The organism is Nocardioides sambongensis (assembly GCF_006494815.1).
Classification (GTDB): domain Bacteria; phylum Actinomycetota; class Actinomycetes; order Propionibacteriales; family Nocardioidaceae; genus Nocardioides; species Nocardioides sambongensis.
In genome coordinates this window covers 2,793,449-2,849,485 of record NZ_CP041091.1, presented here as the reverse complement: position 1 = coordinate 2,849,485, position 56,037 = coordinate 2,793,449, and the positions used below count along the sequence as shown (strand labels likewise).

Sequence of the window (56,037 nt, the reverse complement as noted above, 5' to 3'; positions counted from 1 at the left end):
GAACAGCTCCACCAGCGGCGGGCCGGGGAACACGTCGAGCTGGCCGGTGGCGATGAAGATGCCGAAGGCGAACAGCAGGGCGTCGCCCGGCAGGAACGGGAAGAAGAGGCCGCACTCGACGAAGAGGATCAGCAGGCTGATCCAGATGAACTCGGTGCCGAAGCGCTCCAGCAGCCACTCCGGATCCACCCAGTCGATGCCCATGAACCAGGCGACCCCGGGGATCTGGACGGTCGTCAACCATGACACCAGGACCAGCGGGGCGTGCACGGCACCACCGTACCGGGCCCCTCCGACGCCGCCATCGGGAACTACCCTGAGATCCGTGAGCGACCGGGCGGCGGAGATCGGGGACGGACCGACCGGCCAGGACGAGGAGCGGCGTTCGCCGTACGACCCGATGCCGCACGGGCCCGCCGAGGTCGGAGTGGGGCCGTGGCTCGGCGTGTGGCCCACCGGGCCGGGCAGTGAGGTGTACGACCCTGCGCTGCTGGCCGACGGCGACCGCCGCAATGTCGTCGACCGCTACCGGTACTGGTCGATGGAGGCGATCATCGCCGACCTCGACACCCGCCGTCACGGGTTCCACGTGGCGATCGAGAACTGGCAGCACGACTTCAACATCGGCACCATCGTCCGCTCGGCCAACGCGTTCCTGGCCGCGGAGGTGCACATCGTGGGCAACCGTCGCTGGAACCGGCGCGGGGCGATGGTCACCGACCGCTATCAGCACGTGCGGCACCATCCGGACGTCGACGCGCTGGCCGCCCACCTCGCCGAGCACCCCGACGGCGCGGTGCCGCTGCTGGGGATCGACAACCTGCCCGGCTCGGACCACCTGGAGACCATGCGCCTGCCGCGTCGGGTCTGCTTCCTCTTCGGCCAGGAGGGCCCCGGGCTCTCCGACGCGGCGCGGGCGCGCTGCGACGGCACCTTCTCGATCGCCCAGTTCGGCTCGACGCGCTCCATCAACGCCTCCGCGGCCGCGGCGATCGCGATGCACTCGTGGGTGGTGCAGCACGCCGACCTGAGCAGCGAGGAGGCCTGGCGCGGATGAGCGGGCACGGGCGCGGCTGGGGGAGGACCCTGGCCGCGGAGCTGCGACACGTCGGTCCGCCGCCGGTCACCGTGTGGGGTGCGGTCCGTGCGGGCGTGACGCTGCTGATCGCGCTGACCACGCTGTGGTCGGTCGATGCCCTCGACCTGGGGGCGGCGGCCACGTTCGGCTCGTTCGCCGGGATCTACGGCGGGGCGGCGCCGTACCGGCGGCGGTGGCGGCTGCAGGTGGCCACCGGAGGACTGCTGCTCGCGGCGGTGACCACGAGCACGCTGATCGCGACCGGAGAGGACCGGGCCTGGTGGGCGGTGGTGGCCGGGGCCGCGTGGGCTGCGGTCGGCGCGGCCGCCTCGGACCGCTTCGCCTGGCGCCCGCCCGGCCCCCTCTTCCTGGTCTTCGCCGCGACCACCTGCGCGTCGGTGCCGGTGACCGCCGACCGGGTGCTGTCCGCGATCGCGGTCTGCGCCGCGACCGCCGCCTTCGCGGTCGGGCTCGCCGTCCTCGAGGTCGCGGTCGAGGTACGACGCGGGGCCGACGTCCCCGTGGCCGCACCGCCGATGCCGTCGGCCGATCACCGGCGCCTCCAGGTCGTCCGGTGCGCCGTGGCGGTCGCCCTCGCCGGGGCGCTGATGACGGCGACCGGCTGGGCCCACCCGTACTGGGCGATGGTGGCCGCGGTCGCCCCGCTCACCGCGTTCACCCTGCGTCAGCAGGTGGCCCGCGGCGTGCACCGGGTGCTCGGCACGCTGGCGGGGGTCCTCCTGGCCGGCCTGCTGCTGCTCCTCCCGCTGCCCCCGCTGGGGGTGATCGTGGTGGTGGCGGTGCTGCAGGCCCTGACCGAGCTGGTGGTGACCCGAAACTACGGCCTCGCACTGGTGCTGATCACCCCGTTGGCGCTGCTCGTCACCCACCTGGCCCACCCCGAGCCGCTCGCCGAGCTGCTGGGTTCCCGGCTGGTGGAGACGGTGGCGGGTGCGGCCGTCGGGTTGAGCATCGCCGTGCTGACGCGGGTCCGGCCGGCCGCGGTCAGTCCCGCGGACCGGCCCGCCTGAGGCCGCGCGCAGCCGGGCGTCCTCCCGGAGTCTGTGAAACTGTGGGTCGCAGCAGAGGTCCGTGGCGTCGATGCGGTCGCATCGAGCTGCTTCCAGGGAGTGTGTGACCGGTGGATACTCAATCGTCTGACCGTGAGCGTCTCGACGAGGCGATGGACGGCCTCGGTCGGGTCTACCTGGCGATCGTGGGCCCGTATGCGTCCACCTACGTCGTGCTGAGCCTGGTGCTGACCCGATCGTTGAACACGGGCCACGGGCTGTCCTTCGCCGTTTTCGCGGCCCTCGTCGCGATCACCATGACCGTCGACTGGCGTACCCAGTGGCGCCCCAGCGCATCGGCTCGCAGGCGGCTGGGCGTCGCCTCTGCCGTGCTCGGTGGCGTGGTGGCGCTCGTGGTGGCCCAGCTCACCCGGTAGCGGGCGATCGCGACCTGATCCGGGATCGACACCAGTGTCGGTCCGCCCGTCAGCGCGGCGCTGATGGACCTACCGTCCATCCCAGGGCCGACAACGACAGCGGGCGGTGCCGATCGGAGATCCGGCACCACCCGCAGGGTCGATGGGGGAGGTTCAGGGGGAAGCGGTCACTTCCAGACAGCGGTCTTGGCGCCGAGCACCGGCTTCTTGCCCGGCTTGACGACATAGCTGACGCCGACGGCACCCTTCTTCGACGTGCAGACCTTGTAGGCCCGGCCGACGACCTTGCCGCCGCCGACCCCGGGGACCGAGACGGTCTGCTTGCCGGCGGTGCCGAAGATCTTGTGCACCTTGGCGATCGGCATGCCCTTCTTGACCTTCTTGTACTCGGCCTTGGTCACGCAGCCCTTGGCGGCCCGGTCGGCCCCCCGGTCGGCGGCGTCGGCACCGGGAGCGGCGACGGCGAGGAAGGCGGTGCTGGTCAGGGCGGTGGTCAGGACGGTGGCAGCGATGCGGCGGGTGAACATGGACGCGCAACTACCCCACCCGGAGAGCGTGCCAAACCATCGGCGTCCGATGTGTGTCAGGTCACATCGGGGCCGCGTGCCTCGAGGTCAGCCCGCGGCGGACACCTTCGGCGGCGACCTGCAGCGCGCTGACCAGCCCGGTCCGTCCACGGAGCGAGGCGACGACCACCCCGAGCGCGGCCACCACTTCCTCGCCGCGTCGCACCGGGACGGCGATCGAGCAGGCGCCGAGGGTCATCTCCTCCGCGGTGGTGGCGTAGCCGTCGCGGCGCACGCGGGCGAGCTGCTGCTCCAGCACCGCCGCCGAGGTGATCGTGTACGGCGTCTGCCGGGCCAGGCCGCGCAGCACCCGGTCCCGCACGTCGGCAGGCGCGTGGGCGAGCAGCACCTTGCCCACGCCGGTGGAGTGCAGCGGCAGCCGGGCGCCGACCCGGCTGACCACCGGCACCGAGGCGACGCCGGAGAGCCGGTCCAGGTAGAGCACCTGGTCGCCGTCGCGCTCGGCGAGGTGCACGGTGGCGCGGGTGGTGGCCTGGAGGTCCTGCAGGAACGGGGCGGCGGCCTCGCGCAGGCCGGTCTGTACCGGAGCGAGGAGGCCGAGGTCCCACATCCGGCGGCCGACGACGTAGCGGCCGTCGGCCCCTCGCTCCAGGGCGCCCTCGGCGACCAGGACCCGGACGATCCGCAGGGCGGTGGGCGGGGTCAGCCCGCTGCGGTCGGCGATGTCGGTCAGGCGCAGCCGGCGGTGGTCCCGGTCGAAGGCGGCGAGGACGTCGAGCGTCCGCGTCACCAGGGACGCACCGGGAGCCGACTGTCCAGCCACGACGCGGATTGTATGTCACTCAGTGACATGGATGCCTCGACGGCGTGAGCCCCGTCTCCCTACCGTCACGCCCATGAGCACCCCCGCCTCCACCACCCGGACCCGCGTCGCCATCGTCGGCGGTGGCCCCGCCGGGCTGATGCTGTCCCACCTGCTGCACGTCGCCGGGATCGACTCGGTCGTGGTGGACCACCGGACCGTCGAGACCATCGCGACCACCCACCGCGCCGGCATCCTCGAGCAGGACAGCGTCCGCCTGCTGACCGACACCGGCGTCGACGGAAGGGTGCTGACCGAGGGTGACCGTCACGGCGGCATCTACCTGCGCTTCGACGGCGCCAGCCACCACATCGACTTCGAGCGGCTGACCGGTGCGTCGGTGTGGCTCTATCCGCAGACCGAGGTCTTCGTCGACCTGCACCGGGCCCGGGTGCGCGACGGCGGCGACGTCCGCTTCGGGGTCAGCGACGTGGCGGTCCGCGACGTCGACACCGCCCCGCTGGTCCACTACCTCGACGCCGAGGGACGCCGCCACGAGATCACCGCGGAGATCGTGGTCGGCGCGGACGGGTCGCGCAGCATCTGCCGCGACCTGGTCTGGCAGGAGGGCGCCGGCCCCGGCCGGGGGCGGTTCGGCCGCGACTACCCCTTCGCCTGGTTCGGCATCCTCTGCGAGGCGCCGAAGAGCGCGCCCGAGCTGATCTATGCCCGCTCCGATCACGGATTCGCGCTGATCAGCCAGCGCACCGAGGACGTGCAGCGGATGTACTTCCAGTGCGACCCCGGCGAGGACCCGCAGGCCTGGTCCGACGAGCGGATCTGGGACGAGCTGCAGCGGCGGCTCGCCGGAACCGACGGCTTCGAGCTGCGCACCGGTCCGGTGATCGAGCGCACGGTGCTCCCGTTCCGCAGCTTCGTGCAGACCCCGCTGCGCCGCGGGCGGTTGCTGCTCGCCGGAGATGCCGGCCACACGGTGCCGCCGACCGGCGCCAAGGGGCTCAACCTGGCGCTGGCCGACGTACGGGTGCTGGCGGAGGTGCTCGAGCTCGCGTTGCTCAAGGGCGAGGAGGACGCGCTCGCGGGCTACACCGAGCGGGCCCTGGGCCGGGTCTGGAAGGCCCAGCACTTCTCCTACTGGATGACGACGATGCTGCACCGCTCCGCGGAGAGCAGCGACTTCGACGAGCAGCGTCAGCTCGGCGAGCTGGCGACGCTGGTCTCCTCCGAGGCCGGGTCCACCTACCTCGCCGAGGGCTACACCGGCTGGCCGTCCTGACCCGGCTGTCCGGGCTGCGCGGGCAGCCGCGCCAGTGACCGGGTGACCCCCTGGGCGGCGACCTGCAGGGCGGCGACCAGCCGGCCGCGGTCGTTGCGCAGGGAGGCGACCACGATGCCGAGCGCAGCCACCACGGCGCCGCGCTGCTCCACCGGCACCGCGACCGAGCACGCGCCCAGACTCATCTCCTCGGCGGTCGTCGCCCACCCGTCCCGCAGCACCCGCGACAGCTGGCGGCGCAACGTCCCCGGCTGGGTGATCGTGTACGGCGTCGCCGCCGTCAGGTGGGCCAGCACCTCCGCCTGCACCTCCGCCGGCGCGTGGGCCAGCAGCACCTTCCCGACGCCGGTGGTGTGCAGCGGGAGCCTCGACCCGATCGTGCTGACGATGGGCACCGAGGCGCTGCCGCGGAGGCGGTCGACGTAGAGCACCTCGGTGCCGTCGCGCACGGCGAGGTGGACGGTCGCCCGGGTGGCGCCGAACAGGTCGTGCAGGTACGGCGACGCCGCCTCCCGCAACCCGGTCTGCACCGGGGCCAGCAGGCCGATGTCCCACAGCCGCCGCCCGACCACGTAGTCGCCGGCCGGCGTCCGGACCAGCGCCCCGAACGTGACGAGCTCGGCGACCAGACGGTGCGCGGTGGGCAGCGGAAGGTCGGCGCGCACGGCGAGCTCGGTCAGGCCGAGCCGCCGATGGCCCTCGTCGAAGGCGGCCAGGAGCGACAGCGCCCGCGAGGTGACGCTGCTCCCCTGGGAGCTGCTGTTGCCGGCCACGCTCCCAGTGTGCCGGGATCGCCGCGGTGGTTCCACTGGCCGGAAGCCGACCCCGGGGGTGGGCCGGGCTCGTCGGACCGACGGGACGGGCGTGCCCGACTCACTCCTCGGCAGGCCGGTCGGGCACGGTGGCCAGCGCCGCGACTGCGAGCAGCGCGGCGATCGCGAAGGCGTAGAAGCCCCACGGGTAGGCGATCCCGGCGGTGACCAGGGCGCCACCCAGGGACGGGCCGACGATGGCGCCGACCCGGCCCACGCCGGCGGACATGCCCAGGGCGGTGCCCCGCATGCGAGCCGGGTAGAGCTTGGAGACGAAGGCGTAGACGAGCACCTGCGCGCTGAACACGAAGATGCCGGTCAGCAGCACCGCCAGGTAGACCAGGGCCCGGCTCTCCATCTTGATCGAGAGGAGTGCGAGGAAGACCGCGGCGAGTGCGAACCAGGTCAGCACGGTGACCTTGTTGCCGCGCGCGTCCGAGATGGACCCGGCGACCAGCAGTCCGATCACCGCGCCGAGGTTGAGCACCAGCAGCAGGGAGGTGCCGGCGGAGATCGAGTAGCCGGCCTCGCCCATGATCTTCGGCAGCCAGGTGTTGAGCCCGTAGACCAGCAGCAGGCCCATGAACGAGGCGACCCACAGGCCGATGCTGATCCGCAGGTAGCGGCCGCGGACCACGTCGGAGGGTCGGGCACGGTGCGCCTGCTCCTGCGTCGTACCGCTGCGGGCGGCGAGGTAGGTCGTCGACTCGGGCAGGCGCGCCATCATCAGCGGTACGACGGCGAGGCCGGCCAGTCCGCCGATCACGAACATCGCCTCCCAGCCCCAGGCGTCGATCACCCAGAGGGCGAGCAGGGCGGTGAGCACGGCGCCGACGTGGTAGCCGGTCATCATCCGGGTGGTCGCGGCACCGGCGCGCTCGGTCGGCGCGTGCTCGCTGATGTAGGCCAGCGCGGTGGGCAGGCACGCACCGAGGCCGAGCCCGGCGAGGAAGCGCAGGGTGGTGAACTGGGTGACGTTCTCCGCGAGCGGGATGGCGAGGGTGAGCACGGAGAAGACCGCGACGCTGATGATCAGGCTCCGCCGCCGGCCGAACCGGTCGGTCAGCGGCCCGATGGTGACCGCGCCGAGTCCCACGCCGACCAGGCCGAGCGTGGAGGCGGTGGTCAGCGAGGCGTCGGTGAACCCGAGGTCGCCGCTCTCGGAGAGCACCGGGATGACGGCGCCGAGCACCACCAGGTCGAACCCGTCGAGGGCGACTGCCATCCAGCAGAGGGCGACCGGCCAGGAGAGCCCGCCTCCCTTGCCGGCGCGGGCCGGGGTCGGCGCGGTTGTCGAGTGCGACACGTGTTTTCTCCTCTCGTCACCGCCCGAGCGGTTCCGGGCACGGCGGTGTGCATCCTCAACGTGGCCTGTGGAACGTGGCGTGTGCCACGAAGGACTTCCGCTGGGTGAAAGTCACTCCTCGTCGCGCGGGAGGCCGACCGGCAGAGTGCGGTTCGTGGAAGAGACCGTGGCACCGCAACCGGACCCCGACCGGCACCCCGTCACCGGGCTGGAGACCCAGGCCGTGATCGATGCCGAGATCACTCGGATCGCGCACGACTACGAGCAGTCCGGCGGTTCGGAGACCCAGCCGCGGCTGGACTACCCGCCGTACCGCTCGAGCCTGTTGCGCCACCCGACCAAGGACCTGCAGCACGCGGACCCCGAAGGCATCGAGCTGTGGGCCCCCTGCTTCGGCGAGCGCGACATCGACCCGCTGGAGGCGGACCTCACCATCCAGCGCGACGGCGAGCCGATCGGCGAGCGGATGGTCGTGGCCGGCCGCGTGCTCGACGGCGACGGCCGTCCCGTACGACGCCAGCTGGTCGAGATCTGGCAGGCCAACGCCGGGGGGCGCTACGTGCACAAGCGCGACCAGCACCCGGCTCCGCTGGACCCGAACTTCACCGGCGTCGGTCGTTGCCTGACCGACGACGAGGGCAACTACCGCTTCACCACGATCAAGCCGGGTCCCTACCCGTGGCGCAACCACCACAACGCCTGGCGTCCGGCGCACATCCACTTCTCCCTGTTCGGCACCGAGTTCACCCAGCGCCTGGTGACCCAGATGTACTTCCCCGGCGACCCGCTCTTCGCGCTCGACCCGATCTACCAGACCATCGTCGACCCGTCGGCCCGCGCGCGGCTGCTGGCGACCTACGACCACGACCTGACCCAGCACGAGTGGGCCACCGGCTATCGCTGGGACATCGTGCTGACCGGCAGCCACCGCACCCCGCTGGAGAGCGACGTCGAGGAGGGCCTGTGAGCACCCCGATCCCCACCCCCGGACAGACGGTCGGACCGTTCTTCCACTACGCGCTGCCCTACCCCGGGGACCGGGACCTGGTGGCGCCCGGCACGCCCGGGGCGATCCTGCTGTACGGCGTGGTGCGGGACGGCGCCGGCAACGGCGTGCCCGACGCGATGATCGAGATCTGGCAGGCGGACCCGTCCGGCCGGGTGCCGCGGGCCACCGGGTCGCTGCGTCGCGACGGCTTCGCCTTCACCGGGTTCGGCCGGTCCAGCACGGACCGCACCGGCCGCTACACCTTCACCACGCAGCGGCCGGGTGCGGTCGGTGGCGCACTGCCGTTCTTCGCCGTGACCGTCTTCGCCCGCGGCCTGCCCAACCGGCTGTTCACCCGCGCCTACCTCCCGCTCGCGGACGACGCCACCCCCGATGCGCTGCTCGCCGCCGCCGGTGACCGCTCCGAGGTGCTGCTCGCCCGGGAGGACCCGGAGATCCCCGGCGCGCTGCGCTTCGACATCACGTTGCAGGGCGAGGGGGAGTCGATCTTCCTCGCCTTTCCGGGACACTCGGGGGCGTGACCTCGTTGTGGTGGCCCGGTGACCACCGGGCCGGTGACCTGCTCTCCGACCGAGCCCTGCTGCACGCGATGGCGGCCGCGGAGGCCGCGTGGAGCGCTGCGCTGGCCGATGCCGGCATCGCGCCGGCGGAGGCCGCCGTGGAGACCTCGGTCGCGATCGGCCTCGCGGACCGGCTCGACATCGACGCCCTCGCCCGGGACGCCGAGTCGGGCGGCAACCCGGTGATCGGACTGGTCGCCGCGCTGCGCCGCGAGCTGCCGGAGCCGGCCGGCTCCTGGCTGCACCGCGGCCTCACCAGCCAGGACGTCTTCGACACCGCGGCGCAGCTCTGCCTGCGGGACGCGGTCGCTGCGGTCCGCGCCGACCTCACGGTCCAGGTGGAGCGCCTGACCGCCCTCGCCGAGGAGCACCGGCACACCCCGTCGCTCGCCCGGACCCTCACCCAGCCCGCGATGCCGACCACGTTCGGGCTGAAGGCCGCCGACTGGCTCGCAGGCCTGCTCGACGCCGGTGCGCGGGTCACCGAGCTGGACTTCCCGGTCCAGCTCGGCGGAGCCGCGGGCACGCTGGCGGCGCTGGTCGAGCTCGCCGGCCCCGACCGGGCCGGCCTCGACCGGGCGCGCATGGCCCGCGCGAGCTGGTCGCGGCTGCTGGGTCTGGCCGCATCCGGGCCGTGGCACACCCGCCGGGGACCGGTCACCCGCAGCGGCGACGCCCTGGTCGGCCTCGCCGGCGCCTGGGGCCGCATCGCCAACGACGTCCTCGTCCTCGGACGCCCGGAGATCGGCGAGCTCGCCGACGGGTCGGCCGGCGGCTCGTCCACCATGCCGCACAAGGCGAACCCGACGCTGGCCGTGCTGGTGCGTCGTCACGCCCTGGCCGCCCCCGGTCACGGCGCCACGCTGCACGCGGCGGCGGCCGCGCAGGTCGACGAACGTGCCGACGGCGGCTGGCACGCGGAGTGGTCGGCGCTGTCGACGCTGGGCCGGCACAGCGTCGTCGCCGCCGGCCAGGCCACCGACCTGTTGGCCGGGCTGCGGGTGCACACGGACCGGATGGCCGCCGCCCTGGACGCCTACGGCGAGGCCCTGCTGTCCGAGCAGCGCACCATGGCCGGGCTCGCCGGACGACCGGCGGCCCCCGGCTACCGCGGACTGACCGACGACCTCATCGACGAGACCCTGAGCCGCGCCCGGACGTGGCTCGCCCAGGAGGAGCACCCGTGACCATCACCACCGTCCACCTCGGCGGCGAGCCGGGCAAGCCGCTGCTCGTGCTCGGCCCTTCGCTGGGCACCTCGGTCGCCACCCTCTGGGGCCAGGTCGCCGCCCGGCTCGACGGCGACTTCCACCTGGTCGGCTGGGACCTGCCCGGCCACGGGTACAACCGGTCGCCTGTCGCCGGGGCCACCACGGTCGCCGAGATCGCCGCCGACCTGCTCGCCGCGCTCGACCGGCTCGACGGCGACGGGTCGGGGGAGCCGCCGCGGTTCCACTACGCCGGCGACTCGGTGGGAGGTGCGGTCGGGCTCCAGCTCCTGCTCGACGCGCCGGACCGGGTCCGCACGGCCACCCTGTGCTGCTCGGCCGCCCACTTCGGCGGGCCCGAGGCGTGGCAGGAGCGGATCGCCACGGTCACCGCGTCGGGCACCCCGGCCCTGATCTCCTCCTCCGCCGAGCGCTGGTTCGCCCCCGGGTTCCTGGACCGGCAGCCGGACGTCGGCTCGGCCCTGCTGCACGGCCTGGCCGACGCCGACGACGCCGGCTACGCCGCGGTCTGCGGCGCGATCGGCGGGTTCGACGTCCGGGAGCGGCTCGGCGAGATCGGCACGCCGGTGCTCACCATCGCCGGTGCCGTCGACCAGGCCACGCCGCCGGACCGGCTCGCCCTGGTCGCCGAGCGGGTACGACGCGGGCGCGCCGTGGTGCTGGAGGACGTGGCCCACCTCGCCCCGGCCGAGGCCCCCGTCGAAGTCGCCCGGCTGCTCCGCGAGCACGCCCTCAGCGCCGACCCCGCCGCCGACCCCGCCGTCGGTCCCGCCGCCCCGGTCGACCGGGGCGCGGCGACGGTCTCCGAGGTGCGCGAGGCCGGGATGGCGGTGCGCCGCGAGGTCCTCGGTGACGCCCACGTCGACCGGGCGACCGCCGCCGCGACGCCGCTGACCGAGGAGTTCCAGCGGTTCATCACCGAGTACGCGTGGGGCGGTGTGTGGACCCGGCCGGGCCTGGACCGACGCTCCCGGTCGATGATCACCCTCACCGCGCTGATCGCCCTCGGCCACCACGAGGAGCTGGCGATGCACCTGCGCGCGGCCCGCCGCAACGGGCTGAGCACCGACGAGATCAAGGAGGTGCTGCTGCAGTCGGCGATCTACTGCGGCGTGCCCGCGGCCAACACCGCCTTCCGGATCGCCCAGCAGGTGCTGTCCGAGACCACCGACTGACCCGCCGAGAGGTCACCCACCACTCGCCGAGAGGTCGGGGAGTGGACCCCGAGAGGTCGGTCGCCACTCGCCGAGAGGTCAGGAAGACGGCCTCGAGAGGTCAGGGGGCGAGATCGGTCGGCGCCCCCTTGAGCTCGATGCTGATCTGGTCGGCGTCGACGACCCGGAGCGCGCGGGTCAGGCTCTCGGGGTCGAACAGGCCGTCGTCGCGGGCGTCGAGGAGGGTGTCGCGCTGGGCCCGGAGCATCGCCAGGGTCAGCGCCATCGACGGGTCCGGTCCGCTCCACCCGGTCCGTACCTCCTCGCCGGTCGCCCGCAGCAGGGTCAGCAGGCGGCCGCGTTCCTCGACGGCCTGGACCTCGGCATCCGCCTCGGCCCGGACGTCGCTGCCGATCCACCGCAGCACCGGGGCCAGGGTGCCGCCCTGCACCAACAGCGATCCGGCCGCGGTCAGGAACGCGATCAGCACCAGCAGCGCCCGCGCCGGGGTGTCCTCGGGGAGGGTCTGCGCCGCGGCGACGGTCACCGCCCCCGCATCCCGGCCCAGACCAGGATGGTCCCTTCCCGCCAGCGCAGCGGCGAGGCCAGCAGGTAGTCGATGTCGGCGAGCCCGCGGCGGACCCGGGTGGCGAACCGCTCGCGATGCTCGGGCGAGGAGACGCGGCCGGCCGCCCGCGGATCGCTGAACAGCGGCTCGTCCTGCTCGAGGCGCTCCCGCATCACGTCGAGACGCGGCTTGAGCGCCATCTGCCGGCGGGCCCGCCGGTGCAGCCCGACCAGCAGCAGGGCGACGTACGCCGCCCGCACCAGCAGGGTGAGCGCCAGGGCGCCGGCGGCGACCGCGAACGCGGTGTCCAGCCCCTGGCCGGTCTCGCGGACCTCCTCGATGATGCCGAACAGCTCCAGCCCCATCAGCAGGAAGACCCCGCCCTCCAGCACCAGCTCGACGGTGCGCCAGCTCTGGGCGTCGGAGAGCCGGTGCTGGGGCGGCAGCAGTCGGGGAGCCCGGTGGCCGGTGACCAACCCGGCCACCACCGCGGCGACCAGGCCGGAGGCGCCGAGCAGCTCGGCCGGGATGGAGGCCAGGAACGGGACCGTGAACGAGAGCACGGTGTTGACCGTCGCGTCGGGCACCCGCGACCGCACCCGCAGGTTGAGCACGCCGACCGCGATGCCGATCACGACGGCGACGACGACCGCGAACACGAAGTCGCCGATCACCCCGAGCGCCGAGACCGACACCGATGCACCGGCCACCGCGCTGCGCAGCAGCACCAGCGCGGTGGCGTCGTTGAGCAGGCTCTCGCCCTCCAGTACGGCGACGACCCGCGGCGAGGCGCCCAGACGCTTGATGATCGAGGTGGCGACCGCGTCGGTCGGGCTGACCACCGCGCCGAGCGCGATGCCCCACCACAGGTCGAGCCCCGGGACCACCCAGGAGAAGAAGAGCCCGAGCACCACCGAGCTGAGCACCACCAGCACCACCGACAGGCCGCCGATCGACCGGAGCTCGCGCCGGAAGCTCATCGCGGGCATCGAGACGGAGGCGGAGTAGAGCAGCGGCGGGAGGACCCCCGCGATGATCCACTCCGGGTCGACCTCGATCGGCGGCACCGCCGGCACGAAGCTGACCGCGATGCCCAGAGCGACCAGGAGCAGCGGCGCGGCGATCCGGACGCGCGGAGCGAGGGCGGCGGTGGCGGCGATCACCAGCAGGCTGGCGACCGCGACGATCAGGACCTCCATCCGCACAGCCTCCCGCACCGGGCGCCGGGACCCGGCGAGGCGCGGTCCGGGTCCTCACCCGCCCGACGCCCGGCTCACTCCCGGTCGGCCGTGGCCAGCAACGTCCGCAGCCGCTCCATCGCCCGCGACGAGTGGCTCTTCACCGTCCCCTCGGAGATGCCCAGCTCGGCCGAGGTCTCCGCGACACTGAGGTCCAGCCAGTGCCGCAGCACCACGACCTTGCGCTGCATCTGCGGCAGCTCCTGGAGCGCGTCGATCAGCGCCGAGCGCTCGGCGTGGTCCGGACCGGTCGTGCTCGTCTCCTCGCGCCGGTCCGACGCGACCGCGTCCAGCACGGCCGCCTCCCGCCGCCAGGGGCGGCGGCGCTCGTCCAGGTTGGTGCGCACGATGATCTGCCGCACGTAGGCGTCGGGGTGCGAGGCGCGCTGGACCTTCGGCCAGGCGAGGTACACCTTGGTCAGCGCGGTCTGCAGCACGTCCTCCGCGGTGTGCCAGTCGCCGCAGATGGCATAGGCGATCCGCCGCAGGTGTGCCTGGCGGGAGGTGACGAACTCGACGTACGCCGCATCCCGCTCCGCGCGCCGGGCGCTCACAGCATCCCCTCCCCGGAGTCGGTTCCGGCCCGGAGGTGCTCGGTCAGCGCCGCCCAGGTGGGCGCGGGCAGCGTCGCGGCGTCGACCGGGATCACCTGCATCGAGGGTCCGGTGCCGCGGACCACGGCGAACCAGATCTCGCCGTCGCGCTCCACCTTCGCGTAGCGGTCTCCCTGCTGGGTGTAGCCGGGGATCGGGTCGGCGTCGCGCACCGCCAGCAGTCGCACACCGTCGACGGCGACCAGGTCGCCCCGGGCGTCCTCGGTCACCAGCGGATGACCGGCGTCGTCGGAACGGCCCTCCCCGCCGCCGGAACCGCCCTCCCCGCCGACGGATTCCGGGGCGGTCAGCGCGACCATCGATGTCAACCAGTCGTCGAACTCGGCGAACGCCTTGCCCGGCCCGTCGGCCGACGCCGAGGCCTGCAGCCCTCCGCCCGGGGCGCGCAGCAGGTCCACCAGCATCCAGCGGGTCCGTTCCCCGTCGGAGAGGACCAGCCCGACCGACCGTTCGGGAGCACCCACCCCGAGCGGGTTGGGGACCCGGCGCAGCACCGTCCAGCCGTCCTTGACCACGACCCCGCCGTCCGCGTCGAAGGCCGCGGGGAACCGGTGGGAGACCAGACGCTGCGGGTCCTGCGCCCTGCGCGCCGGATCGCCGGGTGAGGCGTCCGTGGTCGCCTCGGCGCTCGGGTTCGTCGCAGCCGGGACCCGGTCGACGGCCTCGCGGCCGGGACCGGCGGCGCCGGTGGCCCAGGTCACCGCGACGAGGGCCGCGGTCGCCGTACCGGCGGCCAGGCAGGTGGCGACGCGTCGACGGCGCAGCGCACGGCGCCCGTGCGCGAGGTGGTCGGTGGCGGGGATCAGCGGCGGCTCGGCGCCGAAGCCGTCCTCGAGGGCCTCGCGCAACGCACGGTCGGTGCTCATGATGGGTAGACGCGCGGCGGGCCCGGTCCGGTTGCCAACCCGGTGGCTGCGATCGCGCCGGTGCCACCTCGGGGACATGCCCTAGGGTCGGAGCCGACCCAGGTCCCGTGCCGCAGGAGACACACCCATGCCGATCGCCACCCCTGAGAAGTACGCCGAGATGCTCGACACGGCGAAGAACAACGCGTTCGCCTACCCTGCCATCAACGTCTCGTCCTCACAGACGCTGAACGCCGCGCTCAAGGGCTTCGCCGACGCGGGCTCCGACGGGATCATCCAGATCTCCACCGGCGGCGCCGAGTATCTGTCGGGCCCCTCGGTCAAGGACATGGTCTCCGGCTCCGTCGCGTTCGCCGCGTTCGCGGCCGAGGTGGCGAAGAGCTATCCGGTGAACATCGCGCTGCACACCGACCACTGTCCCCAGGACAAGCTGGACGGCTTCGTCCGCCCGTTGCTGGCGATCTCCGCGGAGCGGGTCGCCCGCGGCGAGGCCCCGCTCTTCCAGTCGCACATGTGGGACGGCTCCGCGGTGCCGCTGGAGGAGAACCTGTCCATCGCCGCCGAGCTGCTCGAGAAGTGCATCGAGGCCAGGATCATCCTGGAGATCGAGGTCGGTGTGGTCGGCGGCGAGGAGGACGGCGTCGAGAACGAGATCAACGAGAAGCTCTACTCCACGCCCGAGGACGCGATCGCCACGGCGAAGGCACTCGGTCACGGCGACCGCGGCTACTACATGACCGCGCTGACCTTCGGCAACGTGCACGGCGTCTACAAGCCGGGCAACGTCAAGCTGCGCCCCGAGGTGCTCAAGTCCGCCCAGGAGGCGGTCACCGCCGAGTTCGGCCTCGAGGAGGGCGCCAAGCCGTTCCACCTGGTCTTCCACGGCGGCTCCGGGTCGTCGGCCGAGGAGATCGCCGCCGCGGTCGACTACGGCGTGGTCAAGATGAACGTCGACACCGACACCCAGTACGCGTTCACCCGCCCGGCCGCCGCGCACATGTTCAGCAACTACGACGGCGTGCTCAAGGTCGACGGCGAGGTGGGCAACAAGAAGGCCTACGACCCCCGCGCCTGGGGCAAGGCCGCCGAGGCGGGGATGGCTGCGCGGGTCGTCGAGGCCTGCCAGCACCTGCGCTCGGCCGGCACCACGATCGGGTGAGCACCGGCCCCACCACCCCCGCCGCGCCGGTCGCCTGGCCCGACGGCCTGCCGACCGCGGCGGAGATCGACGCGGCCGCCGCGACGCTCGCCGGCGTGATCGATCCGACCCCGCTGCAGCCGGCGCCGCGGCTCTCCGCGCTGACCGGCTGCGACGTGTGGCTCAAGCGGGAGGACCTCACCCCGGTGCGCTCCTACAAGGCCCGCGGCGCCTACAACGTCGTGGCCGGGCTGAGCGACGAGGCCAAGGCGGCCGGGGTCACCTGCGCCTCCGCGGGCAACCATGCCCAGGGAGTGGCCTTCGCGTGCGCGCGGGCAGGGGTGCGGGCGACGATCTTCCTGCCCCGCACCACACCCCGGCAGAAGCGCGACCGGGTGGCCGCGCTCGGCGGCTCGTACGTCGATGTGGTGATCGCCGGGGACACCTACGACGACTCCGCGGTCGCCGCCGCCGAGTACGCCGAGGCGTCCGGGGCGACCGTGCTGCCCGCCTTCGACCATCCCGGGGTGATCGCCGGGCAGGGCACGGTGATGGCCGAGATCCTCGCCCAGCTCCGTGAGGCCGGCCGTCGGCTGGACCACGTCGTCGTGCCGGTCGGCGGCGCCGGGCTGCTCGCGGGGGCGATGACCTACCTCGCGGCGCACGCGCCGGAGGTGGTGGTGCACGCCGCCGAGCCGGCCGGAGCCGCCTCGCTGGCGGCCGCGCTGGAGGCCGGCGCCCCGGTCGCCCTGACCACGGTCGACCAGTTCGTCGACGGCGCCGCCGTGCGGCGGGTCGGCGACCTGACCTTCGCCGTGGTGCGGGCGGCCGCCGACCGCCGGCCGCGCTCCCACGCGGTGCTGCTCCCGGTCTCGGTGCCGGAGGGTGAGATCTGCGTCGAGATGCTCGACCTCTACCAGACCGACGGGATCATCGCCGAGCCCGCCGGCGCGCTGGCCTCCGCGGCGCTGCGGATCAGCGGCCATTCACCGACCGGCGACCCGGCCGACCACCTGATCGGCGCCGGACGGACCGTGGTCTGCGTGGTCTCGGGCGGCAACAACGACGTCTCCCGCTATGCCGACATCGTGGAGCGAGCGCTGGTGCACGAGGGGCTCAAGCACTACTTCCTGGTCGAGTTCCCCCAGGAGCCCGGCGCCCTGCGACGCTTCCTCGACGACGTGCTCGGTCCCGACGACGACATCACGCTCTTCGAGTACACCAAGCGCAACAACCGCGAGACCGGCCCGGCCCTGGTGGGCATCGAGATGGCGCACCGCGACGACCTGGACGGCCTGGTCGCCCGGATGGAGGCCTCCCGGCTGCGGGTGCAGCGGGTCGACCCCGGCAGCCCGCTCTTCGGCTTCGTCAGCTGACGCCGGTCGCGGCGGCGCCGGCCGGGTCGGGAGTCGCCGCGGCGCGATACCCCGCGTGCCGGGGAGCCTCGTAGAAGAGCACCGCGACGAGGCCCACGGCGTACATCGCCAGCGGCAGGTACATCGCCTGCTGCATCGACTCGGCGAAGGGTGCCTGGAGGAAGGAGGGCAGCTGGGTCGCGCCACCCTCCGGCGACCCGCCGCCGGCCAGGCCGTGGGCGGAGAGCCGGGCGTCCATCAACACGGCGATGGCGGCCGCGCCGAGCACCGAGCCGACCTGCCGGGTCGCGTTGTAGACGCCGGCGCCGGCGCCGGCCAGCCGCAGCGGCAGGTTGCGGTTGGCGGTCGCCGCGGTGGGCGCCCAGATGCAGGCGTTGCCGATACCGATGATCGCCATCGGGACGGCCACCTCCCACACCGCCGTGTCGGCGTCGATGCGCCAGGTCAGCAGCGCGAAGCCGATCAGGCTGACCGCGAAGCCGAAGCCGGTCACCACGCGGGGGTGCACCTGGTCGGTGAGGTCGCCGACGGGCTTGGCGAGCAGGATGGACATGGCTGCCATCGGCAGCATCAGCAGCGCGGACTCGGTGGGGGAGTAGCCGTGCACGGCCTGGGCCCACAGCATCAGCGGGAAGCCCATCGAGGCCCCGATCGAGCCCATGCAGGTGATCGCCACGTTGGACACCGAGAAGTTGCGGTCCTTGAACAGGCCCAGCGGCACCAGCGGCTCCGGCGCCCGCCGCTGCCAACCGACGAAGGCCCCATCAGCACCACGCCGCCGAGGATCATCGCGATGATCCACCCGGCCCAGTCCTGCTGGTCGCCCTCCTGGATGCCGAAGCACAGCAGGAACATCGCGCTGCCCGAGAGCGCCACCCCGATCCAGTCGAACCGGTGCGCGTGGGTCGGCAGCGAGGGCACCAGGCGCCAGGCGGCGGCCAGCGCGATCAGACCGACCGGCACGTTGACGAAGAAGATCCACTCCCAGCCCAGGCCGTCGGTGAGGACGCCGCCCAGGATCGGGCCGACCACCATCGCCGCGCCTGCGGTCGCGCCCCACACGGCCATCGCCTTGCCCCGCTCGGCAGCGGGGAAGATCCGGGTGATGATCGCCATCGTCTGCGGCGTCATCATCGAGGCGCCGAAGCCCTGGACCACCCGGGCCAGGATCAGCGCGCCGATCGTGGTGGTCAGGCCGCACCACAGCGAGGCGAGCGTGAAGACGACCAGCCCGGCCAGGTAGAGCCGCTTGGAGCCGTAGCGGTCGCCCAGGCGACCCATGATCAGCACCGGCACCGCGTAGGCCAGCATGTAGGCGCTGGTCACCCAGACCACCTCGTTCACCGAGGCGTCGAGCTCCTCGATGATCGTCGGCGTCGCCACCGTGACGATGGTCAGGTCCACCAGGATCATGAAGAAGCCGATGACCAGCGCCCACAGGGCGGGCCACGGGTTGGCGGGGGTGTCGGCGGCGGGGGCGGGCGCCGCGGCGGAGGGATTCTGGGTCACGTGGAGCACTCAACACCCGACCATGGACAATCCATTCCATGACCAACCCACCGATCGGATCCGACCTGATGGCGGGCCCCCCGCCGACCCTGCTCCCCGCCGATCCCGCCGCGGAGGCGCTGGCCTCCGGGGAGGCGGCCGTGGACGTCGTACGACGTATGCCGGCGTCGCCGCTGGCCTGGGCCACGCTGGCCGACGAGGCCTCCGGTGAGGGCGCCGACCCGGTGACCGTCTACGCCTACGCGCGGGTCGGCTACCACCGCTCGCTGGACCTGCTGCGCCGCAACGGGTGGAAGGGCCACGGCCCGGTGCCGTGGGACCACGAGCCCAACCGCGGGTTCCTGCGCTGCCTGGCGCTGCTGGTCACCGCCGCCGGTGCGATCGGCGAGGAGGACGAGCGGGAGCGCTGCGCGGCGTTCCTGCGCGACTCCAGCCCCGCCGCGTACGACGCCCTGCTGGGCTGACCCTGAGCGAGCAGCCGGCCGGGGCGGCCCGCCGTCCGCCGCGGTCGCTGTGGATCGTCGCGGGGGCCGTCTACGCCGCCACCGCGCTGGTGCTGTGGTGGGTCGGGGCCGCGTCGCCGGTCCTCTTCGCCGCCCTGCTGGCCGGCGGGGTGCTGGCGTGGCGGGCTCCGACCCCGCTCGCGCTGCCGGAGCCGGCGCGGGTCGGCGGGCTCTGCCTGGTCGGTGTCGCGGCCGGGTCCAGCCTCGACGAGGACGTGCTGGACACCGTCCTCGGCGACCCGGTGCTGGTGCTCGGCTGCGTCCTGGCCACGCTGGCGGTCTCGCTGCTGGTCGGTCAGGTGCTGCGCCTGGACCGCGACGTGGACGGTGCCACCGCGGCCTTCGCCTCGGTCGCCGGCGGCGCCTCGGGGGTGGCGCTGACCGCCCGCGAGTTCGGGGCGGACGAGGCCACGGTGATGGCGGTGCAGTATCTGCGGGTCGTGGTGGTGCTGGTCAGCGTCCCGCTGGTGGCGCCGCTGCTCGGCGACGCCGGTGGGGCCGTGCTCCCCGACGAGGCGCCGACGGACCTGGTCTCCCAGCACCTGTTCACCGGCTGCGCGGTGCTCGGCGGCCTGCTGCTGGCGCGGCTGATCCGCTTCCCGGCGGCCCCGATCCTGTGGTCGCTGGTGGTCGCCAGCGCGCTGGAGCTCTCGGGTTGGTTCGCCGACGCGCGGGTGCCGGGATGGGTGGTCGCCGTCGGCTTCACCGTGGTCGGTGCGAACGTGGGCCTGAGCTTCACTCCCGATCGGCTGCGGCGGCTGTCCCGGCTGCTGCCGCTGGCACTGGTGCAGGTGGCACTGACAGTGCTGGCCTGCGGTGCGATTGGCCTGGTGTTCGCGGACGCGCTGGGCATCCCCGGATCGACGGCTACCTCGCCACCACGCCCGGCGGGCTGCCCGCGGTGGTCGCCGTCGCGGTCGACTCCGGCGAGCAGATCGGGCTGATCCTCACCCTGCAGTTCGTCCGGGTCTTCCTGGCGATCGCGCTCACCCCGCTGATCGGCCTCCTGGTCCGCCGCCGCCCGGGTTGAATCGGGCCTCCGGCCCCGTCGAGTCGGCCTTTCGGGCCCGTCGAGTCGGCCTTTCGGGCTCGTCAGCGAGCGATCAGGCCGGGACGGTCAGCAGCGTCCGCACCCGCTCCGCCCCCAGCGCCGCGAACAGCGTGGGCAGCCGCGGACCGCGCTCGGCGGCGACCAACAGCTGGTAGAGCAGCCGGAAGAAGGTCTTCTGGTCCGCCTTCACCTCGTCGGTGGGCGCGTCGTCGAGGCTCAGCCCGCGGGCCAGCTTCGGCACGCCGTAGATCAGCGCGGTGAGCTCGTCGCCGGCCTGGACCGTGTCGAACGAGTCGGGCAACCGGTCCACCAGGATCTGCAGCCACCGTGACTCGTCGTCGGAGAGTGCGCCGAGGCGCTCGGCGTCCGGGGACTCGCGGACGGTGGTGCGGTCCTCGGGGTCGACGTACGACGTCATCCAGGTGGCCGCCTTGGAGAGCCGCGGCTCCAGGTCGTCCACCGAGTCGTGCGCATGGCCGACGTTGCCGACGGTGCTCGAGATCAGGTCCAGCGACCCGGCGGTGACGTCGGCGACCGAGGAGAGCAGCCGGAACGGCACGACCACCTTCGGGGTCGCCAGCCGCCCCGCGGAGCCGGTGGCCGACGCCCGCTCCCAGGCCAGCACGGCGGCGTCCCGCTTCTCCGGGATCGCGGCCTTCTTGGTGAGCGCGTCCCACTCGTCGTAGAGGCGCAGGACCTCCTGCCCGAAGTCGACGTTGAACGCCTGCTTCGGCTGACGTCGCACATAGAGCCACCGCAGGATCGGCGCCTCCAGGATGCGCAGCGCCTCGGCCGCGGTGGGCACCCCGCCCTTGGACGAGGACATCTTCGGCATCCCGGCGACACCCACGAACGAGTAGCCCACGAACGACGGGGCGCTGCCGCCGAAGACCGGGCCGACCAGGTCCTTGCCGACCGTGTACGACGACCCCGGGCTGGCGTGGTCGACCCCGCCCGGCTCGAAGTGGACCCCTCGAAGGTCCAGCGCATCGGCCAGTCGACCTTCCACACCAGCTTGCCCTCGTCCTGGGTGGCCAGGTTGGTGACGAAGGAGCCGCCGCAGACGTCGCAGGTGTAGCCGAGGTCGGTGGTCTCGTCGTCGTAGGAGGTCAGGGTGACCGTGTCCCGGCCGCAGCCGCGGCAGTAGGGCTTGAACGGGAACCGGGCCAGGTCCTCGCTGGCGCCGTGCCCGGTGTCGTCGTCCTCGGCGGTGGACTCGCCCTCGCCCTCGACGGCCGCCGGCTTCTTGGTGCGGTAGCGGGCGAGCACCTTCTCGATCTCGCCGCGCCGCCGGACCGCGGTGAGCACCTGCTCCCGGTAGGTGCCGGCGGTGTACATGGTGGTCTGGTCGACCTCGACCATCTCGCAGCCCATCGCGGCCAGCGCGGAGCGCAGCGGTGCCTTGTAGCGCTCGGCCCAGTTGGCGAACTCGCCGGTCGGGTCGGGCACGGCGGTCAGCGGCCGTCCGATGTGGTCGTTCCACGACGGGTCGACGCCGGCCGGCACCTTGCGGAACCGGTCGTAGTCGTCCCAGCTGTGCAGGTGGCGCACGTCGATGCCGCGGCGGCGGATCTCCTCGGCGACGAAGTGGACGGTGAGGAACTCGCGCAGGTTGCCCAGGTGGATCGGGCCCGACGGGCTGATCCCGGACGCGCAGGTGACCAGGTCCGGCAGCGTGCCGCCGTTGACGGTCTCGGCGTGCCGCAGCGCCAGGTCGGCGGTCCGGGTCACCCAGTCGCTGGGGTCTTGGTCTCGTGCTCCGCGTGCCACGTCGGCCAAGCCTAGTGCCCGCGACGGGGCGTGCCGATTCCGCTCAGCCCGGATCAGTCCGCCAGGTCCAGTCGCTGGGCCGCCGGGCCGACCAGGCCGGCGTTGGGCCCGGCGGGGCTGGCGCCTCCCGCGCCGCCGGTGCCGGCCCGCAGGTCGCCCTCCTCGAGCGCGACGGTGGCACTCCAGGTGACCAGCGCGATGCTCGGTCCGCCGTTCCCGCCACCGCCGGCGCCGCCGCCACCGCCGGCGCCACCCACGCCCCCGTTGCCACCGCGACCCACCTCGTTGGTGCAGGCACCGCCGCCCTGGCCACCGGAGCCACCGGTGCCGCCGACCCCGCCCTGGCCCCCGGCGCCGCCCTGGCCACCGGTGCCGGCGGTCACGGTCACGTCGCGGAGGGTGATCGTGGCGTCCCACGCCAGCACGCCGATCGACCCCCCGCCGGCCCGGCCGCCGGTGCCACCGGCTCCGCCCTGGCCGCCCGCGCCGCCGCCACCCCCGCCGTTGCCGGTGCCGTTGAGGAAGGGGCCGCTCTGGCCTCCTCCTCCTCCGCCGCCGCCTCCACCGCTACCCGGCGCACCCCGCTCGCCCGAGGCGGGGGCCGCCGGCGCCCAGCCGTCGCTGGTGAAGGCGCCCGCGGACCGCGGCCCCGGGGTGCCGGAGCTGCCGGCCTGTCCCGGCGACCCGTTGGCGCCGGCCTGGCCGGTGGTCCCGTTGGCGCCGCCGCCTCCGCCCGCGCCGCCGTTCCCTGCTCCGGTGGACCCGGGCCGGCCGGCCGCCGCCCCGACGCCGCCGTTGCCGCCGCGGCCGCCGGCGGCCGTGGCGCCGGCCGGACTGGTGCCGCCGAGTCCGCCGAACGCGTTGATGCTGCCGTCGCACGATCCGGGACCGCCCGGGCTGCCGAGCGATCCCGGCTGCCCGGCGCTCCCGGTGGCACCGGCGGGCCCCGCCGCGCCTGCGCCCGCGGTCAGGCTGGAGTGCTCCACCAGCACGTCGGCGCCGTCGCGCACCACCAGCGCCGTCGAGGACCCGCCCGGCTGTACGGCGCCGGCCGCGACCACGTCGACCAGCTGCAGCGCGACGCCCCGGACGTCGTCGGCGACCAGGCCACCGGCACCGACGGTCAGCGAGGAGCGTGTCGTGGTCCGCGCCCAGTCCGCGTCGTACCCGCCGTAGAGGCCGACGTCCGCCGGAAGGGCCCGCGACTGGTCGGGCACCGGGTGGGCGCCCGTCGTGAGCAGGAGCTGGTCGGGCCCGGCGGAGGCGGTGGTCAGCAGCAGAGCGCCGCGCAGGCTGACCGGAGCGCTCATCGTGCCGGGAGCACCGTCCGCGGCGGTCGGTGACACGAAGACGGCGCGCGAGCGCATGCCGTCGATGCCGTCGCAGTCGAGATCGGCGAAGGCGACGTCCGGCAGGTCCGTTGCGCCCGGGTGGATCGCGGGGTCGGCCGGCCCGCAGTCGCCCGCGACGTAGCCGTCCCCGTCCCGGTCCAACGCGCGGGCGACCCTGATGACCTGCCGACCCGCCTGCTTGCCCTGGCGGTCGGTCACCGGCTTGCCGGCCTTGGGCACCGTCGCGTATCGGACGCTCGGACGCGATCCCACGTCGGTGGCGGACTGCTCGCGCAGGGTGAGCAGCACGGTGCGGCCACGGGCCGCGCCGACCGACCGGATCGCATAGCCCGGTACGACGAACGGGTACCTGCCGTCGCTGTCCGCCCGGTGCCGCACGGTCTCACTCCAGCGCACCAGGATGCGGTCGATGCGATCGTCCCGGTCGGTGTCCTGAGCGACCGCGGCCACCATCCGCGGGGCGGGATTGGCCTTCGGCCGGGCAGCCGGGTCGGCCTGTGGGTCCCCGGGGTGGGCGGTAGCGGTCGTCCCGCCCGAGACGCTGCCTGCCAGCGCCAGCAGCAGTCCGCTTCCGAGGACCACCCAGCGGCGTCGGAGCACATCCATCCCAGACCTCCATCTGGACAGGGCCCGAGAACGGCACCGGCACCGGAGCTTCCGGACAGTGTGCCGTCGGGCCCGGACCGCCGCAATGGCCCGATCGGGCGACCCGAGCCATCGCCCGACCGAGGCCGACCCCGGCGGGCCGGGTGTCGACTCACCGCTGCTCGGCGGACCATCCACGGCCGTCGCCGGCCTCCCGGACGAGCACACCTGTCCGCGGCCCCTCGCCGGACGGCGATCCGGCGTAGCCGGGCTCGGTCTCGACCACCCGCGCACCTGTCGGCCGGGTGGGGCGGCTCGGCCACCACACGCGGTCGCCGAGCAGCACCAGCGCAGCGGGCAGGATGACGAGCCGGATCAGAGTGGCGTCGAGCAGGATCGCGAAGGAGAGCCCGACGCCGAGCATCTTCATCTCCATCATCGACAGGGTCGCGAAGATGGCGAAGACCGACACCATCACCGCCGCCGCGCTGGTCACCACGCCGGCGGTGTCGGCCACCCGCGGGCCACCGCCACCCGGGTGGGCAGGCCGGCGGCCACGTGCTCACGGACCCGGCTCAGCACGAAGACGTGGTAGTCCATCGACAGCCCGACCAGGACCACGAGCACGAAGAGCGGGATCCAGTCGATCACGAAGCCGGGGCTGGTGAAGTCCAGCGCCCCGCTGAGCCAGCCGTGTTGGAAGACCAGCGTGAGGGCGCCGAACGCGGCACCGACCGAGGCCAGGTTCAGCACCGAGGAGATCCCGGCCAGCACCAGGCTGCGGAAGCTCAGCAGCATGATCAACGTGGTCAGCAGCAGCACGAAGCCGACCACCAGCGCGAGCCGTCCGCTCTGCCGCTCGGAGAAGTCGAGGCTCTCCGCGGCCGGGCCGCCGACGGCGTACTCGGCGTCGAGGTCGGCGAGCGCGGCCGGGGCCAGGTCGGTGCGCAGGTCGCGCAGGGCGTCGTCCACCCGCTCGTCGGTCTCCGGGTAGGGCAGGCCGAGCGCCAGGGTGGACGTCGTGCCGTCGGCGGAGGTGGTCACCCCGCGGCCCGACGCCACGAAGTCGTCGTCGGTCGCGGCAGCGGCGGACAGCTCGGCCAGGGCGGCGTCGATCTCGGCCGCCGACGCGCCTTCGGAGCGGACCACCACGGTGGCGCCGGCGCCCTCCTCGGCCGGATAGCGGCTGCTCAGCTCCGCGACCGTCCGCACCTCCGGGATCGAGGTCGGCAGGGTCTCCAGCGTGCTGGTGTGGGTGGTCATGCCGAGCGCGGGCACCGCGAGCCCGACCACCACCGCGCCGCCGAGCAGGAGGGCGACGGCCGGGTGCCGCAGCACCGGGCCGAGCAGCCTCCGGCTGATCCCGCCCCGTCCGAGACGGTCGGTGAGTCGCCGGTTGAGGCGCCACAGCAGCGGGACCCGTGGCCGGTCCGCCCACCGGCCCAGCTTGACCAGGAGCGCGGGGAGCACCGTGATCGATCCCAGCACGGCGACCGCGACCACCAGGATCGAGCCGGTGGCCAGCGAGTTGAATGTCGCGTCGGTGACCAGGAAGAGGCCGGCCATCGCCGCGATCACCGCGCCGCCGGAGACCAGGATCGAGTGCCCGGAGGTCTGCGCGGCGATCTCCACGGCCTCCAGCGTGCTGCTGCCCCTGGCCCGCTCCTCCCGCTCCCGCTTGAGGTAGAAGAGCGAGTAGTCGACACCGACCGCCATCCCGATCAGCACGATCATGCTGGCCACCGTCGGGTCCGACGGCACCAGGTGGGAGAGCGGCGCCATCAGGCCGATCGTCGCGGCGACGCTGGTCGCGGCGAGGAGCACCGGGATGCCGGCCGCGATCAGGGCGCCGAAGGCCAGCAGCATCAGCACCAGGGTGACCGGCACGCTGGTCACCTCGGCGGTCCGCAGGTCCTCACCGACCCGCTCGTCGATCGCGTCGTCGATGCTCAGGTCTCCCGCCTCGCGGACCTGGAGCCCGGGGTGCGCGGCGGCGACGTCGTCGACCGCGGCCTGCAGCGCAGCCGCGTCCTCGGCGTCCTCGGTCATCTCGATCGGGACCAGCAGAGCGGTCCGGTCGCCGTCCCACTGCGGTGCGCCGACGGCAGCGACGTCGCCGACCTCGCGAGCCGCCGCGGTGACCTCCGCTGCAACGGCGGTGGCCTCCTGCCGGTCGAGGGCGGTGTCGGCGGGGTCGGCCGTGATCAGCACGCTCTCGGTGTCGGGACCGTGCAGGTCCGCCTCGGCGAGCATCGCGTCGGCGCGCCCGGACTCGCCGACCCGGTAGTCGGCGTCGGTGGTCTCGGCGGTGGGGATCGCCATCGCCAGGCCCACGGCGAACGCGACCAGGGCGACCCAGGCCCCGATCGCACGCCACGGATGCTCGGCGCTCCAGCGTGCCGCCCGCATCGGTACGGCGGTGAGGGGGTTGCCCATGATGGTCTCCTCGCTGAGCAGGATCGGGTCGTCTCGGTCACCTCCAGCCTCGAGCCGTCCGGGCCGTTCGTCAGGGGCGTCAGCCCCCGCCCGACGGTGGTGCCAGCACCGGCTCGACGGTGGTGCAGACACCGGCTCGACGGTGGTGCAGACACCGGCTCGACGGTGGTGCAGACACCACTGCCCCGATCCGGCGGATCCGCGAGGATGGGCGCGTGCGCCAGCTCCGACTGACCGGCTATGCCGTCGTGCAGCTCCTCCTCGCGATCGTGATGATCGTGATGGTCGTGCTGTGGGTGGCCGGTCTGGTGCTCGCCCTGGTCTGGGTGGGGATCGCCGTACTCGCCGTCTGCATCCCCGCCACCCGCTGGATCGCGAACCGGCACCGGGCGATGGCGGCCCAGGTGCTCGGCGCCCCGGTGCCGGTGCCCTACCGACCGCACCCGCGCGGGGACCTCATCGGCACGATCCGGGTGGTCGTGGCGGACCCGATGACCTGGCGGGACCTGGCCTGGCTGGTGGTCGCCCCGGTGGTCGGGATCGTGGTGTCCCTGGTCGTGGTGATCCTGCTGCTCTGCGTCGCCACCGGCGTGGTGTGGTGGTTCCTGACCCCTCCGCTGATGACCGCCCGTGCCCACTTCGACCGGTTCTTCCTCGCCTACGGGCGCACCGGCCAGCTCGAGCAGCAGGTGCAGCACCTCACCGAGACCCGCGCCGACCTGGTCGACCACTCGGCCGCGGAGCTGCGGCGGCTCGAACGGGACCTGCACGACGGCGCCCAGGCGCGGCTGGTCGCGCTGTCGATGAGCCTGGGGATGGCCGACGCCGCCTTCGACGAGGATCCGGAGACCGCGCGGCGCCTGGTGCGGGAGGCCCGGAGCACCGCGGGAGCCGCGATCGGTGACCTGCGCTCGGTGGTGCGCGGCATCCACCCGCCGGTGCTCGCGGACCGCGGGTTGGTCGGGGCGGTGCAGGCGATCGCCCTGGACCTGCCGATCGACGTCCGGGTCGGGGCGCGGCTGACCGGCCGGCCGCCGGCGCCGCTGGAGTCCGCCCTCTACTTCGGGGTCGCCGAGTGCCTGGCCAACGTCGGCAAGCACGCCGGCGCCGAGCACGCCTGGGTCACCCTGGAGCACGCCGACGGTCGGCTGCGCGCCGTCGTCGGTGACGACGGGGCCGGGGGCGCCGACCCGGCGCGGGGCACCGGACTGCGGGGCGTCATGCGACGGATGTCCGCCTTCGACGGCACGATGGCGGTGTCGAGCCCGCCCGGCGGCCCGACCCTGATCACCCTGGAGGTGCCGTGCGCCCTGCGCCCGACGAACGACCTCGACTCGTCCTCGCCGAGGACCATGCCCTGCTGAGGGCCGGGATGACCCAGCTGCTCGAGGGCCACGGCTTCACGGTGCTGCACGCGGTCGACAACGCCCCCGAGCTGGACCGGGCGCTGCGGGACCCCGCCGCCGACGGCGCCGTACTGGACGTGCGGATGCCGCCGACGGAGACCGACGAGGGCCTGCGGGCGGCGATCGCGGTCCGCGCCCAGCGGCCCGGGTTCCCGGTGATGGTGATCTCCCAGTACGTCGAGCAGCTCTACGCGCGCGAGCTGCTGGCCGGCGGCGCGGGCGGCGTCGGCTACCTGCTCAAGGACCGGGTCGGTGACGTCGCCGAGTTCGTCGACGGGGTGCGCCGGGTGCTGGCCGGCGGGACCGTGCTCGACCCGGAGGTGGTGGCCTCGGTGATGGCGCAGCACCGGGAGGAGCCGCTGGACCGGCTCACCCGCGGGAGGGCGAGGTGCTCGCGCGGATGGCCGAGGGGCGCTCCAACGGCGCGATCGCCGCCGACCTGGCGGTGAGCGAGAAGGCCGTGGCCAAGCACATCAACAGCATCTTCACCAAGCTCGACCTGCCGCTGGCCGACGACGACCACCGACGGGTGCGTGCGGTGCTGACCTGGTTGCGGCTCGAGGAGTGACCGGCCCCGACCGTCGTCAGGCCGAGGGGTCGGCGGCGTCCTGCGTGCCGGGCACCACGACCCGGTAGGCGCCCGGCAGCACCCGCCAGGTGCGGCGTCGTACCGGACCGTCGATCTCGCCGTCGCTGTTGACGTCGAAGTCGTCACCCGCGTCCGCGGCGATGGTGATGGTGCTGCCGCGCAGCATCTGGACGTCGGCGTCCTCGGGATGACGGCGGAAGGGGAGCAGGGCGGCGACCCGGAGCCGGGACCAGACCCCGGCCGGGGTCGCGATCAGTACGTCGACCTGGCCGTCGTGCGGGTCGGCCGCGGGCGTGAGCTCGGTGCCGCCGCCGACCGAGGCGCCGTTGCCGAGCGCCACCATCAGCACCCGGTGGTCGGTGTCGTGGACGACCTTGCCGTCGACCTCGACCCGCAGCCGCCGCATCGGCGGGTCGACCGCGGTCAGCAGGGCGCCGATCGGATAGCCGAGCTTGCCCAGGTTGACGCGGCCGACGCCGACCCGGCCCAGCCGTTCCTTCCACGCCGCGCCCCGCTCGCCGGCCTCCGCGCTCGCCCCGACGTGCACACCGTTGACGGTGACCGCTCCGGTGTCGTCGACCACCAGGTCGGCCGGGCGGGCGGTCCCGGTGGCGGCGATCGGCGCCGCGGCCACGGCGTCCAGCGGCAGGCCGAGCGTGCGCGCGAAGTCGTTGCCGGTCCCCATCGGCACCAGCGCCACCTCCACCCCGCCGAGCAGGTGGTGGCGGTGCAGTGCGGCCATCACGGCGTGGATGCTGCCGTCCCCGCCGATCACCACCACGCGACACTCGTCCAGCGCCTCGGTGCCGGTGAGCAGGTCGTCGAGGTCCTCGGGGGAGGAGGTCCGGGCGACCTCCACCTCGGCGTGGCTGCGCAGCACCTCGAGCACCGCCTCGACGGTCTCCTCGGCGGTGGAGCCGGCCTTGTCGTTGGCGATCACCAGCAGGCGGGAAGCGGGGGCGTCGGGCACAGGCCGAACTCTAGGGCGTGCCCGCCGCGTCCCCGGCCGCACTGTCGATCGCACCGTCGGCCGCACCGTCGGCCGCACGGTCGCCCCGACCCGCCGTCCGTGGTGTAACACCGAGTTACAACCGGTGCTCCGCGCGTCTAGGGTCGGCCCATGGGGAGCACACGACGCTGGACCGCGCGCGAGCTGGTGGACCTCGTCCTCGACGAGGGGAGCTATCGGTCCTGGGACGAGCCGATCGACATCTCCGGCCACCCGGAGGAGTACCGGGCCGAGCTGCGGGCGGCGGCGACCAGGGCGGGCACCGACGAGTCCGTGCTCACCGGCCGCGGGACGGTGCGGGGCCGACCGGTCGCGTTCGTGGTCAACGAGTTCGGCTTCCTCGCCGGGTCCATCGGCACCGCCGCGGCCCACCGGATCGCCGCAGCGGTGCGCCGGGCGACCGCGGAGGGCCTGCCGGTGCTCGCCTCCACCGCCTCCGGCGGGACCCGGATGCAGGAGGGCACCCGGGCGTTCGTGCAGATGATCGAGATCAGCCGGGCGCTGATGGAGCACCGCGCGGCGGGGCTGCCCTACCTGGTCCACCTGCGGCACCCGACCACCGGCGGGGTCTACGCCAGCTGGGGATCACTGGGCCACGTCACCGTCGCCGAGCCCGGCGCGCTCGTCGGCTTCCTGGGGCCGAAGGTGTTCGAGGCGCTCCACGGTCGCGCGTTCCCCGAAGGGGTGCAGACCGCGGAGAACCTGGCCGCCAAGGGAGTGATCGACGCCGTCGTCGCCGCCGAGGACCTGCCGGCGCTGGTCGACGCCGCCCTCGCGGTGCTCGTCGACCCGGCGGTGCCGCCGGCGCTGGAGCGGCGTACGCCGCTGCTGGCCGGCGACCGCGTGGAGCACGACGTCTGGGAGGACATCGACCGGACCCGGCGCGCCGACCGGGTCGGCGTACGGGACCTGGTGAAGCACGGTGCCGATCCCGGCACCATCCGGCTCCGCGGCACCGACGAGGGTGAGCGGGACGACTCGGTGCTGATCGCGCTGACCCGCCTGGACGGCCTGCCGTGCGTGCTGGTCGGCCAGGACCGCAGCCGGCAGGGCGCGTCGACGCCGATGGGACCAGGGGCGCTGCGCGAGGCGCGACGGGCGATGCGGTTGGCCGAGGAGCTCGGACTGCCGCTGGTCACCGTCGTCGACACCCCTGGGGCGGAGCTGTCCGCGGAGGCGGAGGAGGGCGCGATCGCCGGTGAGATCGCCCGCTGCATCGCCACCCTGGTGACGATGACGGTGCCCACCGTCTCGGTCATCCTCGGCCAGGGCTGCGGGGGCGGCGCCCTGGCGATGCTCCCCGCCCGGACCGTGATGGCGACCAGCCGCGGCTGGCTCTCCCCGCTGCCGCCGGAGGGCGCCAGCGTGATCGTGTACGGCGACGTCGGCCGCGCCGCCGACATGGCCCGCGCCCAACGGGTCGGTGCCCTCGACCTGCTGGCCGCCGGCGACGTCCACGTGGTGGTCCCCGAGCACCCCACCGACACCTCCGCCGACCTGGCCCGCGCCGTGGTGGCCGAGATCGCCCACCAGCTGCGCTGAGCCGGAGGGTCAGCCCCCGGCGACGACCATGTCCTCGCCGGCCCAGAAGGCACGCATGCTGGTGATCCGCGCGTCGTCGTCGAAGGTCATCACGTCGATCGGCGCCAGCGTGTACGTCGCATCCCCGGCCTTGGTCACCAGCTCGAACGCGAACGCCGCCTCGTTGCCGGCCACCCGGACGTGGAGCAGCCGACCCTCCTGCTCCAGGCCGTCCAGGGCGCCGTAGAACTCCGCGATCGCCTCGCGGGTGGTGCGCACCTCGCTGCCGACCGGATCCTCGACGGTCGCCCCGTCGGCGTAGAGCGCGACGACGTCGGCCGAGGTGCCGGAGGCGACCAGGTCGACGTAGCGCTGGATGGTGCCGAGGATGGCGTCCCTGCTGGCGGTCATCGATTCTCCTCAAGAACTGGAACGTGTTCTAGAAGAGGATGGCGGACCGACCCCGTCACGTCCAGGGTGCAGCGGGGGTCCTGGTCGAGGAGGCGCGGCGACGGGAGGGGTTTTGGTAGCGTGTGGCCGCAAGAGCCCCGGTCTTGCCGGGGCTGTTTGCTTGTCAGGACACGCAACCGAACAACCGAACCCAACAGTGGTGCGTTGAGCAGCCGGGTCACGCGGCCCGGAGGGACTCCGTCCCGAGCGAAGGAGCAAGCACATGCCCGCGATCGTGATCGTCGGAGCCCAGTGGGGCGACGAGGGCAAGGGCAAGGCCACCGACCACCTCGGCAGCCAGGTCGACTACGTGGTGAAGTTCAACGGCGGCAACAACGCCGGCCACACGGTGGTCATCGGCGAGGAGAAGTACGCCCTCCACCTGCTGCCCAGCGGCATCCTCACCCCGGGCACCACCCCGGTGATCGGCAACGGCGTCGTCGTCGACATCGACGTGCTCTTCCACGAGATCGACGGCCTCGAGGCACGCGGCATCGACACCTCGCGGCTCCGGCTCAGCGCCAACGCGCACGTCATCGCCGACTACAACCGCACCCTGGACAAGGTGACCGAGCGGTTCCTCGGCAGCCGCCGGATCGGCACCACGGGTCGCGGCATCGGCCCCACCTACGCCGACAAGATGAACCGGATCGGCATCCGGGTCCAGGACCTCTTCGACGAGAAGATCCTGACCGCCAAGGTCGAAGGGGCGCTCGAGCTCAAGGGGCAGGTGCTCACCAAGGTCTACAACCGTCGCGCGCCCGACGTGCAGCAGACCGTGGAGGAGCTGCTCGCGCACGCCGACCGGCTGGCGCCGTACGTCTGCGACACCACGCTGCTGCTCGGCGAGGCGCTGGACCGCGGCGAGACCGTGCTGCTCGAGGCCGGCCAGGCCACGCTGCTCGATGTCGACCACGGCACCTACCCGTTCGTGACGTCGTCCAGCGCGACCTCCGGCGGTGCCTGCACCGGCTCCGGCATCCCGCCGACCCGGATCGACCAGGTCATCGCGATCGCCAAGGCCTACACCACCCGTGTCGGCGAGGGGCCGTTCCCGACCGAGCTGCACGACGAGAACGGCGAGTTCCTGCGCAACGCCGGCCACGAGTTCGGTACGACGACGGGCCGGCCCCGCCGCTGCGGCTGGTTCGACACCGTGATCACCCGCTACGCCGCGCGCGTGAACGGGGTCACCGACTTCGTGCTGACCAAGCTGGACACGCTGACCGGTCTGGAGCAGCTCCCGGTCTGCGTCGCCTACGACGTCGACGGTGTGCGCCACGACGAGATGCCGGTGAACCAGTCCGACTTCCACCACGCGACGCCGGTCTTCGAGTACCTGCCGGGCTGGTCCGAGGACATCAGCGGCTGCCGGGACTTCGCCGACCTGCCGAAGAACGCCCAGGACTACGTCACGTTCGCCGAGGAGCGCTCCGGCGCCCGGATCTCGGTCGTCGGCGTCGGTCCCGAGCGCGAGCAGGCCGTGGTCCGACACCCGCTGCGCTGACCTGCCCCACCCACCCCCGCCGAGAGGTCACAAGCCCACGGCCGAGAGGTCGCAAGCCCACGGCCGAGAGGTCGCAAGGTCGGGGCCGAGAGGTCGCAAGCCCAGGCCTGATGTCTGAACCCCCAACTCGACCGGTCCGAACCCCCAACTCGACGGGTCCGAACCCCCAACTCGACGGGTCCGAACCCCCAACTCGACGGGTCCGAACCCCCAACTCGACGGGCCCGAACCCCCAACTCGACGGGCCCGAACCCCCAAGTCGATGGGCCCGAACCCCCAACTCGACGGGTCTGCCGGGGGCGCTGGGTGTGCGTCAGTACAGCGGGGAGTAGATGTCGTCGCACTCCTCGCCGCACTCCAGCGAACCCCAGTCGACCTCGTCGGCGAAGGACTCGCCGTCGGAGATGCGGACCGTCACGCCGAGGGCGGTCTCCTGCTTCGTGGCCTCGTAGACCTGGATCAGGTCCTCGTCCCCGTCGCCGTCGACGTCGGAGAGCGCGTAGCCGATGATCCCGCTGTTGTAGATCTGGTCGCGGGCCTCCTCGCGGGACCGGTTGGTGCGGGCCCACTCCTCCCGGGCGCCGATCTGCCCGTCGGTGAACCGGTAGACCCACAGCCCGCGCCGCACGCCCGACTCCACCACGAGCTCGTCGGTGCCGTCGCCGTCGACGTCGCCGATCAGCCAGCTGGTGACATACGGGTTGACCGCCGCGTCGCGCAGCTCCCGGGGGGTGGCGGCGACGAACTTCGCGTCCTCGGCGTCGAGGACGGTCAGGGTCTCGTTCTTGTCCTGGTCCTCGGGCTGGAAGTAGACGATGACCTCGTCGGCTCCGTCCCCGTCGACGTCGCCGGACCAGGTGAAGCCGCCGGAGTCGCCACCCTGGTACCACTGGGTCGGCTCGCCCAGCTCCCCGTCGTCGGCGAGGGCCACGAAGATCACGTCCGGGGAGCCGTAGGGGGTGCCGATCATCACCAGGTCGTCGTCGCCGTCGCCGTCCACGTCGGCCAGGTGGTTCGCGTAGCCGCTGAACTCGAACTCCGGGTCGACCTCGAGGCTGGTGGAGCTCTGGTCGCCGTCCATGGTCTGGATCGCGATGGCCAGCTCGGTGTCGTCGGTGTTCGCGTCGATCCACACCCGCTCGTCGACGCCGTCGCCGTCCAGGTCGCCGAGGTGCGGCACGCCCTCCAGCGCGCCGACCCGGTCGGCGCTGCCGAACTGCATCCCGGTGGAGGGCAGGGTCCACACCGACAGCGGCGCCGTGGCGTCAAGCCGGCCCTGGTGGATCTGCAGGTCGCCGTAGCCGTCGCCGTTGGTGTCGCCGGCCACCGACTCGGCCGGGCTGTCCTCGTCCTCGGCGGTCGCGTCCGCGTCGTCCGAGCCGCGGGTCAGCGCGAGGACCAGGCCACCGGCGACCAGGGCGAGCACCGCCACGACGCCGACCAGGATCGGCCACCGCGACCGCTTGCGCGTGGAGCCCGATGCCGCCGGAGCACCAGCCGCCGGAGCACCGCCCACCGGGGCACCGGCGGGCGGCGGCGGGGGCGGGGGAGCGGCGAGTCCGCGCAGCGCGGTGCCCTGCGGAGGCAGCGCCAGCGTGAGCGGCGTGGTCGGCGCCTCGGCGGCGAGCGCCTCCAGCTCGGTGCGCACGGTGGCCGAGTCCGGTCGGTCGGCCGGGTCCTTGGCGAGCAGCCCGGCGAAGAGGGCGTTGAGCCGCCCGATCAGCGGGGTGGTCCCGGTCAGCTGCGGGACCGGCGCACGCTGGTGGGCCAGGGCGATCTGCACCTCGGTGCCGCTGTAGGGCTCCGATCCGGTGAGTGCCACCCAGAGCACGCAGCCCAGGGCGTAGAGGTCGCTGGCGGGGGTGGCCGGGTGACCGTCCGCCCGCTCGGGGGCCAGATAGCTCCCGGTGCCGGCCACCATCCCGGTGGCGGTCGGGGCGGGGCCGTCGATGCCCTCGGACCTTGCGATCCCGAAGTCGCAGAGGTAGGCGTGCGGGTCGTCCTGGTCCAGGCCGCGCAGCAGCACGTTGGCCGGCTTCACGTCCCGGTGCAGTACGCCGCGCCGGTGCGCGTCGCTCAGCCCCCGGGCCAACTGCGCGGCGATCTGCAGCGCGGTCCGCGCAGGCAGCGCACCGCTCGCCCGGAGGCGGGTCGAGAGGTCGGTGCCGTCGACGTACTGCATCACGATGTAGGGAGTGCCGTCGATCTCGTCGTGGTCGTGGATGGTGACCACGTAGGGCGAGTCGAGCTGGGCGAGCGCCTCCGCCTCGTGCTGGAACCGGTCCCGGAACTCGTCGGAGGCGGCCAGTGCGCCGGTGATGACCTTGAGCGCGACCGTGCGGTGCAGTCGGAGGTCGGTGGCGGCGAAGACCATCCCCATCCCGCCCTGGCCGATCAGGCGATCGAGACGGTAGCGGCCGAATTCCTCGCCGACGCGCGGCACGAACATGGAGGACTCCCTGTCGAGATCGAAGTGCGTTGTGGGGATTCTGGCGTATTGCAGCACGTCCAAACCTCGCCGGGCACGAGGGCTGAGTCACCCGGCCGGGGCGGGCCGGAAACCTGTCGACGCCGGTGACTAGTCATTTCGGGTCGGGACGCGGCCGTCGACCGGACGGTTTTCGGCTCCGGTGGCGGCGTCGTGTGCCGTTCTGTCGGGGGCGCATGTTTCTCTGATGTCGCCATCCGGCGCGACCCGAGCTCTCGGTGTCGCCCACTGTTCTGTACCACTCGCATCACAGAGGTTCCTTCATGTCTGCATCCACTTCACCGCGCCGTACGGCGCGTGTGCTCGCCGCGAGCGCCGTGGCCGCCACCGGGCTGACCGTCCTCGGCACGGCCGCCGCCACCGCCGCCCCTGAGCCGCGTGCGACCGCCCCGAGCAGGTCGTGTTGACGCCGGTCGACGTCACGACCAGCGCGACCCGCGCCACCGGACACAACGACTTCCGCGCTGACGGGGTCCGGGTCTGGACCGAGGGCTCCACCAGCACCGACAAGGCCGCGGGCTACTTCGACGTGCACCTTCCGCTGGCGGCTGTCGGCGAGCCCGCGATGGAGTGGAGCAGCAGCCAGAGCGCGCAGCCCGGGCTCCAGCTGGCCACCGACTTCGATGGGGACGGTGACATCGACGGCGTGCTGGTCGGCGAGGCCGTCTACGGCGGCAACTGGTGGGTCGGCAGCATCGACGACCAGGCCGTCTTCGCGGCGCCGAACACCCCGCCGACCACCGGTGGCGGCGGCAGTCAGTTCAACGGCACCCTCGACGAATGGCGTGCGGCCTACCCGGATGCTCAGGTGCTCCAGGCCGGCTGGTCGCTGGGCTCCGGTGTGAAGGGTGACGGCGTCATCTACTCGCTCACCGTCGGTGCGACCGACTACCTCTTCTCGAGGAGCGAGGGGAGGACGACCACCCTGTACCCGAACGAGGTCGTCCACACCGACACCCGCGCGACGGGACACAACGACTTCCGTCAGACCTCGGGCGTCCGGGTCTGGACCGAGGGATCCACCTCCACCGACAAGGCCACCGGATACTTCACCGTCGGTGAGGATCTGGCCCGGGTCGGCGAGCCGAGCATGCAGTGGCGGGCCAACGGCACCGACAACCGGCTGATGCCCGGTCTGCAGCTGGTGATCGACGTCGACGGCGACGGCGAACCGGATGGTCTTCTCGTCGGTGAGCGCACCTACGCCGACGGCACCAGGCTCTACCAGGAGAACTTCGGGCTCACCAACTGGTGGCTGACCGGCAGCTCCACCGACGCCGTCAAGGCGATGGCCCCCTCCGACAAGGGCGGCTACGGATCGGCGTTCAACGGCACCTTGGCCGAGTGGCGCGCCGCGCTCCCGGGCGCGACGGTGATCAGCGCCGGGTGGTCCCTGGGTTCCGGGGTCAAGGGTGACGGCGTGATCGAGGCGATCACCGTCGGCAGCACCACCTACACCTTCACCGGCAGCAATCGCGCGCCCCAGTCCGCGGACGCCGAGCTGACTGTCGCGTCCGGCGCGTCCGGCCGCGTGCGCCTCCAGGCCACCGATGCTGACGGCGACACGCTGACCTACAGCGTCGACGGCCGTGAGCTCACCGGCGCCACGTTCCGCTACCAGGCGCCCCCCGACTTCGCCGGTCAGCAGACCGTGGAGTACCAGGTGACCGACGGTCGCGACATCGCCACCGGCGAGATCGCCATCGACGTGGTCCCCGCCCGCACCAAGGCGAGCATGGTCGTCGGGCCCCAGAAGCTCACCAGCAAGAAGGTCGTCCGGGTGCGACTGCACGTGACCTCGACCGGCAGCACCTCGGGCGGGCGCGTCCAGGTCGCCGTGGACGGCAAGCGCGCCGGACGCGGTGTGATCGGCGACAACGGCAGGGTGAAGGTCGTCCTGGCCAAGAAGCTGGCCAAGGGCAAGCACTGGATCACCGCCACCTACCGCGGCACGGACTACACCGCTGGCGTCGTCCGCACCACCCGGGTACGCGTGCGCTGATCATCACCGCGCGCGTCCAGCGCGCAGCCCCGGCGGTCCGGTGCGACATCGATCGCAACGGCCGCCGGGGCGTCTGACCCGATCCGTCGGCAGGCCGCCTCGTGACCTCGGCACCACCCGGGGACATGACCGGATGGAGCAGGTCGACACCGGCTCGTAGGATCGTCTCCCGTGACTGCCGCACCCCACGCCCTGACCTGTCTCGTGATCGGCACCGGCGGCCGCGAGCACGCGCTGGCGCTGGCGCTCTCCCGGGACCCGGCGGTCGGCGCGGTCCACGCGGCGCCGGGCAATCCGGGGATCGGCGCCTTCGCCGCGCTGCACGCGGTCGACCCGATGGACGGCTCGGACGTGGCCGACCTGGCACAGCGGATCGGTGCCGACCTGGTGGTGATCGGCCCGGAGGCGCCGCTCGTGGGTGGCGTCGCCGATGCGGTCCGGGGGCGCGGGATCGCGGTCTTCGGGCCGTCCGCCGCGGCCGCGCGGCTGGAGGGGTCCAAGGCCTTCTCCAAGGAGGTGATGGCCGCTGCCGGCGTGCCGACGGCCGGGTCGCGCACCTGCACCACGCCCGAGGAGGCCGCGGCTGCGCTGGATGCGTTCGGCGCGCCGTACGTGGTCAAGGACGACGCGCTCGCGGCCGGCAAGGGGGTGGTGGTCACCAACGACCGTGCCGAGGCGCTCGAGCACGCCGCCGCCTGCGGACGCGTGGTGATCGAGGAGTTCCTGGCCGGACCGGAGGTCTCGCTCTTCGCGATCTGCGACGGGGAGCGGGCGCACCCGCTGCAGCCGGCCCAGGACTTCAAACGGATCTTCGACGGCGGTCGCGGCCCGAACACCGGCGGGATGGGCTCCTACTCGCCGCTTCCGTGGGCGCCCGCCGATCTCGCGCAGACGGTGATCGACACCGTGGTGCAGCCGACCCTGGACGAGATGGGGCGGCGCGGCGCGCCGTTCGTCGGCTGCCTCTACGTCGGCCTGGCGCTCACCGTCGCCGGCCCGAAGGTGATCGAGTTCAACTGCCGCTTCGGCGACCCCGACATCCAGCCGGTGCTGGCGGTGCTCGAGTCGCCCCTCGGCGCGCTGCTGCACGCCGCCGCGCGGGGCAGGCTGGACGAGGTCGAGCAGCCGCGGTTCCGCGACGCCGCCTCGGTGACCGTGGTGCTGGCCTCGGCGGGCTATCCCGAGGGCTCCTCCAAGGGCGACGTGATCACCGGGGTCGGCGCCGCCAACGGCGTGACCGACGTCGACGTGATCCACGCCGGTACGGCGCTGCGCGACGCCCCGGACTCCGAGGCCGGGGCCGAGCTGGTCACCGCCGGTGGCCGGGTGCTCGCCGTCCGCGCCCTCGGGTACGACGTCGCCGACGCCCGGGCCCGCGCCTACGCCGCCGCGGAGCTGATCTCCTTCGACGGCCTGCAGCGTCGCTCCGACATCGCCGCCGAGCCGCTCGGGGTGGTCGAGGGCGCCGCCGTCCTCGATGAGTGAGGGGCGAGCCGGCTCCGCACGCCCGGGGCTGCCGTTGATCGTGGAGGCCGAGCGCCTGCGCCTCCCGCTCTGGGACGCGGCGACGGCGGCCGCGTTGCGCGCGGGCGATCGCCGCCCCGAGTGGCACCCGGACTTCCCGCGCCGCGACGAGCTGGACGTGCTCGGCCTCTGGGTCGACGGCGACACCTGGGGACGACGTTCGGTCCTCTCCCGGCGGGCCGGACGGGTGATGGGCTCGATCGGTTTCTTCGCGCCGCCGGAGGAGGCCGCGGACGGGGTCGCGGAGGTGGAGGTCGGCTTCGGGTTGGTCGAGCCCGCCCGCGGCCACGGCGCGATGGGCGAGGCGCTCGGTGCGCTGCTCGTCGAGGTCGACGGCCGCGCGGTGCGGGTCCGGGCCCGGGTCCGCCCCGAGAACCGCGCCGCCCTGCGGGTGCTGCAGCGCCAGGGGTTCACCGGGCTGCGGGCCGCGGACGAGGACGGCTGCCTGGTCATGGTGCGGCCGCTGCCGAGGCGATCACCGGACTGATGCCGCAGCACCGGGCCTCAGCGCGCTCCGGTGCCCACCCCGTCGCCGCCGGTACGACGTACAGCCGGCCTCGTGGGAGAATCGCCCACCGTGACGGTCCCGAATGTCCTCGCCACCCGCTACGCCGCCGCCGACCTGGCCCGGATCTGGTCGCCCGAGCACAAGATCGTGCTCGAGCGACAGCTGTGGGTCGCGGTGCTCACCGCCCAGCAGGACCTGGGCATCGACGTCCCCGACGGTGTCGTGGACGCCTACCGGAAGGTCGTCGACGCCGGTGTCGACGCGGTCGACCTGGCCTCGATCGCGGCCCGGGAGCGGGTCACCCGGCACGACGTGAAGGCGCGGATCGAGGAGTTCTCCGCGCTCGCCGGTCACGAGCACATCCACAAGGGGATGACGTCGCGCGACCTGACCGAGAACGTGGAGCAGCTCCAGGTCCGGCAGTCGCTGGCGCTGCTGCGCGACCGCGGTGTCGCGGCCCTGACCCGCCTCGCCCGACTCGCCGGCGAGCACGAGGTGACGGTGATGGCGGGGCGCAGCCACAACGTGGCGGCCCAGGCCACCACCCTGGGCAAGCGCTTCGCCACCGCCGCCGACGAGCTGATGATCGCGCTGGAGCGGGTCGAGGAGCTGCTCGGCCGCTATCCGCTGCGCGGCATCAAGGGCCCGATGGGCACCGCCCAGGACATGCTCGACCTGCTCGGCGGGGACGAGGACTCCGAGCGCGGTGCCGAGCGGCTCGCCGAGCTCGAGCAGCGGGTCGCGGCCCACCTCGGCTTCGAGCGGGTGCTGACCAGCGTCGGCCAGGTCTATCCGCGCAGCCTGGACTTCGACGTCCTCTCCGCGCTGGTGCAGCTGACCGCGGCGCCGTCCAACCTGGCCACCACCATCCGGCTGATGGCGGGCAACGAGATCGTCACCGAGGGGTTCAAGGAGGGGCAGGTCGGCTCCTCGGCGATGCCGCACAAGATGAACACCCGCTCGTGTGAGCGGGTCAACGGCCTGGCCGTGGTCACCCGCGGCTACCTCTCCATGGTGGGCGAGCTGGCCGGCGACCAGTGGAACGAGGGCGACGTCTCCTGCTCGGTGGTCCGCCGGGTCGCCCTGCCGGACGCCTTCTTCGCCGTCGACGGACTCTTCCAGACCTTCCTCACCGTGCTCGACGAGTTCGGCGCGTTCCCCGCGGTGATCCAGCGCGAGCTCGACCGGTACCTGCCGTTCCTGGCCACCACGAAGGTGCTGATGGCCGCCGTCCGCAACGGCGTCGGGCGGGAGAGCGCGCACGAGGCGATCAAGGAGGCCGCGGTCGGCACCGCGCTGGCGATGCGCAAGGGCCAGGCCGACAACGACGTGTTCGCCAAGCTCGCCGCCGACGAGCGCCTCGGACTCACCCCCGCCCAGCTGGAGAGCCTGGTCGCCGAGCCGATCGCGTTCACCGGTGCCGCCGTCGCGCAGACCCAGGAGGTCTGCCGCCGGGCCGCCGCGTGGGCGCAGCGGCACCCGGAGGCGGCCGGGTACGCACCGGGGGAGATCCTCTGACCCGCCAGGTCGTCCTGGACGCCGCCGTCGACGCGGGGACGCTGTTCGCGTTCCTCGCCGATCCGGCGCGCCGACCCTCCTGGCAGTCGTCGCTGCGGCGGGTCGCCGACGTCGTACCGGGTCAGGGCGGGGTGCTCGGCGCCGGCACCACCTGGACCGACGTCACGGTCGTTCCCGGCATCCGTCCGCGGATGCGGACGACGGTCGCCGACCCCGGGGTCCGGTGGGCCGAGGAGGGACGCTGCGGGCCGGTGCGGGCGGCACTGACGCTGGACTTCCTCCCGCGGGCCGGGGGGTGCCGGGTGGAGGCGGTCTTCGAGGTCTCCGGGGCCGGGGTCGGGCCGTTCCTCACGGCGATCGCGGGTCGTCCGATCGCCGCCGATCTGCGCCGCGCGGTCGAGCTCGCCGGCGGCTGAGGAGCCTCCGGCGCCCAGATGGTGCCGTTGGACCCTTGTCGCGGGGCCCCGCGGGTTGGTTGGCTGGCAGCATGACCGAATCCACCGGCGCCCACAGCGCCGCACCGCGACCTGGCGACCACCGACCGGGCACCAACACGAACAAGGGCGTGCGGGCGATCGGGATCGTGCTGATCGTGCTGGGCGCGTTCTTCCTGGTCGCCGGCGTGGCGGCCTACGTCACCGTCTCCTCGACACTGTCGGCGGAGAAGATCACCGTCTCCGACGATGCCGACTTCCTCGCCGGTGACGACGTCGACGGTCCGTTCAGCGCGTTCGCGCAGGCGGACATCATCGCCGAGCACGCCGAGGGGATCGCCGACGGCAAGACCTACGCCGAGCTCGACCAGGACGACGAGCGGCGGACGACGGTGATGGACGCCTCGTTCCTGCGCGCGAGCCTCTTCACGTCCGTGGTCGCGTTCGGCGTCGCGGCGTTCGTCGCCGCGATGGGGGCCGTGCTGATCCTGCTCGGGTGGGCTCTGAACCGGCTGAGCCGGCCGACCGTGGTCGTCTAGGGTCGTCCAGGCCCCGGGGCTCACAGGCCCGGGGGCCAGCCTCAGGCCGGGGGCCGTACGTCGAGGGCGACCTCGAACTCGAGCAGATCCGCACCGGTGGCGACCGGCTTCTTGGGCGCCTCGCCCGGGGCGGCGGCGTGCGCCGCCCGTGCGTCGCCGTCGCGCCACGCGGCGAACGACTCCTCGTCCGCCCACTGGGTCACCACGAAGTAGCGGTCCTCGCCGGCGGTCGGACGCAGCAGCTGGAACCCGAGGAACCCGGGGGAGTTCTCCACCGCGCCGGCTCGGGCGGCGAAGCGCTTCTCCAGCTCGGGGCCGGCCTGCGGGGGACGGAGATGGCGTTGATCTTCACGACGGGCATGCTCGAAGCCTACGGCGCTGCCCTGACCGATCCCGGCCGGCGCCCGAACCACTCCGTGGTCCGCCGGAGCGCGGCGGAACGGGTCCGTCAGATCCGGATCTCGCCGCCCCAGTTCGCCAGCTTGGTGGCGACCGTGTGCAGGTTGACCGGGGAGAAGGTGCCCTCCATGAACGGCGCGAAGAACCACACGTGGAAGTGGCCGCGGTGCGCGCCGTACCGGCTCACGTCGACGTGGGCCGACTCCGGGAGGTTCTCGATGATCCGCACCAGCCGGTTGGAGATCCGGCCGAACTGCGAGGCGAGGTCGTCGTCGAGCTGGCCCACCCTGGTGTGCTCCCGGGTCTGCAGCAGCAGCGACGCCGCCATCTCCTCGGGGCCGTCGGTGTAGGAGAGGATCCAGAACTCGTCCTCCCAGACGACCCGCTCGGGGGTGAGCCCCGCGCACTCCGGGCACTCGCCCTGGACGGCCTGGCGCTTGGCGCCGACGATCCGGGCCCAGACCTCTTCTGCTTCTGCAGTCTCCGGCATGACAACAGAGTGCCACTGCCCGTCGGCGCGCGTTGCAGCACCCTGGAATTCGGGTCGGTTCGGCCACCGGACGGCGCCCGCCACGCGCGCCTCTAGGCTGGTCGCCGTGACGCTCGCGAACATCCCGCCCGCTCCCGCCCTCCCCGGCACCCGGCACCTGCACTCGGGCAAGGTGCGCGACCTCTACGAGATCACCGAGGGCGAGCACGTCGGCAAGCTGCTGATGGTCGCCAGCGACCGCCTCTCGATCTTCGACTTCGTGCTGGGCACGACCATCCCGGACAAGGGCGAGATCCTCACCCGGATGTCGCTGTGGTGGTTCGACCAGCTGGCCGACCTGGTGCCCAACCACGTGGTGAGTGCCGACCCGGCCGCGATCCCCGAGGCGGTCCGCGGCCGCGCGGTGGTCTGCGAGAACCTCCAGATGTACCCGGTCGAGTGCGTCGCCCGCGGCTACCTGACCGGGTCGGGCCTCAACGACTACCGGGCCACCGGGCAGGTGTGTGGGATCGACCTGCCCGCCGGGCTCGAGGACGGCAGCCGGCTGCCGGCCCCGATCTTCACGCCGGCCACCAAGGCCGAGCTCGGTGACCACGACGAGAACGTCTCTTTCGACGCCGTCGCCGGCACGGTCGGGGTGGAGACCGCGACGGCGCTGCGCGAGCTGACCCTCGCCGTCTACGACCGGGCCGAGGGGCTGGCCCGGGAGCGCGGGATCATCCTGGCCGACACCAAGCTGGAGTTCGGCTCGGTGACCCGCGCGGAGGGCGCCGTCGACCCGGCCCTGGTGCTGGCCGACGAGGTGCTCACCCCCGACTCCTCCCGCTACTGGCCGGCCGACGAGTGGCGCCCCGGCCGCACCCAGCCCTCCTACGACAAGCAGATCGTCCGCAACTGGGCGCTCTCGGACGAGAGTGGCTGGGACAAGGCGTCCGGCGAGGTGCCGCCGGCACTGCCGGAGGCGGTCGTCGAGCACACCCGCAACCGTTACCTCGAGGCCTACGAGCGGCTCACCGGCGAGCGGTTCTGACGCAGCAGCCCGGGACCGCTCCGGACCCGCCTGCCGGGGCGGACGGCCGGCCCGGCGTACGGGGTCGATGGACGTGGGCACAGGCAGCGCCCCGAGTTCTGTGCAGGGGACCGGTGCCCGCGCCGGGCGTGCGGACTAGGTTGTGGTCATGACGAACCTCGCCAGCTTCCTCGACGACAGCGCCGCCGCGTACCCGGATCGCACCGCGATCGTGCTCGGGGATGTGCGGCTGAGCTATCCCCAGGTCGACGCGATGGCCAACCAGGTGGCGAACCTGCTGGTCGCGCGCGGCATCGAGCCCGGTGACAAGGTCGCCCTCAGCTGCGCGAACCTGCCCCACTTCACGATCGTCTACTTCGGCATCCTCAAGGCCGGCGCGACCGTGGTGCCGCTCAACATCCTGCTCAAGGGCCGCGAGGTGGCCTACCACCTCGCCGACTCCGATGCGAAGGCCTACTTCGCGTTCCAGGGCACGCCGGAGCTGCCGATCGGTGCCGAGGCCTACGAGGGCTTCCGCCAGACCGACGCCTGCACCGACTTCTTCGTGATCACCGTCGACCCCGCGGCCGCCTCGCCGATCGAGGGCACCGAGACCCTCGGCCAGGCGATCGCCGACCAGCCCACGACGTTCCGGACCGTCGACGTCGACGACGACGACACCGCCGTCATCCTCTACACCTCCGGCACCACCGGCCAGCCCAAGGGCGCCGAGCTGCGGCACCGCAACATGCGCGACAACGCGCTCACCGGCGAGGCCCTCTTCGGCGCCGATCCGAGCACGCCGGACACCTACCTCTGCGTGCTGCCACTGTTCCACTCCTTCGGCCAGACGGTGATCCAGAACGGGGCGTTCGCCTACGGCGGCACCGTGGTGATGCTGCCGCGCTTCGAGGCCGGTCCGGCGATCGCGACGATGCTCAAGGAGAAGGTGACCTTCTTCGGCGGCGTCCCCACGATGTACTGGGGCCTGCTCGCCGCCCTCGACGACACCGTCGACGTGAAGGCGCTGGCGGCCAACCTGCGGGTCGCGGTCTCCGGCGGCGCGGCGCTGCCGACCGAGGTGCACCGCCAGTTCGCCGAGCGCTTCGGGGTCACCATCCTCGAGGGCTACGGCCTCTCCGAGACCTCCCCGGTCGCCTCCTTCTCCAAGTACGGCGAGGAGCCGCGCGTCGGCTCCATCGGCGTGCCGATCCCCGGGGTGGAGATGAAGCTGATCAAGGCCGACTCGTGGGACGAGATCGACGACGCCGGTGACGAGAACGCCGTCGGCGAGATCGCGATCAAGGGCCACAACATCATGAAGGGCTACTACAAGCGTCCCGAGGCCACCGACGAGGCGATCAGCCCGGACGGCTGGTTCCGCACCGGCGACCTGGGCCGCAAGGACGCCGACGGCTGGTACTACATCGTCGACCGGTCCAAGGACATGATCATCCGCGGCGGCTTCAACGTGTACCCGCGCGAGATCGAGGAGGTGCTGCTCACCCACCCGGCGATCTCGCTGGCCGCCGTGATCGGCGTGCCGCACGACTCCCACGGGGAGGAGATCAAGGCCGTGGTGATCCTCGAGCAGGGCGCCGAGGCGACCTCGGAGGAGATCGTGGCCTGGGGCAAGGAGCAGTTCGCCGCCTACAAGTACCCGCGCATGGTCGAGATCGTCGAGGCGCTCCCGATGACCGCCACCGGGAAGATCCTCAAGCGCGAGCTGAGCTGACCCGAGGGGCCCGGCCGGGCGGGCCCCGCCGTCCTACTCGAAGGCGTTCGGCAGCGCGCCGGGCAGGTCCGCGAGGAGCTGGCGGGCCTGCTCGGCGGACTTGTGCTCGACCAGCACCTCGTAGCGGGTGGCGACCACCTGGGTGATCGAGGAGAAGTCCCGTCGGCCCCGGGTCATCGCGTAGCCGACCAGCGCCATGATCACGCCGAAGCCGGCGCCGATCACCATCGTCGAGGCGAGCACGCCGAACACGCTCTCCTCGGTGAAGAGGCTGAAGATCAGGCCCACGAAGAGGCCGAGCCACAGGCCCGAGAGGATGCCGCCGAGGGCGACCCGACCGGTGGTCAGGCGGCCGGTGATCCGCTCGATCCGCTTCAGGTCGGTGCCCACGATCAGGCACTGCTCCACCGGGAACTTCTGGTCGGAGAGGTGGTCCACGGTGCGCTGGGCGTCGGCGTAGTCGTCGTACACGGCCAGGGACTGGGGGAACTGCAGCCGCAGCGGGTTGGTCGACATGGCGGCGCGGGACGGAGTGCTCACACCGCCAGTCTGCCGTACGACGCCGCGCCCGTCGCGTCGGCGACGTGTCCCGGCTGAGCGGTGCGCCGCCGGGGCCACTAGACTCTGCGGCGTGGCCCGAGTCGTCGTAGCCGTCATGCCCAAGCCCGAGATCCTCGACCCCCAGGGGAAGGCCGTCCAGGGCGCGCTCCCGCGTCTGGGCTTCAGCGGGGTGACCGATGTCCGTCAGGGCAAGCGGTTCGAGATCGAGTTCGACGGGGAGATCACCGACGCGGTGCTCGCCGAGGTCGACGAGATGGCCGAGACGCTGCTCTCTAACCCGGTGATCGAGAACTACACGGTCACCGTCGAGGCCTCCGAGACGGCCGGGGAGAGCGGCCGGTGAAGGTCGGCGTCGTCACCTTCCCGGGCTCGCTGGACGACACCGACGCCCAGCGCGCGGTCCGGATCGGCGGCAACGAGGCGGTCGCGCTCTGGCACGGGGACGCGGACCTGCACGGCGTGGACGCCGTGGTGCTGCCCGGCGGCTTCTCCTACGGCGACTACCTGCGCTGCGGCGCGATCTCCCGCTTCGCCCCGGTGATGGGCGAGGTGGTCGAGGCCGCTCGTCGCGGGATGCCCGTGCTGGGGATCTGCAACGGCTTCCAGATCCTCTGCGAGTCGCACCTGCTGCCCGGCGCGCTGATCCGCAACGACCACCGCCGGTTCGTCTGCCGCGACCAGCTGCTGCGGATCGAGAACAACCGGACGCCATGGACCTCGGCCTACGAGCCGGGCCAGGAGATCCGGATCGTGCTGAAGAACGGCGAGGGCGGCTTCGTCGCCGACGCCGAGACGCTGGCGCGGATCGAGGGTGAGGGCCAGGTGCTGGCTCGCTACCTCGAGGTCAACCCCAACGGCTCGATGAACGACATCGCCGGCATCACCAACGAGCGCGGCAACGTGGTCGGCCTGATGCCGCACCCCGAGCACTCGGTGGAGACGCTCACCGGCTCCGGGACCGACGGGCTGGGCTTCTTCACCTCCCTGGCCGCGGCCGTCCTCAGCTGACCGCCTCCAGCACCCCACGGGTGCGTCCGCCGTCCGCGTGCCGCGCGGCGACAGCGGCGAAGTAGGCCTGGCGGCGCCGTTGGGCGACGCCGCCGGCGCGGCCGGCCGGGCGCACCAGCGACGGGTCGAGGGCGTGGTTCATCCCGTCGCGCAGCAGGGTCATCGCCTCCGCCCGCATCTGCGAGATCCGGGAGTGGGTCACCCCGAGCTCGTCGGCGATCTCGGCCATCGGGCGCTCGGCGAAGAAGTACTCCTCGACCACGACGCGGAGCCGCTCGGGGAGCGCGGCGATCGCGGCGCGCAGGTAGGTCAGCCGCTCGGCGTGCTCCACCAGCTCCTCCGGGGACGGCTCACGCTGCGTCACCATCTCCTCCACGGTGGCTGTGGTCGCGCCCTGCAGCGAGAGCACCTGCGCGCGGGCCACGTCGTGGTCGTTGGCGGCCACCTCGTCGATGGAGAGACCGGTGGAGCCGGCGACCTCGGCGACGGTCGGCGGGCGACCGAGCGCACCGGCCAGGGTGGACCGGGTCTCGGCCAGGTCGCGCGCCCGGCGTCGTACCGAGCGGGAGGCCCAGTCGATGGAGCGGAGCTCGTCGAGGATGGCGCCGCGCACGCGGGTGGCGGCGTAGCGGTCGAACGGGACGCCGCGCTCGGCGTCGTAGGCCTTGCCGGCCATCACCAGGGCGGTCAGCCCGGCGGAGGTCAGGTCGTCGCGGTTGACGTGGGACGGCACCCGGCCCATCGTCTCGCGGACGATGTGGCCCACCAGCGGCATGTGGCTGGTGATCAGCTCCTCGGCGGTGGGCGAGGAGGTGCCCATAAGGTCGGTCATGCGCTCAGACTGCTGATTTCCCTCGGCGTGTCGCCGGGACTTCGGCACGTTCGGGCCTCGTTCGGGGAGGAATCGGGACCTGGGTCCCGGCGTGTCCCGGGTCCGGGGTGATCCGGCTGGGCGTTTGGTCCCGGTGCGGTTGACCTTTCGACCGCTGCGACGGGCGCACCCGGGCTCGGTCGGAGTCCGCCCCGACGGGCAGGCGGACCTCCGCCGGGCGCGCCGGGACGTCCCGCCGGGCGCGGTCGGACCCGGTCGGACCCGGTGACCCGGTACGGCGCAGCTGCGGCGCCGGCCTCCGACGGCGCGCTCAGACGGCGGGCTGGGAGACCGTCGCGCCGAGCGGGAGGTCGCCGGGCCGGCGGACGGGCTGCCGGTCGACACCGCGTCGGGCGGGGGCGTCCGCTGCTCGGTCGAGCCCGGGGACCGGGCCGGTGTCCTGCAGCTTGACGGCCAGCAGTGCGGCCTGGGTGCGGTGCTCGAGCCCGAGGCGGGCCAGCAGGCCGGTCACGTGGTTCTTGACGGTCTTCTCGGCCAGGAACAGCTTGCCGGCGATCTGCCGGTTGGTCAGGCCCTCGGCGATCAGGAAGAAGATCCGGCGCTGCTGCGGCGTGAGGTCGCAGATGATGTCCAGCGACCGGCGCTGGGTCTCCATCTGCTCCACCACGCGGGCTGCGACGGTGGGATCGATCAGCGAGTGGCCACCGGCGACGAGACGCACCCCGCCGACCAGCGAGGTGGGCTCGATCTTCTTCAGCACGTAGCCGGAGGCGCCGGCCAGGATCGCGCGGGAGATCGCGTCGGCGTCGTCGTCGTCGGTCAGCACGAGTCCGCGGATGTCCGGGTCGACGGCCCGCATCTCGCGACAGACCTCGATGCCGTTGCCGTCGGCGAGGACGGCGTCGAGCACCACCACGTCGGGGCGCAGGTCGAGGATCTCGCGGAGCGCGACCTCGGCGCTGCCGGTCTCCCCGACCACCTCGATGGCGGGGTCCTCGGCGAGCACAGCACGGATCCCCCGACGGACGATCTCATGGTCGTCGACGAGGTACACCCGGATGGCACGCTGATCTGGCATGACCGTCATTGTCGGGGCGTCGACGCGCTCCGTCCCACCGTTGAGCGGGATTCTGGGCGGTCGGCACGCCGCACATCACCCGAACGGACTAGTGCGCACCTCCGTCCGGCCCTTACTCACCGGTTTCGCTCAGGTCGCCGGTCCCGTGGCCGCGCAGGCCGCCGCCGACTCCGCGACGATCCCCCGGTAGGTGTCGCGCAGACCCTGCTGGCTGCGCCGCAACGCGATCAACAGCTCCGCCACGTCGCCGGTGCTCAGGCCGCCGGCGGGGCGCGAGCGGCCGGGGTCGAGCCACTGCGCGGTCTCCGCGCTGGTGATCCGGGTGCCCAGCTCCAACCGGTAGTGGGTGTCGTCGGCGGAGAAGTCGACGTCGGCGACGATGCCGGTCCAGTGGGTCCGCGTCGTCGGGTCCTCCAGGAGGACGTGCTCGCCCCGGTCGAGTCCGCGGGGGAGGTCGTGCTCGAGGTGGCTGATGCTGATCGACCGGCTGCGCCGGGTGAACGCGGTCAACGCCAGCTCGATCCGCACCACCGGGCGCGCAGCAGCAGTGCCGTGCGGGTCCGTCGTCGCGGATGCCGTGCGGTGCTCCAGCTGCTCGTCCATGGTGTCCTCCCTCGACCGGGCCCGGTGCGCCCGCTCAGCAGACCCAACGCCGGGACGCGGCCGCGGGTTACTGGGAGGAAGGTCCCGAAAATGCGGGACGCCGTGGTGCGCTCAGATCCAGCGGGAGAACCAGATCCGGTCCAGCCACTCCTGGTGGGTGATCAGGCCGTTGGTGAAGATCGGCCAGAACCAGGCGAAGTTCACCAGCACGAGCACCACGAAGGCACCGCCGACCACCACCCCGACGGTGCGCCGGTTGGACGGTCGCCGGGACGGGCCGATCAGGGTGCCGATGGCCAGGGTCAGCGCCATCACCAGGAACGGCAGGATCGCGATCGCGTAGAAGAAGAAGATCGGCCGGTCGTCGTACTGCATCCAGGGCAGCCAGGTGGAGAGCGTCCCGACCACGGCGACCCCGTAGCGCCAGTCCCGCGCGCCGATCCACATCGCGGCCGCGAAGAGCAGGGCGATGCAGCCGCCCCACCACAGCACCGGGGTGCCGATCAGCAGCACCTGGCGGATGCAGTCGCTGTCCGCGGCGGCCTCGCAACCGGGGGTGTCGGGGGGATGTCGTTGGTGACCGCGACCCCCACCGGGCGGTTGATCAGCAGCCACCCGGACGGCTTCGACTCGTAGAAGTGCGTGGAGCAGTTCAGGAAGTGCGTGTGGAAGGTGTAGGCGTCCTGGTGGTAGTACCAGAGCGAGCGCAGCGACTGCCAGGCCTCGCCGATCCCGCTGGCGTCCGGCTCCTCGGCGGTCGGCCACCGTCGGTCCGTGTCCAGGTCGGTCGCCACGAACGAGTCGTCGTCCTCGGCGCAGTGGCCCTCGCCGGTGAACTGCCGGTACTGGGTGGAGGAGAGGTGCTCCTCGTACTCGTCGGCGTGCGCCAGCCACCCGCCCCAGGTGGCGATGTAGACGAGTGCGGCCACGACCACCAGGTGCACGAAGGCCGGGATCCCGTCCAGGATCGCCGCCTTGAGGATCGGGCGCCGGATCCCCAGGCTGCGCCGGGCCCCGCGCTCCACAACCAGCACAGCAGGCCGAAGGCCGCCAGCGGGTAGGCGGCCGACCACTTCGTGCCGAGCGCGAGCCCGAACATCACCCCGGCGGCCAGCAGCCAGGGGCGGAACAGGAACCGCGGTCCCCACGCACGCCGGGAGGGGTACGACGCCCGGTCGGCCTCGTCGCCGGCGCCCGGGTCGGGCGCCATCCCGCGCGCCAGCCGGGCGCGCAGCCAGTCGCGGTCGGCGACCAGGCAGGAGACGCCGCACAGGATGAAGAGCGCCAGGAAGATGTCGAGGAGCGCCAGTCGGGAGAGCACGAAGTGCAGGCCGTCGAACATCAGCAGGATGCCCGCGACGCAGCCGAGCAGGGTGGAGCCGGTCATCCGCCGGACCAGCCGGCACAGCACCAGCACCATCAGGGCACCGGCCACCGCCGAGGCGATCCGCCAGCCGAACGGGTCCATCCCGAACGCCTTCTCGCCCAGCGCGATCAACCACTTGCCGACGTCCGGGTGGACGGCGAGCGACGGCTCGCCGGTCCACACGCCCTGCGTGTGCCCGGCCAGGATGTCGGCGTTGATGTCGGTCTTCGGGTTGCCGTCGACGTCGGTCAGGTAGGTCTGGATGTAGCCGTTGTTCAGCAGCGACCAGGCGTCCTTGGCGTAGTACGTCTCGTCGAAGGCGAACCGCTTCGGGGTGCCGAGGTGGACCAGGCGGAGGGCGAAGGCGAGCAGGGTGAGGCCGATCGGCGCGACCCACCCGATCGCCTTCTCGCTCAGCGGCAGCCGGTCCAGCGGGTTGAGCGCCCGGAGCCTGGCCAGCGGGACGGGGCGACCGGCAGCGGTGCGGGAGAGGCTGGCACGGCGCCCGGCCGCCTCACCGGCCGCCTCGTGCTGCTGGTCGTCCACGGCGGTCACAGCGGGAACCCTACGTGTGCGGATGCGATGATCGGCCCGTGAGTTCCTCCTCGGGTGGCGGCGACCCTACGGCGACCGGCGTGCTGGTGCTGGCGGGGACGCCGATCGGGCACGTGCCGGACGCCCCCACCCGGCTGGCCGCGGAGCTCGCCGGGGCCGACGTGGTGGCCGCGGAGGACACCCGGCGGCTGCGCCGGCTCACCGCGGAGCTCGGCGTCGAGATCACGGGACGGGTGGTCTCCTACTTCGAGGGCAACGAGCAGGCCCGTACCCCGATGCTGGTCGAGTCGCTGGAGGCGGGACAGCGGGTGGTGCTGGTGACCGACGCCGGGATGCCGAGCGTCTCCGACCCCGGCTACCGGCTGGTGGCGGCGGCGGTCGAGGCCGGAGTCCGGGTCACCGCGGTGCCCGGCCCGAGCGCCGTGCTCACCGCCCTGGCCGTCTCCGGTCTGCCGGTCGACCGGTTCTGCTTCGAGGGCTTCCTGCCGCGCAAGGCCGGGGAGCGCGCCCGCCGGCTGGCCGACCTGGCGGACGAGCAGCGGACGGTGGTCTTCTTCGAGGCGCCGCACCGCACCGAGGCCGCCCTGTCCGCGATGGCTGAGGCCTTCGGCGCCGACCGGGCGGCGGCGGTGTGCCGGGAGCTCACCAAGACCCATGAGGAGGTCCGCCGGGGCGGGCTGGCCGACCTCGCCGCCTGGGCCGCGGACGGCGTACGCGGCGAGGTGACGCTGGTGGTCGGCGGTGCCGAGGCGCGCCCGGCTCTGGCCACCGACCCGGACAGCCTGCGGGCCGCCGTGGCAGCGTTGGAGGAGGACGGGATGCGCCGTAAGGAGGCGATCGCCCAGGTCGCCGTCCGCGCCGGACTCCCGAAACGTGACGTCTACCAGGTGGTGCACATTGGCTGAGCCGACCCCGACCGACCCCGAGCAGACCGACCCCGAGCAGACCGACCCCGAGCAGACCGACCCCGAGCAGACCGACCCCGAGCAGACCGACCCCGAGCAGACCGACCCCGAGCAGACCGACCCGGGCCGCCGGGTGACCTCGTTCGGCAACGACGGCCTCACCTTCGACGTCCTCGACCAGGGACCGGTCGACGGGGAGCCGATCGTGCTGCTGCACGGGTTCCCCGAACGGGCCACCTGCTGGCGCCTGGTGGCGCCACTGCTCCACGCGGCGGGCTACCGCACGCTGGCGCTGGACCAGCGTGGCTACAGCCCCGGCGCACGTCCGCCGCGGCGGCGGGACTACCTGCTGCCCGCGCTGGCCGGCGACGTGGTCGCGCTGATCGACCGGGTCACCGGGCCCGGCGGCTCGGCCCACGTCGTCGGTCACGACTGGGGTGCCGCCGCGGCGTGGACGGTGGCCGGGCTGCACCCGGACCGGGTGCGCACGCTGACCGCGGTCTCGGTCCCGCACCCTCGTGCGTTCATCGCGGCGGCACGCCACTCCGGGCAGTTGCTGCGGTCCTGGTACATGCTGATGTTCCAGCTGCCGGTGGTCCCCGAGCTGGTGATCGGCCGCAGCCGCTCGGACCGGATGCTGCGCTCCTTCGGGATGACCGCCGCGGACGTCGCCCGCTTCCGCGACGAGATCGTCGACGACGGTGCGCTGCCGACCGCCCTCAACTGGTACCGGGCGCTGCCGCTGTCCGACCCGCGCGGCGGGGCCGGCAGGATCGAGGTGCCCACCACGATGATCTGGAGCGACGGCGACACCGCGATCGCACGCTGGGGGGCGGCCCACAGCGGCAGCTGGGTCGACGCCGACTTCAACTTCGTCGAGCTGGCCGGGGTCAGCCACTGGATCCCCACCCAGGCGGCCGAGGCCTGCGCGGAGGCCGTGCTGGAGCGTGTCGGTGGCTGAGCGCGACGAGCTGCCGCCGGTCCCCGAGCCGCTCCCGCACCCGGTGGTGGACAACCACTGCCACCTCGACATCGGGCGGGACGGCGCACCGCGCGACACCCGCGAGGCGATCGATGCCGCCGCCGCGGTCGGCGTACCGCGGATCGTGCAGATCGGCTGCGACCTGCGCGGCGCGCGCTGGGCGGTCGAGGCGGCCGGTGAGCACCCCGAGCTGGTCGCCGGGGTCGCGCTGCACCCGAACGAGGCGCCTCGCCTGGCCGCCGAGGGGGCGTTCGAGGACGCGTGGGCGGAGATCGAGCGCCTCGCCGCCGACCCGGTGGTCCGGGCGGTCGGGGAGACCGGGATGGACGCGTTCCGCACCGGTGCGGAGGGCCGGGCGCACCAGATCGAGTCCTTCGTCCGGCACATCGACCTCGCCAAGCGGCTGGGCAAGACCCTGGTGATCCACGACCGCGACACCCACGAGGACATCCTCGAGGTGCTCGACGCCGAAGGGGCGCCGGAGCGCTGGGTGATGCACTGCTTCTCCGGCGACGGTGACTTCGCCCGGGCCTGCCTGGATCGTGGGGCGCACCTCTCCTTCGCCGGCACCATCACCTTCAAGAACGCGGAGCCGCAGCGGGAGGCGGTGCGGCTCTCGCCGGTGGACCGCCTGCTGGTGGAGACGGATGCGCCGTACCTGACGCCGTCGCCGCACCGGGGGCGGACCAACGGGTCCTACCTGGTGCCGCTGACGATGCGCCGGATGGCCGCCGAGCGCGGAGCCGATCTCGGCGAGCTGTGCGCGGCGGTCGAGGCGAACACGTTCGCCGCGTTCGGCGGCGCCTGGTGAGGGACGCCGCCGAACGCGGTTGATGCATCCGGTCGGGTGACCGGTGCGCTCAGCGCACCACCACGCGCACCGACTTGCGACCGACGACCACCTTGTCCTGGAGGCCGCTGACGTCGGAGAGCGTCAGCTTCGGACCCTTGCGCACCTTGACCGTGCCGCGCAGGGCGACCGAGTCGTTGCGCAGGTCCTTGGCCAGAACCTGCTTCAGGTCGGCCAGTGAGTCGATGCGCCAGGTGTTCAGGTAGCCGTCGCCGCCGGCGACGGTGAGCGTGCCCTTGGCGCCGGCGAGCTTCTTGCCGATCTTCTCGCTGAGCACGACCGACCGGGTGTCGCCGGCGGAGGCGATGGTGACGCGCAGCGTGAGGGTGGAGCCGGCCTTGACCGCCGCCGGCTTCTTGGCGAGGGTGACCCACTTCCGACCGACCCGCTGCTCGACCTTGCGCACCCGGTAGGCGCTCTCGTCGTCGGTGACCTCACCGGTGATCGTGGCCGACTCGATGGTGACTCCCTCGACGCCGCTCAGGCCGGACAGCGTGTCCGCCAGCGGGTACGACGCCTCCTCGGCGATGTCCCACGACGACCGGACCCGGTCGGTGTGGGAGACCGAGAACGGCACGCCCTTCGCGTCGGTCCCTTCGATGGTGAAGGTCTGCAGCTCGCTGCCGGTGCTGATCTGGTCCATCACCGCGTCGTGGTTGGTGAAGTGCTCGTAGAACGCGACGCTGCCGAGGGCCAGCGGCTCGTACACCTCGGTGCTGCCCACGCGGGAGGCGCCCTCGAAGGTCAGGTCGGAGCTGACCGTCGCGGACGCGGGTGGCTCGCCGAGGTCGCCGGCGATGCCGGTCAGCCGGTCGTCGGTGATGGTGCCGCCGACCTCGCCGAGGTTCGCGACCTTGAACGGCACGCCGAGCGGGTCCTCCTGGATGTAGATCGCGTCGGCGGCGCCGAGGCCATAGCTGACCTCGCCGACGAAGTCCATCGGGTGGCCGAACCCGACCACCCGCCCGTCGCAGACCGAGGTGGCGGTGCCGATGCCGGCGTAGTTGATGTCGCCGACGGACTGGACGGCCGCGAGGTTGCCGCCGGCGACCACGGTGTCGATGCCGGCCACGTCGGCAGCACCGGCCGCGCCGGCCGCGCCGGTGCTCGCCACGGCGTCGGTCTGGTAGCGGGTCGCCCGGACCCCGTCGGCCCGGTTGGCGTCGACGCCGCTCATGGTCATCGGCACCGGGAGCCGGCGGAAGCCACGGGCGGCCTGGCTGCGGGTGACCTCGCCGGTCGCGGCGATCTTCTCCGCGGCGCGGCGGCCGACCTCGATGCGTCCGGCCTCGGCGGCGGGCCCGAGGTAGTCGTCCATGTACTCGAACGGGGTGATGCCGGCGATCGGCGTGCTGCCCCAGGCGAGCCCGTAGGCGACCGCACCGATCAGCCGCCCGTCCTCGGCGTAGACCGGGGAGCCGGACATCCCCTGCCAGATGCCTCCGGCCTTGGTGATGGCGTCCGAGTCGAGCTCCATCATCACCATGTCCCGACCGGGGCTGATGCCGTTGGCGAGGACGCCGAGCACCTCGCCGCTGAAGGGCTGGGGGTGGTGGCGCTGGAGACGGTGAGGCCATCGACCTCGTCGCCGGCCACCAGGTCGGCGACCGGGAACGCCTCCGCACAGTCCTCGACGGGTGCGGCGTGGGCGGGGCCGGCCAGGCCGACCCCGGCGACCAGGCTGGTGCTGAGGCCGACGCAGGTCGCGGCGGCGGTGAGGCGGAAGGCCCGGCGTGGTGAGGCGGTGCGCGGTGCGCGGGATGTCGACATGGTTCCTCCGAGGTGAGCGGCGGCGCGCAGGGTTGTGTGCCGGTGATCTAACGACGCGCGAAGGTTCCCATCGGTTGCCTCTCGTGCGGATCATTTCCGGCGGATCCGTGCGCTTGCCATTGCTTGCTACAGCAAGCAGAGAGTGCCTACCCGGAGGCAGGTTGCGCCGAAA

Annotated in this window: 56 protein-coding genes and 3 pseudogenes (1 of these 59 running past the window's edge); 31 read left to right on the top strand and 28 right to left on the bottom strand. The window is 73.2% G+C overall.

Annotated elements, in window-relative coordinates; translation table 11 throughout:
- Positions 1-270 carry the 5' end (the start) of a DedA family protein gene (locus FIV43_RS13455; protein WP_231123332.1) on the bottom strand. 552 nt of this gene lie to the left of the window's left edge, so 270 of the gene's 822 nt are visible here — the first part of the coding sequence; its start codon is at positions 268-270; the stop codon falls past the left edge of the window.
- A 130-nt stretch (positions 271-400) separates the two neighbouring features.
- On the opposite strand from FIV43_RS13455, the gene FIV43_RS13450 reads away from it, so the two are divergent.
- The 3 genes from FIV43_RS13450 to FIV43_RS13440 all read left to right on the top strand — a co-directional run bounded on the left by FIV43_RS13450 (position 401) and on the right by FIV43_RS13440 (position 2,525).
- The gene (locus FIV43_RS13450) at positions 401-1,057 is read left to right on the top strand and encodes a TrmH family RNA methyltransferase (protein ID WP_181407797.1); all 657 of its coding nucleotides are present in this window, start codon (positions 401-403) and stop codon (positions 1,055-1,057) included.
- Positions 1,054-2,109, top strand: coding sequence for an FUSC family protein (locus tag FIV43_RS13445; RefSeq protein WP_141014542.1), 1,056 nt, complete (start codon positions 1,054-1,056; stop codon positions 2,107-2,109). The genes FIV43_RS13450 and FIV43_RS13445 overlap by 4 nt, the downstream gene beginning before the upstream one ends.
- A 152-nt stretch (positions 2,110-2,261) precedes the next feature.
- Complete coding sequence (locus FIV43_RS13440) at positions 2,262-2,525, top strand: hypothetical protein (RefSeq protein ID WP_141014541.1); 264 nt, start codon at positions 2,262-2,264, stop codon at positions 2,523-2,525.
- A 167-nt stretch (positions 2,526-2,692) separates the two neighbouring features.
- Here the strand turns inward: FIV43_RS13440 and FIV43_RS13435 are convergent, their stop codons facing one another.
- A complete protein-coding gene (locus tag FIV43_RS13435) occupies positions 2,693-3,052 on the bottom strand; it encodes a hypothetical protein (protein ID WP_141014540.1) in 360 nt (119 codons plus the stop codon).
- A 61-nt stretch (positions 3,053-3,113) separates the two neighbouring features.
- On the bottom strand, positions 3,114-3,875 hold the full coding sequence (locus FIV43_RS13430; protein WP_141014539.1) for an IclR family transcriptional regulator: 762 nt from the start codon (positions 3,873-3,875) through the stop codon (positions 3,114-3,116).
- A gap of 73 nt (positions 3,876-3,948) precedes the next feature.
- Here FIV43_RS13430 and FIV43_RS13425 point away from each other — a divergent pair, with 73 nt between their 5' ends.
- The gene (locus FIV43_RS13425) at positions 3,949-5,151 is read left to right on the top strand and encodes a 4-hydroxybenzoate 3-monooxygenase (protein ID WP_141014538.1); all 1,203 of its coding nucleotides are present in this window, start codon (positions 3,949-3,951) and stop codon (positions 5,149-5,151) included.
- Here the strand turns inward: FIV43_RS13425 and FIV43_RS13420 are convergent.
- On the bottom strand, positions 5,130-5,924 hold the full coding sequence (locus FIV43_RS13420) for an IclR family transcriptional regulator (protein ID WP_141014537.1): 795 nt from the start codon (positions 5,922-5,924) through the stop codon (positions 5,130-5,132). The genes FIV43_RS13425 and FIV43_RS13420 overlap by 22 nt on opposite strands.
- 100 nt (positions 5,925-6,024) lie before the next feature.
- A complete protein-coding gene (locus FIV43_RS13415; RefSeq protein WP_231123330.1) occupies positions 6,025-7,269 on the bottom strand; it encodes an MFS transporter in 1,245 nt (414 codons plus the stop codon).
- Positions 7,270-7,423: 154 nt separating this feature from the next.
- Here FIV43_RS13415 and pcaH point away from each other — a divergent pair, with 154 nt between their 5' ends.
- The 4 genes from pcaH to pcaDC are packed head-to-tail and all read left to right on the top strand — an operon-like array spanning position 7,424 to position 11,242.
- Positions 7,424-8,236 carry a protocatechuate 3,4-dioxygenase subunit beta gene (gene pcaH, locus FIV43_RS13410; RefSeq protein WP_231123321.1) on the top strand — a complete coding sequence of 271 codons (813 nt, stop codon included), beginning with the start codon at positions 7,424-7,426 and terminating at the stop codon, positions 8,234-8,236.
- A complete protein-coding gene (pcaG, locus tag FIV43_RS13405) occupies positions 8,233-8,799 on the top strand; it encodes a protocatechuate 3,4-dioxygenase subunit alpha (RefSeq protein ID WP_141014536.1) in 567 nt (188 codons plus the stop codon). Before pcaH ends, pcaG begins: the two co-directional genes overlap by 4 nt.
- On the top strand, positions 8,796-10,025 hold the full coding sequence (locus FIV43_RS13400) for a lyase family protein (RefSeq protein WP_141014535.1): 1,230 nt from the start codon (positions 8,796-8,798) through the stop codon (positions 10,023-10,025). The genes pcaG and FIV43_RS13400 overlap by 4 nt, the downstream gene beginning before the upstream one ends.
- A complete protein-coding gene (gene pcaDC / locus FIV43_RS24070) occupies positions 10,022-11,242 on the top strand; it encodes a bifunctional 3-oxoadipate enol-lactonase/4-carboxymuconolactone decarboxylase PcaDC (RefSeq protein ID WP_141014534.1) in 1,221 nt (406 codons plus the stop codon). The genes FIV43_RS13400 and pcaDC overlap by 4 nt, the downstream gene beginning before the upstream one ends.
- A gap of 100 nt (positions 11,243-11,342) precedes the next feature.
- On the opposite strand, the gene FIV43_RS21515 is transcribed toward pcaDC, so the two are convergent.
- From FIV43_RS21515 to FIV43_RS13380, 4 genes are all read right to left on the bottom strand, one after another.
- Complete coding sequence (locus FIV43_RS21515) at positions 11,343-11,768, bottom strand: hypothetical protein (RefSeq protein ID WP_196780795.1); 426 nt, start codon at positions 11,766-11,768, stop codon at positions 11,343-11,345.
- Positions 11,765-12,988 carry a cation:proton antiporter gene (locus tag FIV43_RS13390; RefSeq protein WP_196780794.1) on the bottom strand — a complete coding sequence of 408 codons (1,224 nt, stop codon included), beginning with the start codon at positions 12,986-12,988 and terminating at the stop codon, positions 11,765-11,767. Before FIV43_RS13390 ends, FIV43_RS21515 begins: the two co-directional genes overlap by 4 nt.
- A 74-nt stretch (positions 12,989-13,062) precedes the next feature.
- Complete coding sequence (locus tag FIV43_RS13385) at positions 13,063-13,581, bottom strand: SigE family RNA polymerase sigma factor (RefSeq protein WP_141014533.1); 519 nt, start codon at positions 13,579-13,581, stop codon at positions 13,063-13,065.
- Positions 13,578-14,507, bottom strand: coding sequence for a hypothetical protein (locus tag FIV43_RS13380; RefSeq protein WP_141014532.1), 930 nt, complete (start codon positions 14,505-14,507; stop codon positions 13,578-13,580). The genes FIV43_RS13385 and FIV43_RS13380 overlap by 4 nt, the downstream gene beginning before the upstream one ends.
- 127 nt (positions 14,508-14,634) lie before the next feature.
- Between FIV43_RS13380 and fbaA the strand changes: the two genes are divergently transcribed.
- Together fbaA and ilvA are read left to right on the top strand one after the other, a co-directional pair.
- Positions 14,635-15,666 carry a class II fructose-bisphosphate aldolase gene (gene fbaA, locus FIV43_RS13375; RefSeq protein ID WP_141014531.1) on the top strand — a complete coding sequence of 344 codons (1,032 nt, stop codon included), beginning with the start codon at positions 14,635-14,637 and terminating at the stop codon, positions 15,664-15,666.
- The gene (gene ilvA, locus FIV43_RS13370) at positions 15,663-17,021 is read left to right on the top strand and encodes a threonine ammonia-lyase IlvA (protein WP_231123319.1); all 1,359 of its coding nucleotides are present in this window, start codon (positions 15,663-15,665) and stop codon (positions 17,019-17,021) included. The genes fbaA and ilvA overlap by 4 nt, the downstream gene beginning before the upstream one ends.
- Here the strand turns inward: ilvA and FIV43_RS23200 are convergent.
- Positions 17,014-17,742, bottom strand: a complete 729-nt coding sequence (locus tag FIV43_RS23200; RefSeq protein WP_269204016.1) for an MFS transporter — start codon at positions 17,740-17,742, stop codon at positions 17,014-17,016. The two genes, ilvA and FIV43_RS23200, sit on opposite strands and share 8 nt — an antisense overlap.
- Entirely contained in the window at positions 17,646-18,530 is an 885-nt protein-coding gene (locus tag FIV43_RS23195) for an MFS transporter (protein WP_269204015.1), read from the bottom strand. Before FIV43_RS23195 ends, FIV43_RS23200 begins: the two co-directional genes overlap by 97 nt.
- A 38-nt stretch (positions 18,531-18,568) precedes the next feature.
- Here FIV43_RS23195 and FIV43_RS13360 point away from each other — a divergent pair, with 38 nt between their 5' ends.
- Both FIV43_RS13360 and FIV43_RS22510 read left to right on the top strand, forming a co-directional pair.
- Positions 18,569-18,994: a DUF3151 domain-containing protein gene (locus tag FIV43_RS13360; protein WP_141014530.1), complete on the top strand. Its 426-nt coding sequence runs from the start codon at positions 18,569-18,571 to the stop codon at positions 18,992-18,994.
- A gap of 89 nt (positions 18,995-19,083) precedes the next feature.
- Positions 19,084-20,063, top strand: a pseudogene (locus FIV43_RS22510) (AbrB family transcriptional regulator).
- 73 nt (positions 20,064-20,136) lie between these two features.
- Here the strand turns inward: FIV43_RS22510 and lysS are convergent.
- The 4 genes and pseudogenes from lysS to FIV43_RS13340 form a co-directional block, all read right to left on the bottom strand.
- Positions 20,137-21,815, bottom strand: a pseudogene (gene lysS / locus FIV43_RS23845) (lysine--tRNA ligase).
- A 92-nt stretch (positions 21,816-21,907) separates the two neighbouring features.
- A complete protein-coding gene (locus tag FIV43_RS21055) occupies positions 21,908-23,812 on the bottom strand; it encodes a putative metal-binding motif-containing protein (protein WP_181407481.1) in 1,905 nt (634 codons plus the stop codon).
- Between the two features lie 151 nt (positions 23,813-23,963).
- Complete coding sequence (locus FIV43_RS23190; RefSeq protein ID WP_269204014.1) at positions 23,964-24,308, bottom strand: MMPL family transporter; 345 nt, start codon at positions 24,306-24,308, stop codon at positions 23,964-23,966.
- Positions 24,284-26,227 (bottom strand): MMPL family transporter, encoded by a 1,944-nt coding sequence (locus tag FIV43_RS13340; RefSeq protein WP_269204013.1) that lies wholly within the window; start codon positions 26,225-26,227, stop codon positions 24,284-24,286. Before FIV43_RS13340 ends, FIV43_RS23190 begins: the two co-directional genes overlap by 25 nt.
- A 215-nt stretch (positions 26,228-26,442) precedes the next feature.
- On the opposite strand from FIV43_RS13340, the gene FIV43_RS13335 reads away from it, so the two are divergent.
- From FIV43_RS13335 to FIV43_RS24065, 3 genes are read left to right on the top strand one after another with little or no spacing between them, the layout of a single operon-like run.
- A complete protein-coding gene (locus tag FIV43_RS13335) occupies positions 26,443-27,591 on the top strand; it encodes a sensor histidine kinase (RefSeq protein ID WP_196780791.1) in 1,149 nt (382 codons plus the stop codon).
- Between the two features lie 8 nt (positions 27,592-27,599).
- Entirely contained in the window at positions 27,600-28,082 is a 483-nt protein-coding gene (locus FIV43_RS13330) for a response regulator (protein ID WP_456237731.1), read from the top strand.
- Positions 28,034-28,201, top strand: a complete 168-nt coding sequence (locus FIV43_RS24065) for a LuxR C-terminal-related transcriptional regulator (protein ID WP_456237730.1) — start codon at positions 28,034-28,036, stop codon at positions 28,199-28,201. Before FIV43_RS13330 ends, FIV43_RS24065 begins: the two co-directional genes overlap by 49 nt.
- A 16-nt stretch (positions 28,202-28,217) precedes the next feature.
- On the opposite strand, the gene FIV43_RS13325 is transcribed toward FIV43_RS24065, so the two are convergent.
- The gene (locus tag FIV43_RS13325; RefSeq protein WP_231123297.1) at positions 28,218-29,192 is read right to left on the bottom strand and encodes a diacylglycerol/lipid kinase family protein; all 975 of its coding nucleotides are present in this window, start codon (positions 29,190-29,192) and stop codon (positions 28,218-28,220) included.
- A 150-nt stretch (positions 29,193-29,342) separates the two neighbouring features.
- Between FIV43_RS13325 and FIV43_RS13320 the strand changes: the two genes are divergently transcribed.
- Entirely contained in the window at positions 29,343-30,773 is a 1,431-nt protein-coding gene (locus FIV43_RS13320; protein WP_141014528.1) for a carboxyl transferase domain-containing protein, read from the top strand.
- 9 nt (positions 30,774-30,782) lie between these two features.
- Here FIV43_RS13320 and FIV43_RS13315 read toward each other — a convergent pair whose 3' ends face one another.
- Complete coding sequence (locus FIV43_RS13315; protein ID WP_141014527.1) at positions 30,783-31,163, bottom strand: nuclear transport factor 2 family protein; 381 nt, start codon at positions 31,161-31,163, stop codon at positions 30,783-30,785.
- Positions 31,164-31,425: 262 nt separating this feature from the next.
- Between FIV43_RS13315 and FIV43_RS13310 the strand changes: the two genes are divergently transcribed.
- The gene (locus FIV43_RS13310) at positions 31,426-32,709 is read left to right on the top strand and encodes an adenylosuccinate synthase (RefSeq protein ID WP_141014526.1); all 1,284 of its coding nucleotides are present in this window, start codon (positions 31,426-31,428) and stop codon (positions 32,707-32,709) included.
- Between the two features lie 313 nt (positions 32,710-33,022).
- Here the strand turns inward: FIV43_RS13310 and FIV43_RS13305 are convergent, their stop codons facing one another.
- The gene (locus tag FIV43_RS13305) at positions 33,023-35,158 is read right to left on the bottom strand and encodes a serine/threonine-protein kinase (RefSeq protein WP_141014525.1); all 2,136 of its coding nucleotides are present in this window, start codon (positions 35,156-35,158) and stop codon (positions 33,023-33,025) included.
- Between the two features lie 302 nt (positions 35,159-35,460).
- Here FIV43_RS13305 and FIV43_RS21050 point away from each other — a divergent pair, with 302 nt between their 5' ends.
- The 7 genes from FIV43_RS21050 to FIV43_RS13275 all read left to right on the top strand — a co-directional run bounded on the left by FIV43_RS21050 (position 35,461) and on the right by FIV43_RS13275 (position 41,722).
- Positions 35,461-35,604, top strand: coding sequence for a hypothetical protein (locus FIV43_RS21050; protein WP_181407480.1), 144 nt, complete (start codon positions 35,461-35,463; stop codon positions 35,602-35,604).
- Entirely contained in the window at positions 35,601-37,199 is a 1,599-nt protein-coding gene (locus FIV43_RS13300; RefSeq protein WP_141014524.1) for an Ig-like domain-containing protein, read from the top strand. The genes FIV43_RS21050 and FIV43_RS13300 overlap by 4 nt, the downstream gene beginning before the upstream one ends.
- A 192-nt stretch (positions 37,200-37,391) precedes the next feature.
- On the top strand, positions 37,392-38,684 hold the full coding sequence (purD, locus tag FIV43_RS13295; RefSeq protein WP_141015938.1) for a phosphoribosylamine--glycine ligase: 1,293 nt from the start codon (positions 37,392-37,394) through the stop codon (positions 38,682-38,684).
- Positions 38,677-39,210: a GNAT family N-acetyltransferase gene (locus tag FIV43_RS13290; RefSeq protein ID WP_141014523.1), complete on the top strand. Its 534-nt coding sequence runs from the start codon at positions 38,677-38,679 to the stop codon at positions 39,208-39,210. Before purD ends, FIV43_RS13290 begins: the two co-directional genes overlap by 8 nt.
- Before the next feature lie 90 nt (positions 39,211-39,300).
- Positions 39,301-40,749, top strand: coding sequence for an adenylosuccinate lyase (gene purB, locus FIV43_RS13285; RefSeq protein ID WP_141014522.1), 1,449 nt, complete (start codon positions 39,301-39,303; stop codon positions 40,747-40,749).
- Entirely contained in the window at positions 40,695-41,165 is a 471-nt protein-coding gene (locus FIV43_RS13280) for an SRPBCC family protein (protein WP_196780790.1), read from the top strand. Before purB ends, FIV43_RS13280 begins: the two co-directional genes overlap by 55 nt.
- A 71-nt stretch (positions 41,166-41,236) precedes the next feature.
- Positions 41,237-41,722, top strand: a complete 486-nt coding sequence (locus tag FIV43_RS13275) for an aromatic ring-opening dioxygenase LigA (protein ID WP_231123295.1) — start codon at positions 41,237-41,239, stop codon at positions 41,720-41,722.
- 41 nt (positions 41,723-41,763) lie between these two features.
- Here FIV43_RS13275 and FIV43_RS13270 read toward each other — a convergent pair.
- Positions 41,764-42,083 (bottom strand): annotated as a pseudogene (locus FIV43_RS13270) (antibiotic biosynthesis monooxygenase family protein).
- A gap of 87 nt (positions 42,084-42,170) precedes the next feature.
- On the bottom strand, positions 42,171-42,611 hold the full coding sequence (locus FIV43_RS13265; protein ID WP_141014521.1) for a hypothetical protein: 441 nt from the start codon (positions 42,609-42,611) through the stop codon (positions 42,171-42,173).
- 106 nt (positions 42,612-42,717) lie between these two features.
- Here FIV43_RS13265 and FIV43_RS13260 point away from each other — a divergent pair, with 106 nt between their 5' ends.
- The gene (locus FIV43_RS13260) at positions 42,718-43,641 is read left to right on the top strand and encodes a phosphoribosylaminoimidazolesuccinocarboxamide synthase (RefSeq protein WP_231123293.1); all 924 of its coding nucleotides are present in this window, start codon (positions 42,718-42,720) and stop codon (positions 43,639-43,641) included.
- Positions 43,642-43,789: 148 nt separating this feature from the next.
- Entirely contained in the window at positions 43,790-45,355 is a 1,566-nt protein-coding gene (locus FIV43_RS13255) for a long-chain-fatty-acid--CoA ligase (protein WP_141014519.1), read from the top strand.
- A gap of 33 nt (positions 45,356-45,388) precedes the next feature.
- On the opposite strand, the gene FIV43_RS13250 is transcribed toward FIV43_RS13255, so the two are convergent.
- Positions 45,389-45,871 (bottom strand): general stress protein, encoded by a 483-nt coding sequence (locus FIV43_RS13250; RefSeq protein WP_141015935.1) that lies wholly within the window; start codon positions 45,869-45,871, stop codon positions 45,389-45,391.
- A gap of 115 nt (positions 45,872-45,986) precedes the next feature.
- On the opposite strand from FIV43_RS13250, the gene purS reads away from it, so the two are divergent.
- The gene (gene purS, locus FIV43_RS13245) at positions 45,987-46,259 is read left to right on the top strand and encodes a phosphoribosylformylglycinamidine synthase subunit PurS (RefSeq protein WP_141014518.1); all 273 of its coding nucleotides are present in this window, start codon (positions 45,987-45,989) and stop codon (positions 46,257-46,259) included.
- Complete coding sequence (gene purQ, locus FIV43_RS13240; RefSeq protein ID WP_141014517.1) at positions 46,256-46,924, top strand: phosphoribosylformylglycinamidine synthase subunit PurQ; 669 nt, start codon at positions 46,256-46,258, stop codon at positions 46,922-46,924. The genes purS and purQ overlap by 4 nt, the downstream gene beginning before the upstream one ends.
- On the opposite strand, the gene FIV43_RS13235 is transcribed toward purQ, so the two are convergent.
- The 5 genes from FIV43_RS13235 to FIV43_RS13220 form a co-directional block, all read right to left on the bottom strand.
- A complete protein-coding gene (locus tag FIV43_RS13235; protein WP_231123291.1) occupies positions 46,917-47,756 on the bottom strand; it encodes a sigma-70 family RNA polymerase sigma factor in 840 nt (279 codons plus the stop codon). The genes purQ and FIV43_RS13235 overlap by 8 nt on opposite strands.
- A gap of 310 nt (positions 47,757-48,066) precedes the next feature.
- Complete coding sequence (locus FIV43_RS13230) at positions 48,067-48,834, bottom strand: response regulator (protein WP_141014516.1); 768 nt, start codon at positions 48,832-48,834, stop codon at positions 48,067-48,069.
- A 129-nt stretch (positions 48,835-48,963) separates the two neighbouring features.
- A complete protein-coding gene (locus FIV43_RS13225; protein WP_141014515.1) occupies positions 48,964-49,437 on the bottom strand; it encodes a hypothetical protein in 474 nt (157 codons plus the stop codon).
- A 111-nt stretch (positions 49,438-49,548) separates the two neighbouring features.
- Complete coding sequence (locus FIV43_RS22495) at positions 49,549-49,950, bottom strand: dolichyl-phosphate-mannose--protein mannosyltransferase (RefSeq protein WP_231123289.1); 402 nt, start codon at positions 49,948-49,950, stop codon at positions 49,549-49,551.
- Positions 49,951-50,089: 139 nt separating this feature from the next.
- Positions 50,090-51,358 (bottom strand): phospholipid carrier-dependent glycosyltransferase, encoded by a 1,269-nt coding sequence (locus tag FIV43_RS13220; RefSeq protein WP_231123281.1) that lies wholly within the window; start codon positions 51,356-51,358, stop codon positions 50,090-50,092.
- A gap of 38 nt (positions 51,359-51,396) precedes the next feature.
- On the opposite strand from FIV43_RS13220, the gene rsmI reads away from it, so the two are divergent.
- From rsmI to FIV43_RS13200, 3 genes are read left to right on the top strand one after another with little or no spacing between them, the layout of a single operon-like run.
- Positions 51,397-52,263 (top strand): 16S rRNA (cytidine(1402)-2'-O)-methyltransferase, encoded by an 867-nt coding sequence (gene rsmI / locus FIV43_RS13215; RefSeq protein WP_231123274.1) that lies wholly within the window; start codon positions 51,397-51,399, stop codon positions 52,261-52,263.
- On the top strand, positions 52,256-53,224 hold the full coding sequence (locus FIV43_RS13205; protein WP_231123260.1) for an alpha/beta fold hydrolase: 969 nt from the start codon (positions 52,256-52,258) through the stop codon (positions 53,222-53,224). The genes rsmI and FIV43_RS13205 overlap by 8 nt, the downstream gene beginning before the upstream one ends.
- Positions 53,211-54,056 (top strand): TatD family hydrolase, encoded by an 846-nt coding sequence (locus tag FIV43_RS13200; RefSeq protein ID WP_141014514.1) that lies wholly within the window; start codon positions 53,211-53,213, stop codon positions 54,054-54,056. Before FIV43_RS13205 ends, FIV43_RS13200 begins: the two co-directional genes overlap by 14 nt.
- A 49-nt stretch (positions 54,057-54,105) precedes the next feature.
- On the opposite strand, the gene FIV43_RS13195 is transcribed toward FIV43_RS13200, so the two are convergent.
- Both FIV43_RS13195 and FIV43_RS21045 read right to left on the bottom strand, forming a co-directional pair.
- Positions 54,106-55,623 (bottom strand): SpoIVB peptidase S55 domain-containing protein, encoded by a 1,518-nt coding sequence (locus FIV43_RS13195; protein WP_181407479.1) that lies wholly within the window; start codon positions 55,621-55,623, stop codon positions 54,106-54,108.
- Positions 55,575-55,865 (bottom strand): hypothetical protein, encoded by a 291-nt coding sequence (locus FIV43_RS21045; RefSeq protein ID WP_181407478.1) that lies wholly within the window; start codon positions 55,863-55,865, stop codon positions 55,575-55,577. Before FIV43_RS21045 ends, FIV43_RS13195 begins: the two co-directional genes overlap by 49 nt.
- Positions 55,866-56,037: the final 172 nt, after the last annotated feature.

Bases quoted from the DNA above. Each gene is read 5' to 3' on its own strand.
- FIV43_RS13450 (WP_181407797.1), top strand. From the start codon at position 401: ATGCCGCACGGGCCCGCCGAGGTCGGAGTGGGGCCGTGGCTCGGCGTG.
- FIV43_RS13445 (WP_141014542.1), top strand. From the start codon at position 1,054: ATGAGCGGGCACGGGCGCGGCTGGGGGAGGACCCTGGCCGCGGAGCTG.
- FIV43_RS13440 (WP_141014541.1), top strand. From the start codon at position 2,262: ATGGACGGCCTCGGTCGGGTCTACCTGGCGATCGTGGGCCCGTATGCG.
- FIV43_RS13435 (WP_141014540.1), bottom strand. From the start codon at position 3,052: ATGTTCACCCGCCGCATCGCTGCCACCGTCCTGACCACCGCCCTGACC.
- FIV43_RS13425 (WP_141014538.1), top strand. From the start codon at position 3,949: ATGAGCACCCCCGCCTCCACCACCCGGACCCGCGTCGCCATCGTCGGC.
- FIV43_RS13390 (WP_196780794.1), bottom strand. From the start codon at position 12,988: ATGGAGGTCCTGATCGTCGCGGTCGCCAGCCTGCTGGTGATCGCCGCC.
- FIV43_RS13380 (WP_141014532.1), bottom strand. From the start codon at position 14,507: ATGAGCACCGACCGTGCGTTGCGCGAGGCCCTCGAGGACGGCTTCGGC.
- fbaA (WP_141014531.1), top strand. From the start codon at position 14,635: ATGCCGATCGCCACCCCTGAGAAGTACGCCGAGATGCTCGACACGGCG.
- FIV43_RS13360 (WP_141014530.1), top strand. From the start codon at position 18,569: ATGACCAACCCACCGATCGGATCCGACCTGATGGCGGGCCCCCCGCCG.
- FIV43_RS21055 (WP_181407481.1), bottom strand. From the start codon at position 23,812: ATGGATGTGCTCCGACGCCGCTGGGTGGTCCTCGGAAGCGGACTGCTG.
- FIV43_RS13340 (WP_269204013.1), bottom strand. From the start codon at position 26,227: ATGGGCAACCCCCTCACCGCCGTACCGATGCGGGCGGCACGCTGGAGC.
- FIV43_RS13330 (WP_456237731.1), top strand. From the start codon at position 27,600: ATGACCCAGCTGCTCGAGGGCCACGGCTTCACGGTGCTGCACGCGGTC.
- FIV43_RS24065 (WP_456237730.1), top strand. From the start codon at position 28,034: ATGGCCGAGGGGCGCTCCAACGGCGCGATCGCCGCCGACCTGGCGGTG.
- FIV43_RS13320 (WP_141014528.1), top strand. From the start codon at position 29,343: ATGGGGAGCACACGACGCTGGACCGCGCGCGAGCTGGTGGACCTCGTC.
- FIV43_RS13315 (WP_141014527.1), bottom strand. From the start codon at position 31,163: ATGACCGCCAGCAGGGACGCCATCCTCGGCACCATCCAGCGCTACGTC.
- FIV43_RS13310 (WP_141014526.1), top strand. From the start codon at position 31,426: ATGCCCGCGATCGTGATCGTCGGAGCCCAGTGGGGCGACGAGGGCAAG.
- FIV43_RS13305 (WP_141014525.1), bottom strand. From the start codon at position 35,158: ATGTTCGTGCCGCGCGTCGGCGAGGAATTCGGCCGCTACCGTCTCGAT.
- FIV43_RS21050 (WP_181407480.1), top strand. From the start codon at position 35,461: ATGTCTGCATCCACTTCACCGCGCCGTACGGCGCGTGTGCTCGCCGCG.
- FIV43_RS13290 (WP_141014523.1), top strand. From the start codon at position 38,677: ATGAGTGAGGGGCGAGCCGGCTCCGCACGCCCGGGGCTGCCGTTGATC.
- FIV43_RS13275 (WP_231123295.1), top strand. From the start codon at position 41,237: ATGACCGAATCCACCGGCGCCCACAGCGCCGCACCGCGACCTGGCGAC.
- FIV43_RS13265 (WP_141014521.1), bottom strand. From the start codon at position 42,611: ATGCCGGAGACTGCAGAAGCAGAAGAGGTCTGGGCCCGGATCGTCGGC.
- FIV43_RS13255 (WP_141014519.1), top strand. From the start codon at position 43,790: ATGACGAACCTCGCCAGCTTCCTCGACGACAGCGCCGCCGCGTACCCG.
- FIV43_RS13250 (WP_141015935.1), bottom strand. From the start codon at position 45,871: ATGTCGACCAACCCGCTGCGGCTGCAGTTCCCCCAGTCCCTGGCCGTG.
- FIV43_RS13235 (WP_231123291.1), bottom strand. From the start codon at position 47,756: ATGACCGACCTTATGGGCACCTCCTCGCCCACCGCCGAGGAGCTGATC.
- FIV43_RS13230 (WP_141014516.1), bottom strand. From the start codon at position 48,834: ATGCCAGATCAGCGTGCCATCCGGGTGTACCTCGTCGACGACCATGAG.
- FIV43_RS13225 (WP_141014515.1), bottom strand. From the start codon at position 49,437: ATGGACGAGCAGCTGGAGCACCGCACGGCATCCGCGACGACGGACCCG.
- FIV43_RS21045 (WP_181407478.1), bottom strand. From the start codon at position 55,865: ATGTCGACATCCCGCGCACCGCGCACCGCCTCACCACGCCGGGCCTTC.